Source organism: Kitasatospora aureofaciens (assembly GCF_001188955.3).
Classification (GTDB): Bacteria; Actinomycetota; Actinomycetes; order Streptomycetales; family Streptomycetaceae; genus Kitasatospora; species Kitasatospora aureofaciens.
Genome location: NZ_JPRF03000065.1, coordinates 280,725 through 338,075, shown reverse-complemented (window position 1 = coordinate 338,075; position 57,351 = coordinate 280,725). Strand labels below are relative to the sequence as shown.

Annotated in this window: 46 protein-coding genes (2 of these 46 running past the window's edge); 23 read left to right on the top strand and 23 right to left on the bottom strand. The window is 72.2% G+C overall.

The genetic code is table 11. The annotated features are described in order from the left end of the window. The 3 genes from lipA to HS99_RS34610 all read left to right on the top strand — a co-directional run. Window positions 1-573 carry the 3' portion of a lipoyl synthase gene (gene lipA / locus HS99_RS34620; RefSeq protein WP_030282692.1) on the top strand. It extends 381 nt beyond the left edge of the window, so only the last 573 of its 954 coding nucleotides appear in the window; its start codon lies off the left edge, out of view; it ends in the stop codon at window positions 571-573. 192 nt (window positions 574-765) lie between these two features. Next, a complete protein-coding gene (locus HS99_RS34615) occupies window positions 766-984 on the top strand; it encodes a hypothetical protein (protein WP_030282689.1) in 219 nt (72 codons plus the stop codon). Window positions 985-1,084: 100 nt separating this feature from the next. Continuing rightward, window positions 1,085-1,783, top strand: a complete 699-nt coding sequence (locus HS99_RS34610; protein ID WP_370863330.1) for a DUF4191 domain-containing protein — start codon at window positions 1,085-1,087, stop codon at window positions 1,781-1,783. A 179-nt stretch (window positions 1,784-1,962) separates the two neighbouring features. On the opposite strand, the gene HS99_RS34605 is transcribed toward HS99_RS34610, so the two are convergent. Continuing rightward, the gene (locus HS99_RS34605; RefSeq protein WP_030282685.1) at window positions 1,963-2,430 is read right to left on the bottom strand and encodes an RDD family protein; all 468 of its coding nucleotides are present in this window, start codon (window positions 2,428-2,430) and stop codon (window positions 1,963-1,965) included. Between the two features lie 317 nt (window positions 2,431-2,747). Here HS99_RS34605 and glnA point away from each other — a divergent pair, with 317 nt between their 5' ends. Together glnA and HS99_RS34595 are read left to right on the top strand one after the other, a co-directional pair. Beyond that, window positions 2,748-4,160 carry a type I glutamate--ammonia ligase gene (gene glnA / locus HS99_RS34600; RefSeq protein WP_030282683.1) on the top strand — a complete coding sequence of 471 codons (1,413 nt, stop codon included), beginning with the start codon at window positions 2,748-2,750 and terminating at the stop codon, window positions 4,158-4,160. 106 nt (window positions 4,161-4,266) lie between these two features. After that, entirely contained in the window at window positions 4,267-4,884 is a 618-nt protein-coding gene (locus HS99_RS34595) for a 3'-5' exonuclease (RefSeq protein ID WP_030282681.1), read from the top strand. Between the two features lie 181 nt (window positions 4,885-5,065). Here the strand turns inward: HS99_RS34595 and HS99_RS34590 are convergent, their stop codons facing one another. Then, the gene (locus HS99_RS34590) at window positions 5,066-6,283 is read right to left on the bottom strand and encodes a cytochrome P450 (RefSeq protein WP_030282679.1); all 1,218 of its coding nucleotides are present in this window, start codon (window positions 6,281-6,283) and stop codon (window positions 5,066-5,068) included. A gap of 182 nt (window positions 6,284-6,465) precedes the next feature. On the opposite strand from HS99_RS34590, the gene HS99_RS34585 reads away from it, so the two are divergent. Then, on the top strand, window positions 6,466-6,831 hold the full coding sequence (locus tag HS99_RS34585) for an arsenate reductase family protein (RefSeq protein ID WP_030282676.1): 366 nt from the start codon (window positions 6,466-6,468) through the stop codon (window positions 6,829-6,831). A gap of 23 nt (window positions 6,832-6,854) precedes the next feature. Here the strand turns inward: HS99_RS34585 and HS99_RS34580 are convergent, their stop codons facing one another. Beyond that, window positions 6,855-7,325 (bottom strand): pyridoxamine 5'-phosphate oxidase family protein, encoded by a 471-nt coding sequence (locus tag HS99_RS34580; protein ID WP_030282673.1) that lies wholly within the window; start codon window positions 7,323-7,325, stop codon window positions 6,855-6,857. 115 nt (window positions 7,326-7,440) lie between these two features. On the opposite strand from HS99_RS34580, the gene HS99_RS34575 reads away from it, so the two are divergent. After that, window positions 7,441-7,989: a DUF1697 domain-containing protein gene (locus HS99_RS34575; RefSeq protein ID WP_030282671.1), complete on the top strand. Its 549-nt coding sequence runs from the start codon at window positions 7,441-7,443 to the stop codon at window positions 7,987-7,989. A 158-nt stretch (window positions 7,990-8,147) separates the two neighbouring features. Next, a complete protein-coding gene (locus HS99_RS34570; RefSeq protein ID WP_030549972.1) occupies window positions 8,148-8,693 on the top strand; it encodes an FHA domain-containing protein in 546 nt (181 codons plus the stop codon). Between the two features lie 30 nt (window positions 8,694-8,723). Here the strand turns inward: HS99_RS34570 and HS99_RS34565 are convergent, their stop codons facing one another. Next, window positions 8,724-9,686, bottom strand: a complete 963-nt coding sequence (locus HS99_RS34565) for a DUF1152 domain-containing protein (RefSeq protein ID WP_030549970.1) — start codon at window positions 9,684-9,686, stop codon at window positions 8,724-8,726. 69 nt (window positions 9,687-9,755) lie between these two features. Between HS99_RS34565 and HS99_RS34560 the strand changes: the two genes are divergently transcribed. Then, window positions 9,756-10,403 (top strand): DUF6891 domain-containing protein, encoded by a 648-nt coding sequence (locus HS99_RS34560; RefSeq protein ID WP_050366816.1) that lies wholly within the window; start codon window positions 9,756-9,758, stop codon window positions 10,401-10,403. A gap of 157 nt (window positions 10,404-10,560) precedes the next feature. Here the strand turns inward: HS99_RS34560 and HS99_RS34555 are convergent, their stop codons facing one another. Both HS99_RS34555 and HS99_RS34550 read right to left on the bottom strand, forming a co-directional pair. After that, window positions 10,561-11,358, bottom strand: a complete 798-nt coding sequence (locus tag HS99_RS34555; RefSeq protein ID WP_030282659.1) for a hemerythrin domain-containing protein — start codon at window positions 11,356-11,358, stop codon at window positions 10,561-10,563. 174 nt (window positions 11,359-11,532) lie between these two features. After that, the gene (locus HS99_RS34550; protein WP_223886084.1) at window positions 11,533-12,594 is read right to left on the bottom strand and encodes an alpha/beta hydrolase; all 1,062 of its coding nucleotides are present in this window, start codon (window positions 12,592-12,594) and stop codon (window positions 11,533-11,535) included. 432 nt (window positions 12,595-13,026) lie between these two features. On the opposite strand from HS99_RS34550, the gene HS99_RS34545 reads away from it, so the two are divergent. After that, entirely contained in the window at window positions 13,027-13,779 is a 753-nt protein-coding gene (locus HS99_RS34545) for an SDR family oxidoreductase (protein WP_030282655.1), read from the top strand. A 15-nt stretch (window positions 13,780-13,794) separates the two neighbouring features. Here the strand turns inward: HS99_RS34545 and HS99_RS34540 are convergent, their stop codons facing one another. From HS99_RS34540 to pulA, 4 genes are all read right to left on the bottom strand, one after another. Beyond that, a complete protein-coding gene (locus HS99_RS34540; protein WP_030282652.1) occupies window positions 13,795-14,019 on the bottom strand; it encodes a hypothetical protein in 225 nt (74 codons plus the stop codon). 112 nt (window positions 14,020-14,131) lie between these two features. Further along, on the bottom strand, window positions 14,132-15,868 hold the full coding sequence (locus tag HS99_RS34535) for a carbohydrate-binding module family 20 domain-containing protein (RefSeq protein ID WP_030549968.1): 1,737 nt from the start codon (window positions 15,866-15,868) through the stop codon (window positions 14,132-14,134). Window positions 15,869-16,109: 241 nt separating this feature from the next. Next, window positions 16,110-18,440, bottom strand: coding sequence for a M4 family metallopeptidase (locus HS99_RS34530; protein WP_030549966.1), 2,331 nt, complete (start codon window positions 18,438-18,440; stop codon window positions 16,110-16,112). Window positions 18,441-19,011: 571 nt separating this feature from the next. Then, the gene (gene pulA / locus HS99_RS34525) at window positions 19,012-24,543 is read right to left on the bottom strand and encodes a pullulanase-type alpha-1,6-glucosidase (RefSeq protein WP_030549964.1); all 5,532 of its coding nucleotides are present in this window, start codon (window positions 24,541-24,543) and stop codon (window positions 19,012-19,014) included. 317 nt (window positions 24,544-24,860) lie between these two features. Here pulA and HS99_RS34520 point away from each other — a divergent pair, with 317 nt between their 5' ends. Further along, complete coding sequence (locus HS99_RS34520) at window positions 24,861-25,826, top strand: phosphatase PAP2 family protein (protein ID WP_030597145.1); 966 nt, start codon at window positions 24,861-24,863, stop codon at window positions 25,824-25,826. A gap of 65 nt (window positions 25,827-25,891) precedes the next feature. Here HS99_RS34520 and HS99_RS34515 read toward each other — a convergent pair whose 3' ends face one another. Both HS99_RS34515 and HS99_RS34510 read right to left on the bottom strand, forming a co-directional pair. Beyond that, entirely contained in the window at window positions 25,892-28,918 is a 3,027-nt protein-coding gene (locus HS99_RS34515; protein ID WP_030549962.1) for a bifunctional [glutamine synthetase] adenylyltransferase/[glutamine synthetase]-adenylyl-L-tyrosine phosphorylase, read from the bottom strand. 112 nt (window positions 28,919-29,030) lie between these two features. After that, window positions 29,031-30,257 (bottom strand): glycosyltransferase family 2 protein, encoded by a 1,227-nt coding sequence (locus HS99_RS34510; RefSeq protein ID WP_030549960.1) that lies wholly within the window; start codon window positions 30,255-30,257, stop codon window positions 29,031-29,033. A 326-nt stretch (window positions 30,258-30,583) separates the two neighbouring features. On the opposite strand from HS99_RS34510, the gene HS99_RS34505 reads away from it, so the two are divergent. Continuing rightward, window positions 30,584-31,393, top strand: coding sequence for a LamG domain-containing protein (locus HS99_RS34505; RefSeq protein ID WP_141763867.1), 810 nt, complete (start codon window positions 30,584-30,586; stop codon window positions 31,391-31,393). 33 nt (window positions 31,394-31,426) lie between these two features. On the opposite strand, the gene HS99_RS34500 is transcribed toward HS99_RS34505, so the two are convergent. Both HS99_RS34500 and glnA2 read right to left on the bottom strand, forming a co-directional pair. Continuing rightward, complete coding sequence (locus HS99_RS34500; RefSeq protein WP_030282633.1) at window positions 31,427-32,134, bottom strand: class E sortase; 708 nt, start codon at window positions 32,132-32,134, stop codon at window positions 31,427-31,429. Between the two features lie 196 nt (window positions 32,135-32,330). Next, on the bottom strand, window positions 32,331-33,692 hold the full coding sequence (gene glnA2 / locus HS99_RS34495) for a gamma-glutamylpolyamine synthetase GlnA2 (protein ID WP_030282630.1): 1,362 nt from the start codon (window positions 33,690-33,692) through the stop codon (window positions 32,331-32,333). A 175-nt stretch (window positions 33,693-33,867) separates the two neighbouring features. On the opposite strand from glnA2, the gene HS99_RS34490 reads away from it, so the two are divergent. After that, entirely contained in the window at window positions 33,868-35,622 is a 1,755-nt protein-coding gene (locus HS99_RS34490; RefSeq protein WP_030549956.1) for an NAD+ synthase, read from the top strand. 957 nt (window positions 35,623-36,579) lie between these two features. Then, on the top strand, window positions 36,580-37,227 hold the full coding sequence (locus HS99_RS34485) for a response regulator transcription factor (protein ID WP_033348105.1): 648 nt from the start codon (window positions 36,580-36,582) through the stop codon (window positions 37,225-37,227). Window positions 37,228-37,339: 112 nt separating this feature from the next. Here the strand turns inward: HS99_RS34485 and HS99_RS34480 are convergent, their stop codons facing one another. After that, window positions 37,340-38,152, bottom strand: coding sequence for an AfsR/SARP family transcriptional regulator (locus tag HS99_RS34480; RefSeq protein ID WP_046385711.1), 813 nt, complete (start codon window positions 38,150-38,152; stop codon window positions 37,340-37,342). 348 nt (window positions 38,153-38,500) lie between these two features. On the opposite strand from HS99_RS34480, the gene HS99_RS34475 reads away from it, so the two are divergent. Then, window positions 38,501-40,483, top strand: a complete 1,983-nt coding sequence (locus HS99_RS34475; protein WP_030549954.1) for an elongation factor G — start codon at window positions 38,501-38,503, stop codon at window positions 40,481-40,483. A gap of 73 nt (window positions 40,484-40,556) precedes the next feature. Here HS99_RS34475 and HS99_RS34470 read toward each other — a convergent pair whose 3' ends face one another. The 4 genes from HS99_RS34470 to HS99_RS34455 are packed head-to-tail and all read right to left on the bottom strand — an operon-like array spanning window position 40,557 to window position 44,719. Further along, window positions 40,557-41,327 carry a cyclase family protein gene (locus HS99_RS34470; protein WP_030282616.1) on the bottom strand — a complete coding sequence of 257 codons (771 nt, stop codon included), beginning with the start codon at window positions 41,325-41,327 and terminating at the stop codon, window positions 40,557-40,559. After that, window positions 41,314-42,939: an FAD-dependent oxidoreductase gene (locus HS99_RS48005; RefSeq protein WP_030597153.1), complete on the bottom strand. Its 1,626-nt coding sequence runs from the start codon at window positions 42,937-42,939 to the stop codon at window positions 41,314-41,316. The genes HS99_RS34470 and HS99_RS48005 overlap by 14 nt, the downstream gene beginning before the upstream one ends. Beyond that, window positions 42,932-43,870 carry an aromatase/cyclase gene (locus tag HS99_RS34460; protein ID WP_030282611.1) on the bottom strand — a complete coding sequence of 313 codons (939 nt, stop codon included), beginning with the start codon at window positions 43,868-43,870 and terminating at the stop codon, window positions 42,932-42,934. The genes HS99_RS48005 and HS99_RS34460 overlap by 8 nt, the downstream gene beginning before the upstream one ends. Before the next feature lie 60 nt (window positions 43,871-43,930). After that, the gene (locus HS99_RS34455; RefSeq protein WP_030282610.1) at window positions 43,931-44,719 is read right to left on the bottom strand and encodes an SDR family NAD(P)-dependent oxidoreductase; all 789 of its coding nucleotides are present in this window, start codon (window positions 44,717-44,719) and stop codon (window positions 43,931-43,933) included. A 234-nt stretch (window positions 44,720-44,953) separates the two neighbouring features. Here HS99_RS34455 and HS99_RS34450 point away from each other — a divergent pair, with 234 nt between their 5' ends. From HS99_RS34450 to HS99_RS34435, 4 genes are read left to right on the top strand one after another with little or no spacing between them, the layout of a single operon-like run. Then, entirely contained in the window at window positions 44,954-45,370 is a 417-nt protein-coding gene (locus HS99_RS34450) for a nuclear transport factor 2 family protein (protein WP_030282608.1), read from the top strand. A 12-nt stretch (window positions 45,371-45,382) separates the two neighbouring features. Next, window positions 45,383-46,936, top strand: a complete 1,554-nt coding sequence (locus tag HS99_RS34445) for a class I adenylate-forming enzyme family protein (RefSeq protein ID WP_030282605.1) — start codon at window positions 45,383-45,385, stop codon at window positions 46,934-46,936. A gap of 43 nt (window positions 46,937-46,979) precedes the next feature. Next, window positions 46,980-47,270 (top strand): antibiotic biosynthesis monooxygenase family protein, encoded by a 291-nt coding sequence (locus HS99_RS34440; protein WP_030282603.1) that lies wholly within the window; start codon window positions 46,980-46,982, stop codon window positions 47,268-47,270. Between the two features lie 13 nt (window positions 47,271-47,283). Next, entirely contained in the window at window positions 47,284-48,321 is a 1,038-nt protein-coding gene (locus HS99_RS34435) for a methyltransferase (protein WP_030549950.1), read from the top strand. A gap of 149 nt (window positions 48,322-48,470) precedes the next feature. Here HS99_RS34435 and dapC read toward each other — a convergent pair whose 3' ends face one another. Both dapC and HS99_RS34425 read right to left on the bottom strand, forming a co-directional pair. Beyond that, on the bottom strand, window positions 48,471-49,562 hold the full coding sequence (gene dapC / locus HS99_RS34430; RefSeq protein ID WP_030549948.1) for a succinyldiaminopimelate transaminase: 1,092 nt from the start codon (window positions 49,560-49,562) through the stop codon (window positions 48,471-48,473). After that, on the bottom strand, window positions 49,559-49,981 hold the full coding sequence (locus HS99_RS34425) for a PPOX class F420-dependent oxidoreductase (protein WP_030597156.1): 423 nt from the start codon (window positions 49,979-49,981) through the stop codon (window positions 49,559-49,561). Before HS99_RS34425 ends, dapC begins: the two co-directional genes overlap by 4 nt. A gap of 164 nt (window positions 49,982-50,145) precedes the next feature. Between HS99_RS34425 and HS99_RS34420 the strand changes: the two genes are divergently transcribed. The 3 genes from HS99_RS34420 to HS99_RS34410 are packed head-to-tail and all read left to right on the top strand — an operon-like array spanning window position 50,146 to window position 54,366. Continuing rightward, window positions 50,146-51,618, top strand: a complete 1,473-nt coding sequence (locus HS99_RS34420) for an FAD-dependent monooxygenase (protein WP_043387727.1) — start codon at window positions 50,146-50,148, stop codon at window positions 51,616-51,618. A gap of 28 nt (window positions 51,619-51,646) precedes the next feature. Further along, window positions 51,647-52,681, top strand: coding sequence for a methyltransferase (locus tag HS99_RS34415; protein WP_046385710.1), 1,035 nt, complete (start codon window positions 51,647-51,649; stop codon window positions 52,679-52,681). A 17-nt stretch (window positions 52,682-52,698) separates the two neighbouring features. Then, window positions 52,699-54,366, top strand: coding sequence for an NAD(P)/FAD-dependent oxidoreductase (locus HS99_RS34410; RefSeq protein WP_030282590.1), 1,668 nt, complete (start codon window positions 52,699-52,701; stop codon window positions 54,364-54,366). An 80-nt stretch (window positions 54,367-54,446) separates the two neighbouring features. Here HS99_RS34410 and ctcQ read toward each other — a convergent pair whose 3' ends face one another. Both ctcQ and tcr3 read right to left on the bottom strand, forming a co-directional pair. After that, window positions 54,447-55,022 (bottom strand): flavin reductase CtcQ, encoded by a 576-nt coding sequence (gene ctcQ / locus HS99_RS34405; protein ID WP_030282588.1) that lies wholly within the window; start codon window positions 55,020-55,022, stop codon window positions 54,447-54,449. A gap of 217 nt (window positions 55,023-55,239) precedes the next feature. Further along, window positions 55,240-56,772, bottom strand: a complete 1,533-nt coding sequence (gene tcr3, locus HS99_RS34400) for a tetracycline efflux MFS transporter Tcr3 (protein ID WP_030549944.1) — start codon at window positions 56,770-56,772, stop codon at window positions 55,240-55,242. Between the two features lie 141 nt (window positions 56,773-56,913). Here tcr3 and HS99_RS34395 point away from each other — a divergent pair, with 141 nt between their 5' ends. Then, a protein-coding gene (locus HS99_RS34395) for a MarR family winged helix-turn-helix transcriptional regulator (protein WP_046385709.1) crosses the window boundary here: on the top strand, window positions 56,914-57,351 show its 5' portion. It continues 60 nt past the right edge of the window; 438 of the gene's 498 nt are visible here — the first part of the coding sequence; the start codon lies at window positions 56,914-56,916; its stop codon lies off the right edge, out of view.

The window sequence follows — 57,351 nt, the reverse complement described above, 5'->3', positions numbered from 1 at the left end:
GACCTGGAGGACGGCGGCGCCTGGCTGTACGCCGAGACCGTGCGCCAGGTGCACGCGATGACCGCCGATCGCGCCGGCGGCCGCACCGGCGTCGAGCTGCTCATCCCCGACTTCAACGCGGTGCCCGAGCAGCTGGCCGAGGTCTTCTCCTCCCGCCCCGAGGTGCTCGCGCACAACGTCGAGACCGTCCCGCGCATCTTCAAGCGGATCCGTCCGGCCTTCCGCTACGAGCGCTCGCTGGACGTCATCACCCAGGCCCGTGCGGCCGGGCTGGTCACCAAGTCCAACCTGATCCTGGGCATGGGCGAGACCCGCGAGGAGATCAGTCAGGCACTGGCCGACCTGGTCGGGGCCGGCTGCGAGCTGATCACCATCACCCAGTACCTGCGGCCCTCGCTGCGCCACCACCCGGTCGAGCGCTGGGTGAAGCCGCAGGAGTTCGTCGAGCTCCAGGAGGAGGCCGAGGAGCTGGGCTTCGCGGGTGTCATGTCGGGGCCGCTGGTGCGTTCGTCGTACCGGGCCGGCCGGCTGTACCGGCAGGCTCTGGAGCGGCGCGAGCAGGCCGCGGTCTGACCCCTGGAGCGATTTCGCGCCATGTCGGCCATTGGAAGGGCGGAGCTGCGGCTCCGCCCTTCCGGCGTTCACCCCGCTTTGACTGCCTGGTCACGGACTGGTAACACGGGGTGGGGACGATGGACGTCCGGTAGGCGTTCGATTCTTCTCAGCCACGGCTCAGCCACGACAGTCGCAAAGGAGCTGTTCGGGATGCAGATGCAGGTGCGGATCCGCTCGGTGGGAGCGGCGCTGCGGTTCGCCGAGAGCGTCCTGCTGGCGCCCGGCCAGCGGCACGCGCGCCGCAACGCCTGGGCGGCGGTGTGCGAGAACCGCGAGTACGCGGCGGACCGGCGGCACGACGCCCTCGGGTCCTCGAGGGCGTCGGCGGGGGCGGCGCCGGCCCCGGGGGCACGGTCCGTACGGCAGTGAGGTCCTGACGTCGCTGTGCGCGACGGTGAACGGGCACACGGGTCACGGTTCGGGCGAACGGGTACCCGGGCTTGGATATCCCGTACCCGCGCCACGTACCATGAGCGTTATGGCGAGGGAAACATCCGAGAACCCCGGGCGACTGAAGCAGATCCGCCTGGCGTACACCATGACCAAGAAGGTCGACACCAAGATCGGCCTGATCATCGCCGGCGTCGGCCTGCTGACCTTCGGCGTGTTCCTCGCCATCGGCTTCGCAATCGACCACCCCGTCTACCTGGGCATCCTGGGCTTCATCGTGGCCGTCCTGGCCATGGCGATCGTCTTCGGGCGCCGGGCCGAGCGCGCTGCGTTCGGGCAGATGGAGGGGCAGCCGGGTGCCGTGGCCGCGGTGCTGAACAACATCCGGCGCGGCTGGAGTTCCAGCTCCACCCCGGTGGCGGTCACCCGCAACCAGGACGCGGTCTACCGCGCGGTGGGCCGGGCCGGTATCGCGCTGATCGGCGAGGGCAACCCGAACCGGGTGCGCCAGCTGCTGGCCTCCGAGAAGAAGAAGATGGCCCGTGTGGTCGGCGACGTGCCGGTGCACGACATCGTGGTGGGCAACGGCGAGGGCGAGATCCCGCTGAAGAAGCTGCAGATCCACCTGATGCGCCTGCCCCGCGCCATCACCGCCGCACAGGTCACCGAGACCAACGACCGCCTGCGCGCCCTGGGCGACCTGCTCTCCAAGGCGCCGATCCCCAAGGGCCCGATGCCCAAGGGCGCGCGGATGCCCAAGGGCGGCCAGGCCCGCTGACCCTCCCTCCCCCGTTCACGACGACGGCCCCGCTCCGGAAGCTTCCGGAGCGGGGCCGTTCCATGTCGTGCGAGGGGTGACGCGTTCTCGGTCCGTTTCCGGGACCGGGTCGGGTCCGATGCCGGGACCGGGTCCGGTTGCGCCAGCGGGTCCGGTGCTGGATCAGTGCTGGATCGGTGTCAGATCCGGACCTCGACGGTGCCGACGGCCTTGTCGTGCAGCCCGCGGGTGTCGCGGTCCCAGACCAGCGGCGGCACCACCAGGCAGAGCAGCAGGGTGCGCAGCAGCACCTGCGGGATGGTCGCGCGGCGGCCGTCCAGGCGGACCACCCGGAGGCCGAACAGCCGCTTGCCGAGGGTCGTGCCGGTGGTGGAGAGCAGGAGGACCGCGACCAGGAAGAAGAGCGGGAGGGTCCACAGGTTGGCCTCGGCCGGGTCACCCTTGGCGAGCATGCCGAAGGAGACCAGCGAGACCAGCCAGCCGTCCACGAACAGGGCGCCGATCCGTCGGCCGGGGCCGGCGATCGAGCCGGGGCCCTCCTTGGGCAGCCCGAGGCGTTCGCCGCGGTAGCCGAAGTCGGCGCCCATCTTCTCGGCGGCGGCCTTGGGGCCGTCGATCCACGATCCCAACGCTTCTCTGGTGTCCACGAATCCACACTAACCGGGCTCACGCCGCACCCCGGCACCGGCTCCCTCCCGGCGGGGCGCGGCCGGAGGCCCGTCCGGGGTCCGCCCGCCGCCTGCCGGGGGCCGGTCCACGACCGGGTGAATCCCGCTCGCCGCACTGACCAAGTGGTCCAGACCACTTCTGCGACGACCCCCAGGTCGGCGGGTCGATTTGCCCTGGCCCGTACGATTTTGCCGCCCGTTCGGCGGTCGCGGTTAACATCTAGGAAACGAGCGGGTCACCGGCCGGAAACGCCCCATTCCTAGGGTGAGCCCAATTCGCACGCCGAGGAGGATGGATGTTCAACAACGCCGCCGAAGTGAAGCAGTACATCCAGGACAACGACGTGAAGTTCGTCGACGTCCGCTTCTGCGATCTGCCGGGCGTCATGCAGCACTTCTCCGTACCTGCGGCGACCTTCGATCCGTCCGAGACCCTGATGTTCGACGGTTCGTCGATCCGCGGCTTCCAGGCCATCCACGAGTCCGACATGGCCCTCGTGCCGGACCTCGCCACCGCCCGCCTCGACCCCTTCCGGGCCGAGAAGCACCTCAACATCAACTTCTTCATCCAGGACCCGGTCACCGGCGAGGCCTACAGCCGCGACCCGCGCAACGTCGCCAAGAAGGCCGAGGCCTACCTGGCCTCCTCCGGCATCGCCGACACCGCCTTCTTCGGGCCCGAGGCCGAGTTCTACGTCTTCGACTCGGCACGGTTCGAGACCAGCGCCAACGCGTCCTTCTACCACATCGACTCGGAGGCCGGCGCCTGGAACTCCGGCGCCGCCGAGGGCGACGTGCGCGGCTACAAGGTCAAGTACAAGGGCGGCTACTTCCCCACCCCGCCGGTCGACCACTTCGCCGACCTGCGCGCCGAGATGTCCCTGGAGCTGGCCAAGTCCGGTCTGGAGGTCGAGCGCCAGCACCACGAGGTCGGCACGGCCGGCCAGGCCGAGATCAACTACAAGTTCAACACCCTGCTGCACGCCGCCGACGACCTGATGCTGTTCAAGTACATCATCAAGAACGTCGCGTGGCGGAACGGCAAGACGGCCACCTTCATGCCCAAACCGATCTTCGGCGACAACGGCTCCGGCATGCACGTCCACCAGTCGCTGTGGAGCGAGGGCTCCCCCCTCTTCTACGACGAGCAGGGCTACGCCGGCCTCTCCGACACCGCCCGCTACTACATCGGCGGCCTGCTCCGGCACGCCCCCTCGCTGCTGGCGTTCACCAACCCCTCGGTGAACTCCTACCACCGCCTCGTCCCGGGCTTCGAGGCACCCGTCAACCTGGTCTACTCCCAGCGCAACCGCTCGGCCGCCATCCGCATCCCGATCACCGGCTCCAACGCCAAGGCCAAGCGCATCGAGTTCCGCGCCCCGGACCCGTCCTCCAACCCGTACCTGGCCTTCTCCGCCATGCTGATGGCCGGCCTCGACGGCATCCGCAACAAGATCGAGCCGCTGGAGCCCGTCGACAAGGACCTCTACGAGCTCGCGCCCGAGGAGCACGCCAACGTCCCCCAGGTGCCCTCCTCCCTCCCGGCCGTCCTGGAGGCCCTCGAAGCCGACCACGAGTACCTCCTCGCCGGGAACGTCTTCACGCCGGACCTGATCGAGACCTGGATCGACTTCAAGCGCACCAACGAGATCGCCCCGATCGCCCTCCGCCCCCACCCGCACGAGTTCGAGCTCTACTACGACCTGTAAGGGCCGCAGTCCGTCGAGTCGTGCCCCGGCCGGAACCTCCTCCGGCCGGGGCACCGCCGTGTCCCGGGCCGGGAAAACCGGTTGAGGGGGGCGGTTGGATGGGGGGATGGGGAACAAGCGGAGGGTGACGCCGACGGTGTACGTGTCGGTGGACGTGGAGGCCGACGGGCCGATTCCGGGGCCGTACTCGATGGTGAGCTTCGGGGCGGTGGTGGCCGGGTGGGACGACGGGGAGGGGTTCCGGCGCGCGGAGGTGGGGGCGGCGGGGTTCTACCGGGAGCTGCGGCCGATCAGTGCGGAGTACGTCCCGGAGGCCCTGGCGGTGTCCGGGCTGGAGCGGGCGGCGCTGGAGGCCGGCGGGGCGGAGCCGGGGGTGGCACTGCAGGAGTTCGGGCGATGGGTGGAGCGGGTGCGGACCGGGCCGGAGGGGCGGCGGTACCGGCCGGTGATGGTGGCGTACCCGGCGGTGTACGACTGGCAGTTCCTGTACTGGTACCTGATGCGGTTCACCGGCTCCAGCCCGTTCGGGCACTCCGGGTGCCTCGACCTGAAGACGCTGTACGCGGCCCGGGCGGGGGTGCCGTTCGCCGGGATCGGGAAGCGGTCGATGCCCGCGGAGCTGCTGCCGGACCTGCCGCACACACACCACGCCCTGGACGACGCGCGGGAGCAGGCGGTGCTGTTCGCCAATCTGTGGGAGTGGCCGGGCCCCGGGCGCGTCTGACGGTTCCCGGCGGCCCGACGACGCACGCCGGGCGGGAACCGGCGGACGCGCCCTGCTCCGGACGGCCGGGCTCGGGGGTGAGGGAGAGGACGGCGAGGTCGTCGGCCTGCAGGCCGGCGTACCGGTGACGTCCTCGGCCGGGGAGGAGACCAGCCGGTCTCAGCCGGTGGTCAGCGAGCGGTCACCGGACGGTCACCGGGAGCGTCTCGTAACCGCGCAGCACCAGGCGGTCGCGGCGGGTCGGAACGCCGCCCCGGGCGAGCCGGGGGAAACGGTCCAGCAGCGCGGGCACCGCGACCTCGGCCTCCATCCGGGCCAGCTGCGAGCCCAGACAGAAGTGGGTGCCGCCGCCGAAACTGAGCGGCTGACTGTCGGTGCGGGTCGGGTCGAACACCCCGGGCCGCTCGTACCGGGCCGGGTCGTGGTTGGCCGCGCCGATCAGCAGGGTCAGCCCGCTGTCGGCCGGGACGGGCAGGCCCTCGATCGACAGCCCCTCCGCCAGGGCGACCCGCCCGGTGGCCTGGACCGGGGAGTCGAAGCGCAGCACCTCGTCGGTGAACCCGGCCGGGGAGAGGGTGCCGCTGCGCAGCCCGGCGGCCGCCTCCGGGTGGCGGAACAGCAGGGCGAGGCCGTTGCCGAGCAGGTTGGTCGTGGTCTCGAAGCCGGCCACCAGCAGCAGCACCAGGTTGGCCAGCAGTTCCTGGCCGGAGAGCCGCCCGCCGCCGTCGGCGGCGATCCGTGCCAGGTCGCTGACCAGGTCGTCCTGCGGACGGGCCAGCCGCTCGGCGACCAGCTCGGTGAAGTAGCCGGACAGCTCGTCGGCGGCCCGGTCGGCCTCGTCCAGGTCGTCGAGGTCCTGGACGATCTCCAGGGCGACGGTCAGGTCGGAGGCGAGACCGCGGAAGCGGTAGCGGTCCCGCTCCGGGACGCCCAGCAGCTCGCAGATCACCCCGACCGGCAGCCGGAAGGCGAAGGCGTCCATGAAGTCCACCGGGGAGCCGTCGGCGCCCTGCTCGGCCATCCCGTCCAGCAGCCGGCCGACCGCCGCCTCCACGGCCGGGCGCAGTGCGGCGACCCGGCGCGCGGTGAAGACGGAGGCGATCAGCGAGCGGACCCGGGGCTGGTCGGGGGCGTTGCGCTGGAGGATCGAGCGGCCGAACAGGGCCAGCGAGGAGTGCTCGCTGAACTCGGGGGCGAGGCCGGCCATCATGTCGGCGGTCGCCACGCCGAAGGCGGACGTGCGCAGCACCTTGTTGACCGCCGCGTAGCCGCTCACCACGAACATCCCGTCCCCGGCCGGGAGCACCGGGCCGAGCTCGTGCGCCCTGGCGTAGAGCGGGTACGGGTCGGTCCTGACCTCCGTGGTCATCAGCTGCTCGATGATCGCAGCGCCGTCCATGCGGTGCTCCCCTCCGACGTGCCGACGTCCGGTGTGCCGACGTCCGGTGTGCCGACGTCCGGTGTACCGACTGCTGGTGCACCGACTTCCGACGTCCCGGCTCCTGGTTCGTGAACCACCGTTGGGCCCGGCGGAGTTCCCGCTACCGGGGGGTCGGCCGGAGCCTCGATAAGCTGGTGGGCATGGAGATCTGGATCAACCCGCGTTGCAGCAAGTGCCGGACGGCGCTCACCGAGCTGGACGCCGCCGGGGTGGAGTACACCGTGCGGCGCTACCTGGAGGACACGCCGACCGTGGCCGAGCTGGAGCAGGTGCTGGAGCGGCTGGGCCTGGAGCCCTGGGACATCACCCGCACCGACGAGCAGGTCGCGAAGGACCTGGGGATGAAGGACTGGCCCCGGGAGGCGGGCGAGCGGGCGCGCTGGATCGCGGCGATGGCCGAGCACCCCGTGCTGATCCAGCGCCCGATCATCACCGCGGACGACGGGCACGCCGTCGTGGCCCGGACTCCCGAGGCGCTCAAGTCCGTTCTGCCGCAAGGCGCGTGAGGCCCCTGCGGCCCGTCCGGCGGTCAGTGGAGCTGGATCTTCTCCACCGGCCGACCGGGGTGCCAGTTGAGGACCCACAGGGCGTCCCCCTCCAGCGTGGTGTGCACCACCTGCTGGATGTCCAGCCGGAACAGGTGGAACGGGCTGGGAGGCGGCTCGGGTAGGTCCGCCGCGAAGGCGGCGAGCTCGGCCTCGTCGGTGACCTCCACCGCGCGGCCGGAGAGCTTGGAGTCCCCGCCCGTCATGGCCTCGCCCCCCGGGTGCGCGTGCAGCGCGAAGCGGCCGTCCCGCTGGAGGTCGCGCGCCTTGACCGCGCCGTACATCGACCCGAGCCAGACGTCGGCGCCGACGAAGTCGACCTCCGTGCCGCTGACCCGGGGTGAACCGTCCTTGCGCAGCGTCGCCAGGACGTGGTGCTTCTCGGCCTCGAACCGGGCCCGCACCAGGGCCGCGAGTTCGGGTGCCTCCTGCTCGAAATCCTCCCAGGTAGCCATGGCGCCAGTCTGGCACCCGGCACCGACAACCGCCGGGCACGAACGACGCCGTGCGCCGGGCGTCGTCGGTGAGCGGCGGGCGGGCGTTGTCGGTGGCCGGTGCCAGACTGGCGGGGTGACCACCACGACCACGTACATCGCGTTCCTGCGCGCCATCAACGTCGGCGGCCGGACGGTGAAGATGGAGCGGCTGCGGGCGCTCTTCGCCGAACTGGGGCTGGGGAACGTCCGCTCGTACATCCAGAGCGGGAACGTCTTCTTCAGTACGGACGAGCCGGACCGCGCCGCGCTCACCGCGCGGATCGAGGAGCACCTGGAGCGCTCGCTCGGCTACCCGGTGCCGGTGCTGCTGCGGACGGTCGACGAGGTGGCCGAGCTGCTCGCCGCCGAACCGTTCCGGGGCGTCGAGGTGACACCGGACGTCCGGCTGGTGATCGCCTTCCTCTCCGAGCCGCTTCCGACCGAACTCGCCGTTCCGCATCGCTCGGCAAAGGGCGACTTCGAGGTGCTCGGCGCCGACCCGGGGGCCGCGTACATCGTGGTCCACCTCCAGGACGGCAAGTGGGTCACCAAGGAGATGTTCGGCCGGCAGTACCGCGGCGCCGTGACCTCGCGGTTCCTGCACACCACGGAGAAGATCCTGGCGGCCGCCCGGAAGGCCTGACGGGTCGTCCGTCGCCCCGGCAGCACTGGAACGGTGCTGGCACCCGCGCTGGAACCGCGCGGGTGAAGCGGGCGTCTGTCGCTCAGTGACGTACGAACCGTGCGCCGGCCCGCGGCGTGATCTGGACAGTCCCAGCCGGTCGATCCGACAATCGGGCCATGACGCAGCCTGAGTTCCCGACCGGCGCCGTCCGGCCCTCCGACTCCGAACGGGACCAGGCGCTCGGAGTGCTGCGGGACGGCGCGGGCAGCGGCCGGCTGTCGCACGACACCTTCCTCGGCCGGATGGACATCGTCCTGCAGGCCACCAGCCGCGGCGAGTTGGACGCGGCGGTGGCCGGGCTGCCCACCGGCGGGCCGGTCGAGCGGTTCGTGCTGCGGGCGGTCGGCCGGGTGTCGGCCTTCGGCGACCGGCTGAACCGGGCCTGGCGCAGCGAGCGGCTGCCCGGGCTGAGCCTGCCGCAGGCCGGGGCGGGGCTGTTGACCATCGGACGGATCCCCGGCTCGGGGCTGCGGCTGCACGACGCCTCGGTCTCCCGGCACCACGCCGAACTGCGGCACGAGAACGGCGGTTGGGTGCTGTACGACCTCGGGTCGACCAACGGCACCCATGTGAACGGGCGGCGGATCGCCGGCGGGATCCCGGTGCGGCCGGGCGACCAGGTGCGGTTCGGCAACCTGGAGTTCCGGCTCGCCGCTCCCTGAGCACCCCGCTCCCCGGGCACCCGGTCCGGCTCAGTGCGGGAACTGCCGGGGCGGGCGCTGCCGGGGCAGCTCGTCCCGGAACTCCTCGATCAGGGTGCTGATCTGCCGGGTCAGCACCGTGTGCTCCAGCCGGTCCAGGTAGCGGTTCTCGGCGGCCAGCGCCTCGACTGTGACGCCGAAGTAGAGCGTCATCAGCGGATTGACGAAGAGTTCGCCGTTCCCGGTCCGCTCGGTGAACCGCACGTCGCCGAACTCGCCGCGCAGCGCCGCCGCCACCGAGCCGTTGACGATGCTGGGGTGTTGAGGGAAGGCGGCCCGGGCGTGTTCGACGGCGTCCAGGTAGAGCGCGCCCTCCCGGCTGCCGCGCGGGATGGAGAAGGCGCCGAGGTAGCCGCCGGCCCGGTCGATCGCGGCGAGGTTCTCCAGCACCAGGGCGTGGTTGACGCCGTGGTGGGCGTCGATGCCGAAGCCCAGGCAGGCGACCAGCCTTTCGGGCACCTCCGCCAGGCCCGCCACCGCGGCCAGGCTGGCCATGTCCTCCTCGGGGGTACCGAGCCCGGCCTCGTCGCCGCGCATCAGGATGTCGGTGCCGCCGTCCACCAGCAGGACCGCGTCCACGCCCAGGTGGGCGACGAGTCTGCGGTAGGCCTCGCGCAGCAGTCGGACGCCGACCGTCGGGAAGGCCCACACGGTGTCGGGCATACCGTGCAGCCGAAGCCAGCGGGCCAGGGTGCGTTCGGGGAAGTAGCCCTCGGGGGCGGCGGTGTCCGGTTCGATCCTGGCCACGTCGGGCTCCTGCCAGACCTCGCCGGGCAGGCCGTAGAGGTGGGTGAAGGAGAGGTTGGCCAGGTGCACCTCCTTGCCCGCGGCGCGCAGGGCGAGGGCGATCGGCAGTCCGGCGTACACGTCGAAGCCGCCGCCGGCTCCGGCGACCAGGATGCGCTCGGCGGCCAGGAGCCTGGTGATCAGCGGGGGTTGCAGCAGAGAGGTCACCGGCGGACGGTAGCGCACCGGCGGGGCGTGCGGCCCGGTATTGTCAGTGGCGGGTGCGAGGATCCGGGCATGACCCAGGACACGGACACGGCGCTCTCCCCCGACGTGCTGCTCGAAGCCCGGGAGCGGGCTCGCGAGCTGATCCGGTGCGGCTTCCAGGAGCCGGACGAGATAGCCGAGTCCCTGGTCGAGGTCCTCGACGACCAGGGACTGACCCAGGAGGAGGCGGAGCGGATCGTCGCTCCGCTGTGGACCGAGCGGCTGGCCGAGCAGGCCCACTGGCCGGAGACCACCGACGTGGACCGGCTGATGGACGCCTTCGACCTGCTGGAGGACCAGGGCATCGTCGCGGCGATGGACTTCACCTGCTGCGCCGGCTGCGGCTACGCGGAGATCGGCGGCGAGGCCGACGAGGACTCGCGGGGCTTCGTCTTCTTCCACCAGCAGGACACCGAGGCGGCCGCGGCCGGACGCGGACTGATGCTGCGCTACGGCGCCTTCAGCACCGGGGAGGCGCCGGGCGGAGAAACGGACGGGGAGTCGGACGCGGAGTCGGACGCGGAGTCGGAGGAAGCCGCGGGGCGGCGGACGGCGGAGATCGGCCGGACGGTGGTGGCCGCACTGGAGGCGGTCGGCCTGCCGGTGGAGTGGAACGGCTCTCCACGGACGGCGATCCGGGTCGCTCCGCTGGAGTGGCTCAACCGCCTGCCCGAGTAGCGGAACTGCGGGCGGTCAGCGGTCGACGTGCGGCTCGGCGCAGGGTCCGCCCTCGTCCCCCTTGCGCGGGGTCACCTCGACACCGCCGTTTCCCCGGCGGGTATATGCCAGCGACACGTGCCACGCGCGTAGATCGACGGCCCGCGAAGAACCGCGCTCAGTCGACGAGGCTCCCCAGGCTGCCGTCGGTCGCGCCGCCGCCCGCCGGCCCCCAAAGCGGCGCGGTGCAGCGCTGGTAGGTCGCCTGCCAGTGCGGCCAGTTGCGGGCCACGTCGTCGTCGCACTCGGCGAGCAGCCGCTCTACCTGCGCCGGGTCGACACCGTCCAGCAGCCAGGCCAACGCGTCCGCCGTCCCCGGGCCGTCCGCCGAGCGCAGCAGGTCGAGCAGTTCGCCCAGGCCGCCGAGCCGGGAGCTGTCGGTGACCACCCGGTCCATTCGGGGCAGCAACTGCCGCTCCTCGATCCGCAGGTGGGTCTCCAGCCGGGCCGCCAGGTCCTCCATCGCGTACGCGACCGGCCAGGCGCTGCCGGTGTCCCGGCTGGCGATCCGGACCAGGGTGGTGACCCGGGTGAAGGAGTGGTCGAGGTTGTGGTGGTCGGCCTCCAGCCAGTTGAGCAGCAGCCGCAGCTCGGGGGCGAAGCGCCGCACGATCGGCCAGATCCGGGTGTCCTGCTGCTCGTGGTGGCAGGTCAGCATCGCGGTCATGAAGGTCCAGTGCCGCAGCAGCGCCTCGCCCTTGTCCTCCTCGTCGGGCTGGAGCAGCCGCAGCGCGTTGGGCAGTCGGGCGAGGTCCCGGCGCAGCGCGGCGTGCACCAGCCGGAGTCCGGCGAACCGGACGGTGAACGGCTCCTCGTCCGTGGCCGGCCCGTACGCGTCCGCGCCCCGGGAGTCGACCCCTGACCCTGCCTGCGCGGGGACGGAGGGGGCGGGCTGGGGCAGCAGATGGATCGGCATGGCACTCTCTTCACGACGTGGCGAGGCGGACGGGGCGGCCGGTGAGAACCGCCCCATCCAAGGTGCTCGTAGTCGATCAGAAGCGAATCAATGTCCGATTGACGCGCAGGTCACGGGCCTGCGCGCGGGCTCCGGCCGCTCCCGCCGGAGGAGCGGGACCGGGTGCCGTTCCGGTCAGTCGGAGGCCGGGCCCGCCAGGTTGGCGCTGAGCCACTGCAGCGTGTCCGGGATCATCTTCTTGAAGTCCGAGGTCAGGTGCTTGCCACCCGGCTGCTCGTAGTACTGGATGGACACCGGGGCGACGGCCTTGGCCACCCAGCTCTTGACCACTTCCTTCTCGTAGCCGTTGGCGCCGCCCGCGGTGACGTACATCTTCACGTCGGCCTTGCCCTGGGTGACCAGCAGGTTCGGGTTGTTGGCGGCCTTCTCGGCGTCGTGGCCCTTCCACAGCCCGGAGTCGGGGATGAAGTAGCCGTCGATCGGTACGGCGGCCTTGTAGACGTTCGGGTACTGCAGGGCGAGCTTGGCGCTGCAGAAGCCGCCGGTGGAGGCGCCCATGACGCCCCAGCTGTCGCGGCCCTGCAGGGTGCGGAAGTTGGCGCGCACCCAGGCCGGGATGTCCTCGGCCATCCAGGTGCCCATCTTCGGCTGGCCCGGGATGTCGGAGCAGTCCAGCGCGTTCTTCTCGTCGCTGTTGAAGTTCTGCACCGGCATGATCATGATGAACGGGTGGGCCTTGCCCTGCTTGACCAGCTGCTCGTCCACCTCCTGGATCGGCAGCTGGTTGTCGGTCCAGGTGTTGTAACCGTTGCTCTGGCCGCCCGCGTAGAGGGTGAGCACCGGGAAGCCGGTCTTGGCGAACTTGGGGTCGTTGTACTCGGGCGGCAGCCAGACCCAGACCTGGCCGGTGACGCCGGACTTCGCGCCGGTCACCTTGGTCATCATGATCGGGCCGGCGGCGGTGTCCCGGACCTTGCTGAGGTTGGCGGCCGGTCCGGTCGGCATCAGCACCTTCCCGTTGGCCGGGGTGGGCTGCTCGGCGGTGGGCGTGCCCGGGGCCGCGCTGCCCGTGGCGGCCGGAGTGCCCGTACCGGCGGTCGCCGCCGGGGTGCCGTCGGCCGAGGAGCTCTTGCCCTTGCCGTCGTCGGAACCCCCGCAGGCCGCGAGCGAGGCGGCCAGGGTGAGCACGGCGGCGCCGGTCAGGACGGCACGGGAACGGGACGACTGCCTAAGCACGGTGAGGACTCTCCGACCGATGTCGCGCCCGGTACGTCTGACCGGGCGGCGGCCCCCCGGTGGGGCCGGACAGGCCCGGGGGCGCTGCACTGTGCGGTCCCCCGGAGCGTTGGAGCGCCGTCCCTCGCGGAGGCGCACCTTCCTGCGATCTTATGACGTGGGCCGGGGTCGCCCGGTTGCGAGGCGGCCACCGGGAATCCAATGTTTGTTCGTGATCAGGTAAAGCCCTTCACCGCTCCCGCCGGTCGGCGGGGGCCGGTCGGCGGGGGCCACGGGCGCCGGCCTGCCCAGCCGTCCGGATTTTGGGTGCTTTGACCAGTGACGGCGGCCCCCACATCCGGAACGATCTCCTCAACACGCCTCCGGCGCCGACCAGCGGAGCGTGACCGTACCGGTGCCGAGCCACCGGACCGGCCCACCGAGGAGAGTGCCATGATCGAGCAGGTCGCCGTCGTCACCGGAGCCGGCAGCGGCATCGGCAGGGCCGTCGCGGTCGAACTGGCCGCGGCCGGCTGGCGGCTGGTGCTGGCCGGTCGCCGGGCCGAGCGGCTGCGGGAGACGGCCGACGCGTTCCCGGCGGGCACCCTGCCCGCCGAGGTGGTGCCGACCGACGTCACCGACCCGGCCGCGGTGGACGCGCTGTTCGCCACCGCCGCCGAGCGCCACGGCCGGGTGGACCTGCTGTTCAACAACGCCGGCACCTTCGGCCCGGCCGTCCCGGTGGAGGAGCTGGCGGTCGAGGACTGGCGGGCGGTGGTCGACCTCAACCTGACCGGCGCCTTCCTCTGCGCCCGCGCCGCCTTCCGGCAGATGAAGGACCAGGACCCGCAGGGCGGCCGGATCATCAACAACGGCTCGATCTCCGCGCACGTCCCGCGCCCACACTCGATCGCCTACACCGCGACCAAGCACGCGGTCACCGGCCTGACCAGGTCGCTGTCGCTGGACGGCCGCCCGTACCGGATCGCCTGCGGGCAGATCGACATCGGCAACGCGGCGACCGACATGACGGCCGCGATGGGCGCGGGGGCGCGGCAGGCGGACGGCCGGATCGTGCCGGAGCCGACCATGGACGTGGCGGACGTGGCGCGCACCGTCCGGCACATGGCCGGGCTGCCGCTGGAGGCCAACGTCCAGTTCGCCACGGTGATGGCGACCGCCATGCCGTACATCGGGCGGGGCTGACGGAACGGGGCCGGCTCACTCGTCGTGGGAGTAGCGGTACCGCAGCGCGGCGCCGTTCTCCTCGTCCAGCCGGTAGACGCTGGTGGTCGGCCAGTACTCGCCGTTCTCGGCGACGGGCAGTTCGGCGCGCAGCACCATACGCAGCGCGGGCGGCGGGGCGGCGGCGTTGACGCGCTTGCGGTGGCCGTCCCAACGGCCGCCGCAGAGTTCGAGGTCCAGGACGAGGGGGGTGGTTCTCATCCCGCGATGGTGGCAGCGCCGCCCTCTTCCGGGGGGTTTGCGACGGTGCGGCCATCCCCACGGGGGACCCCCGTCAGTCCACGGCTGACGGGGGTTCCGGGCGCGGAGGGCCCTACGGCCGCCAGGTGTCGTTCAGCGTGACGTTCCCCGAGCCCGGTGCGGTCGCCGTCCGGTTGGCGCCGGACTCCCAGGTCACCGCCCCGCCCGCGTCCTTGATGACGTACTTGTACTGGAAGGACGTGCCGCCCGGCAGCGAGAGCGCGAGCGACCAGACGGGGTAGCCGGCCGAGGAGAGCGGCAGCGCCTTGGCCGGGTCCCAGCCGCCGAGCGCCGGGACGTCGCCGACCACGTAGACGCTCTGTCCGTACGCGGTGGTCGCGTTGACGTTGAACGAGGCGCCGGAGACCGTCGTACCCGGCTGGACGTACAGCGCGACCGCGTCGCCCGCGCCGACCGTCGCGGTGAACTGCCCGTTGGCGCCGACCTGGTACGTCGGGCCGGTGCAGCCGCCGCCCGGCTGCGGGTCGCCGTGCTGGACGTCGCAGTACGTCCCGGCCGGCAGCCCGGTCTGGAAGGTCCGGGTGATCGCGCCGCCCTCGTGGTTGATCGCGACGTAGCCCCGGTTGCCCCGGCCGAAGGCGATCGCGTTGTTTCCGTCGGACCACCAGTCGGTCACCCCGGTGCCCGCTACGGCGTTGCGGAAGCCGACCATGTTGGCGATCTGCCGCCAGGCGTGGGTGCAGTTCCAGCCGTCCTGGTAGCAGGCGTTGACGGTGCCGCCGTTCGGCGGGCCGTCGTCGTTGTTGCTGAAGCTGTAGCCGGAGTAGATGTTGGGCGAGCCGTACGTGGAGGCCAGCAGGAAGACGTTGGCCAGTGTGTAGGTGTTGCCGTAGGTGTAGTTGAGGGTGGAACCGTTGCGCTCGGTGTCCCAGTTGTCGACGAAGCTGCGCGCCTGGTTGCTCGGCAGGTAGCCCCAGGAGGCGCCCCAGTTGCCGAGGTTGGCGAGCTTGTCGCTGGTGAAGACGCGCTTGAGGTCGGTGCCGACCCGGAACTCGTCGACGTCGCCGTTGCCGGTGTACTCGGTGGGCTGGATCGGTTCGCCGGCGCCGTAGATGACCTCCTGCACCCAGTAGGCGTTGGGGTTGGCCATCCGGGCCTTGATGGCGGCCAGGTCGGTGGCGGCGATGTGCTTGGCGGCGTCGATCCGGTAGCCGTCGACGCCGAGCGAGCCGAGGTCGTCCAGGTAGTGGGCGATGGTGGTCTGGACGGAGGCGCTGCCGGTGTCCAGGTCCGCGAGGTTGACCAGCTCGCAGTCCTGCACGTTGGTGCGGTCCTGGTAGTTGGTGATCGGCTGGCGGCAGGTGTGGAAGTCCGCGTCCCGGTAGGTGCCGGGGTAGTTGTACTTGGTGTACACCGTGCCGCCGGTTCCGGTGCCGGAGCCGGCCGACATGTGGTTGATCACCGCGTCGGCGATCACCTTGACCCCGGCCGCGTGGCAGGTGTCGACCATGTTCTTGAAGGAGGCCCGGTCGCCGAGCCGTCCGGCGATCTGGTAGCTGACGGGCTGGTAGGAGGTCCACCACTGCGGGCCCTGGATGTGCTCCTGGGGCGGCGAGACCTCGACGAAGCCGTAGCCCTTGGGGCCGAGGGTGGTGGTGCAGGCCTGGGCGACCGAGTCGAAGCGCCACTCGAAGAGGGTGGCGGTGACGTCCTTGCCGTTGTTCGCGGGCGGGGAGGCCTGGGCGGCGGGGGCGCCGAGGGTCCCGGCGAGCGAGAGTGCGAGGGCCGCGGAGGCGGCGAGTGCGCCGGCCGCGCGGGCGGCCCGGCGGGTGGGGGCGGTGGTGACCACGTTGTCTCCTGGGGGGGTGGCTGGGGTGGGACAGCCGGGTGATGCATGCAGGAAGTTTCTGTAACTTGCCGGAAACTTGCAGCGCTGAACCTAGGGCGACCAGCAGGGGCCGTCAAGGGCCAGGACTGAACGTTTCTGCAACACAGTCCTGCAACAGGGAGCACGGCAAGGGCCCGGCAGCCGTAGCCGCCGGGCCCCTCACCTGTCCTGGTTCACCGGTCCCTCAGGAGCCGGTGCGACCTCAGCCGGTCTGGACCGAGGTGTCGTCGATCACGAAGCTCGTCTGCAGCGAGGAGTCCTCGGTGCCGGTGAACTTCACGGTGACCGTCTGGCCCGCGTAGGCCGAGAGGTCGAAGGTGCGCTGCTGGTAGCCGGCCGCGGCGTCCGCGTTGGAGTAGGTCTTCAGCGTGGTGCCGTTCACCGAGACGGTCAGCTTGTCGTACGCCGTCGAGCCGGTCTCGGCGGTGTCGATGTGCAGCCAGAAGCTCAGCGTCGCCTTGCAGCCCGCCGGGATGGTCACCGTCTGGGACAGCGTGTCGGTGTGGCTGCTGCCGTAGCCGTCCAGCCAGGCCTTCCAGCTGCCGCCGTGCGCCGCCTCCGAGGAGCTGTTGTCGACCACGCCGGAGCTGGTCGTCCACGGCGCCGCCGAGCCCGTCTCGAAGCCCGGGTTGCCGAGCAGCTGGGCCGGGGTGCAGGAGCCGCCGCCACCGCCGGTGACCGTCCAGGTGAAGCTGGTGGTGCCGCTCTTGCCGGCCGAGTCCTTCACGGTGACCGTCACGTTGGAGCTGCCCGCGGTGGTCGGGGAGCCGGTGATCACGCCGGTGCCGGCGTTGATGACCAGGCCGGCCGGCAGCCCGGTGGCCGAGTAGGACAGCGGGGCCGTCCCGCCCGAGGCCTTGATCTGCAGGTTGACCGAGCCGCCCACCGCGGTGGACTGGTTGCCCGGGCTGGTGACGGTGACCCCGCCCGGGTTGGGCAGCGAGCCGACGTTGACGGCGGCCCAGGCGGTGGCGACCGCGTTGTACTCGGCACTGTTGGCGCCGTACAGGTCGGTGGCCGCGTTGAGGGTCGCGGTGCGGGCGGCGGCGTAGTCGGTGGTGGAGGTCATGTAGGCGGTGAGCGCCTTGTACCAGACCTGCGCCGCCTTGTCCCGGCCGATGCCGGCGACGGTGATGTTGTTGACCGTCGGGCTGTTGTAGCTGACGCCGTTGATCACCTTGGCGCCGCTGCCCTCGGCCAGCAGGTAGAAGAAGTGGTTGGCGACGCCGGACGAGTAGTGCACGTCCAGGTTGCCGACGCCCGAGTACCAGGAGTCGGCCGAGCCGCCGTCCTTGGAGGGCTTGTCCATGTAGCGCAGCGGCGTGCCGTTGCCGTTGATGTCGATCAGCTCGCCGATCAGGTAGTCCGGCACGTCCTTGGGCAGGTTGGCGTAGAACTCGACCATCGTGCCCATGATGTCGGAGGTGGCCTCGTTGAGGCCGCCAGACTCGCCCGAGTAGTTCAGGTTGGCGGTGGCCGAGGTGACGCCGTGGGTCATCTCGTGGCCGGAGACGTCGAGTTCGGTGAGCGGGTGGGTGTCGCCGCTGCCGTCGCCGTAGGTCATGCAGAAGCAGCCGTCGTCCCAGAACGCGTTGACGTAGCCGGTGTCGTAGTGCACCCGGCTCATCGCGCCGACGCCGTCGTTCTTGATGCCGCTGCGGCCGAAGGTGTTCTTGTAGAAGTCCCAGGTGGCGGCGGCGCCGTACTGGGCGTCGACGGCGGCCGACTCGCGGTTGCTGGCCTGGCCGTTGCCCCAGGTGTCGCTCGACTTGCTGAACAGCGTGCCGTTGCCGGAGGTGCCGTTGTTCATGTCGGTGGTGTACTGGCCGCCGCGGGTGGTGTCCTTGAGCGAGTAGGTCGATCCGCTCTGGGTGGTGGTCAGCGACACCTGGCCGACGAACACACCGTTGCCGCTGCCGCGCTTGATGCCGTCGGCCTTGCTGAGCACGGCACCGGTCTTGGCGTCGGTGACGACGTGCAGCTTGCTCGGGGTGCCGTCGGACTCGCGGCCGTTGACCACGGTCTCGTAGGCGAGCTTCGGGGTGCCGTCGGCGGCCCAGACGACCAGGCGGGGCGCGCCGTCGACGGAGCCCTGCTCGGCGGCGAGCGCGGCCTCCTGGGCCTTGGGCGCGGCCAGGGCCGGGGTGGTGTCCACGCCCGCGAGGCTCGCCTCGCTGGCCTTGGTCACGCTCTTGGTGGCACCGGACGCGTCCTGGTGGACGATCAGGTCGCCGCCGAGGACGGGGAGTCCGGCGTAGGTGCGCTCGTAGCGCAGGTGGCGACCGCCGTTGGCGTCCTGGACGACGTCCTTGGTGACCAGCCGCTCCTTGCCGTCCAGGCCGAGGGCCTGGGCGAGGGAGGCGGTCTGCTGGTTCGCCGAGGCGATCAGCGCGGCCCGGCTGGCCTGCTGGCTGGCGACGGCGGCCGGCGCGTCCGGGGCGGCCTGGGCGATCACCGGTATGCCGGTGACCAGCAGCGCGGTGGTGGCGGCCATGACAACGGCTGCCTTCCGGACGTGAGCATGACGTGACATGCGGACTCCTTTTCCGACCGGCGCGCCGAGGGATCAACTCGGCACGCCCGGTGGAGAGAACCTGGGCCGCGGGGTTGCGGCGCAGTGGGGGCCCCCGCCGGGTGCAACGGGGGTGCGGTTTCGGTGCTCACAAGTCGTGCAGGGGTTCGTTGCAGGTCGGGACGCGCTGCACCTGAACTTGGGCAGCTGCACCGGGAGGTGGGGCCCCCTCGTCTGCAGCCGGAGGAATCGTGGCAGCAAACGCGCCGTTAATGACAGATGCATGCCACCGATTGGCCGATTCATTACCGAAACCGTATGCACGACGGTTAGTCAGTTGTGTTACGGCATGACCAAGTCTTGAACACGGTTTTCATCCCGCCGGTAAAGTTCGATCACCACCGGAGGTGACTGACCAGCGCTCGGTCCCGGCGCCCGCCCCGGCAGACGGCGGGCAGCGCCGCGCCGGGGCGGCACGTCACACTTCCGGCCGTGCCACCGCCTGATTCCGGCCATTCCCCGGCCGGAACGGAACCGGGCCCCGCACCGCCTCGACGGCGGCACGGGGCCCGGGACTCGGATAACGGCGGAATCAGCCCTGCACGAACACCGCCACGGTGCGACCCGGCACGGTGAAGCTACCGGTCGAGGCGTCGAAGCCGGACTGCTTCACCACCTGGTCCACCCCACCCGCCTGGACCGGGTGCAGCGCCTGGCTCGTCCCCTTCAGGGCCGCCAGGGTCTGCGTCTGCGCGGTGGGCGTGGCGTTGAAGACCACGGTGATGCCCTTCTCCGCGCCGGCCAGCCCGGTGCCGTCCAGGTGCAGGGTGATCACCCCGGGCGTCTCGCCGGGCGTGCCGGAGAGCGGGTACGACAGCCGCCGCTGGACGTCGGCCAGGGTGGGCAGCGAGAACAGCGGCGAGGACTGCTTGATCCGCAGGAGGTCCTGGTACTGCGCGGCCGTCGCCCGGATGTCGGCCGCGCCCACGGTCAACTTCGGGTTGGCCAGGAGGGATCGGGCGGTCGGCCAGAGCTCCTGGTTGTCCTTCGCCATCGGCAGGCCGCGGCCCCAGCCGTTGCCCGCCGACGGGTTCCAGTGGATCGCGTTGAACCAGTCGCCCGAGTCGTAGGAGTTGGAGTCGAGCGACTTGGAGCGCAGCAGGTCGCTGCCGGCCTGGGCGAAGCCCGCGCCCTGGGTGAGCGCGGTCAGCGACAGCCCGAGCGCCTGCATCCGGGCCCGGTCGGCGGGCGCGGTGCCGGTGGGCAGCTTGAACGCGAGTGCGTCGAACAGGTCGGTGTTGTCGTGGGCGTCCACGTACTCCACCGCCTCGCCCGGCGCGGCCGCGTACCCGGTCGGGGAGCCGTTGTAGTCGACCTGGGCGCCGGTGACGGCCTTCCCCGAGCTGTCGGTGAAGGAGTAGCCGGCCAGGTTCCCGGTCAGCCCGACCTTCAGCTGGTCCATCTGGTGCAGCAGCCGGGCCTTCTGCTCCTGCGGACTGCCGTTCGCCGCCGAGCCGTTGGGGTCGGTGTACAGGCCCGAGGCGAAGCCCTGCTGGGGTGCGGAGCTCAGCATGAAGTTGCCGCCGCGGGCGGCGTCGCGGAGCCGGTCGTCGAAGGTGGCGATGCCGGTGCCGGCCATGTTGGCCTGGGTGGCCTGCACGAACCGGGCGTTGTTCGCGACGGTGCCGAAGTTCCAGCCCTCGCCGTAGAGGAAGACGTTCTTGCCGTCCACGCCGTCGGAGTCCGGTGTCATCTTCCGCAGCGCGGCCCGCACGTCCAGCATGGTGGACTTCGGGTCCAGGCCCATCAGGTCGAAGCGGAAGCCGTCGACCTGGTACTCCCGGGCCCACAGCGTCACCGAGTCGACCACCAGCCGGTTCATCATGGCGTGCTCGGGCGCGGTGTCGGCGCAGCAACTGTCCGTCGTCACCTTGCCGTCGGCGTCCAGCCGCTGGTAGTAGCCGGGCACCACCTTGTCCAGCACCGAGTGCTCGGCCTGCCCGCTGGCGGCGGTGTGGTTGTAGACCACGTCGAGCACCACCCGCAGCCCGGCCGCGTGCATCGCCTGGACCATCTGCCGGAACTGCACGGTACGGGCGGTTCCTCCCCCGGCCTCCGGCCGGGAGGTGCCCCCAGGGTCGGTGGCGTACGAGCCCTCCGGCACGTTGTAGTGCAGCGGGTCGTAGCCCCAGTTGTACGCGTCGTCGGCGGCGACGGCCGCCACGCACTCCTGCTGCTTCGGGCTCTCCGGCGGAAGGGACTTGAGGTCACAGGACGGCAGCTTCTGGTCCGCCCGGTTCTCGTGGATGGTGGCGATGTCGAAGGTCGGCAGCAGGTGCACGGTGGTGATCCCGGCCTTGGCGAGGTCCCGCAGATGCTGCATCCCGGCCGACTTCGACTCGGTGAACGCCAGGTAGGTGCCGCGCTCGGCGGCCGGGACGCTGGTGTCCTCCACCGAGAAGTCCCGGACGTGCAGTTCCTGGATCTGCTCCTTCCCGGGCGGGACGGCCGCCGGGCGGGGTTGGTCGTCCCAGCCCGCCGGCTTGAGCTCCTTGGCGTCCAGGTCGGCGACCAGGCTGCGCCTGGAGTCGGTGGACAGCGCCACCGAGTACGGGTCGGTGACGGTGTTGACCACCAGCTGCTGCACCGAGGGCGCCCAGACCTTCACCTGGTACAGGTAGTACTTTCCGTCCAACTCCCGCTTGTCGCGTACGACTTCCCACACGCCGGTCTCGTCGTCCAGCTTCAGCGGCAGCGTCCTCGGGTTGCCCCCGGTGGCGCTGTCGAAGACCTGGACGGACACCTGCTGCGCGGTCGGCGCCCAGAGCGAGAGGGCGACCTTGCCGTCGTAGTAGGCCGGACCGAAGTCCACCTTCCCGGTGCGGCCGGCGTACAGGTCGTCCAGCACGCCCGGGGTCTGCACCCCGGTGGCGGCAAGCGCCGCTCCGCTGGGCAGGTGTTCGGTGAACAGCAGCTGGCTGCGCAGCGCGGCCGGGACGCGCGCGGTGTCCCGGGCGTCCACGGTGAAGGCCCGGTAGCCCGCCAGGTGCGGGTACTTGGCCTTCTGGGTGTCCGTCAGCCCGCCCGCGACGGGGCTGAGCCGGATCCACTTCCCGGGCCCGGTGAGCACGCCCTTGTCGGCGCGGATGCCGCCCTCGGGGTCGTAGACCAGCTGGGCGCTGGTGCCGCCGGCCAGGGCCTGGTCGGTGGCGCCGTAGTCGGCCGGGACGACGACGGTCCTCGCGTCGATCCACTGGGCCTTGGCACTGCCCGGGTCCAACCGGGAGGAGACGGCTGGGTTCTGCGGCAGCAGGTAGCCCTCGCGGCCGCCGAGGATCCACACCTCCCTGCCGTTGACGGCGAAGTCCAGCGACTGGTCGGCGGGCAGGTCCTTGTCGTTGCCGTTGTGCAGGATGTAGCTGAGGCTGGTCGCCCCGGGGGCGAGCGGCACCTCGAAGACGGCGCCGAAGGCGTCGCGGCGCACCGGCATCAGCGGCTTGCCCCAGTCGGTGGGACCGGCCGCGCCGGTCCAGTCGTGCAGCCCCCAGCCGTCGTAGTTGCCGTCGGCCCGGTTGTAGTGGATGACGGCGGTGTTCGCCGGCGGGGTGCCGGCCGGGCCGGGGTTCGCGGTGCGGACGGTGGCGTCGCCCTGCTTCAGCCAGACCTCACCGGTGGCGCCGACGTCGATGTGGCGGTCGGCGTCCACGTCCTTGACGCCGTTCCTCTCCACGATGAAGCCGACGTCCGAGGCGCCGGGCTTGAGCCGCACGTACGCGAAGGCGCCGTACGCGTCCCGCCCGGTGAAGGGGTGCCCGGCGGGCCACTGGGTGCCCTCGCCGTCGGCGAGGTCGCCCCAGGCGTAGAGGTTCCAGCCGTCGTAGTCGCCGTCCGGCCGGCTGTAGTGGACGACGGCGTACGGACGGGCGCCCGCGGTGGGCACCGGCTTGGGTGCGGGGGTGCCGGTGGTGAAGCTCGCGGTGGCGGAGCGCAGGTGGCCGCTGGAGTCCTGGACGACGGCCTTGTAGCGGACCACCGTGCCCGGGGCGACGGCGCCCAGGTCCTGGGTGACCGCGTACTTTCCGGTGTCGGCGGTGCCCAACGTCTGCCAGGGCCCGTTGCCGATCTGTGCCGCGAAGCTGACCCGGTTGAAGCCGCCGTCCGTCGTGGCGCCGACCGTCACCGGGCCGGTGGACCCGTCGGCGGGCGGCTGCACCGAGAGCTGCGGCGCGGCCGCGACCGGGGCGAGCTTTCCGGCGGCCCTGAACACCACGGAGGACAGCGCCGGGACGGTGACGGTCACCTTGCGGTCGCCGCCGCTGGTGACCCGCTCCCCCGCCGACGGGTAGATCCGGTCGTAGCCCATGCCCGCCGAGAAGGTGTCCAGGGTGACGGTCTTCGCCTCGGTGGCGTTGTTGACCGCCACCAGGTACTCGACCTGCTGGCCCGCGTCGATCCGGGAGAAGGCGTACACGCCCGCGCCGTCGGCGGCGTAGCGCTCGATCTGCGCGCCGTCGGCCAGCGCCGGGTTGTCGCGGCGCAGCTCGGCCAGGCCCTCGATGCCCCGGTAGAGCTCGCCGCCCTGCCCGTACCGGTCTGCCGCGCCGGAGGGGCCGCCGAGCACCCGGTCGGTGTTGTACGAGGCGGTCCTGGAGGCGAACATGTCCTGCCGGGCGTCCTTGTCGCCGCCGGCGCCGGTGAAGCCCTGCTCGTCGCCGTAGTAGACAACGGGCTGGCCGCGGGTGAGGAACTGCAGCTCGGTGCCGAGCCGGTCCTTCTTCAGCAGGGTCGCGTCGTCGGCGCCCGGGTTGTCGGCGAGCAGGAAGGAGCCGAAGCGGCCCATGTCGTGGTTGCCGAGGAAGGTCGGCAGCTCGTACGCGTCGGTGTCGGCGCTGGTGTAGCGGTAGTCCTGGCCGTAGACGTCGGCGAGGTTCTTCGCCGAGCCGCCCTGGGAGACGTAGGAGCGGGCCGCGCCCTGGAACGGGAAGTCCAGCGCGGCCTGCAGCTTGCCCTTGGTGACGTAGGGCGAGGTGACGGCCGGGTCCCCGGAGTACACCTCGCCGAACATGAAGAACTTCTTGTTGCCCTGCTCGGCGGCGAAGTTCTTGAGGGCGGGGGCCCACTGCTGCCAGAAGGCCATGTCGACGTGCTTGACGGTGTCGATCCGGAAGCCGTCCACCCCGGTGTCCTTGACCCACTGCTGGTAGACCTGCTCGAAGCCCTTGACCACCCGGGGGTTCTGGGTGTCGAGGTCGTCCAGGCCGTTGAAGTCGCCCTCGGTGGCGGACTCGCCGACGAAGGTCGAGTCGCCCCGGTTGTGGTACAGCGCCGGGTCGTTGAGCCAGGACGGGTTCTTGGCCTTGGCGTCGGCCGGCGTGCGGAACACCGGGGTGTAGGGGAAGGAGTCCTTGGTGGTCCTCGGCCAGGGGGCCCCGGCGTCGGCGAGCGCGGTCTCGTCGACCGGGTTGCCGTCCGCGTCGAGCGTCGGGTACGCGCCGGTCGAGCGGTAGCCGTGCTGCTGCTCGGCGTCGTCGATGACGTCGGCGGTGTGGTTGGTGATGACGTCGAAGAAGACCTTGATGCCGCGCGCGTGCGCCTTGGCTATCAGCTCCTTGAGCTGCTCGTTGGTGCCGAAGTGCGGGTCGACCTGGGTGAAGTCGGTGATCCAGTACCCGTGGTACCCGGCCGAGGCGTCGGCGCCGCTGCCCTGCACCGGCTTGTTCCTGAAGATCGGGGCCATCCAGATCGCGGTGGTGCCGAGGTCCTGGATGTAGTCGAGCTTCTGGATCAGGCCTGCCAGGTCGCCGCCGTGGTAGAAGCCCTTGTCGCTCGGGTCGAAGCCGTTGTCCAGCCGCCCGCCGGTGATGCCTCCGCTGTCGTTGGCGGTGTCGCCGTTGGCGAAGCGGTCGGGCAGGACGAAGTAGAACTGCTCGCGGGTGAGGTCGTGCCGCCCGGCGGTCGCCGCCAGCGCGGTGTCGGAGGGCGGGGGCGGCGGGGCGGCGGCGAGCGCCGCGGGGGCGCTGCCGAGGGTGGCTGCGGTCAGCGCGGCGGCCAGCAGCACGGCCGTGCGGCCCGGTCTGGGGCGGGGACCGCGGCGTGATCGGGGGCGGAGCGGCGTATCGGCCACTGAGGGGCTCCCTTAGGGGAAGGGGCGATCGATTGCCCTGGAAGCTAGCGGCCTGCAATATGTTTCAGCAAGATGCAGAAACCGTTTCGTTCCGGAAAAATCCAGGCCAGCGGCCCTCCCGGCGACCCCGGTTACGTCCCAATGGCGTACGGCGTGACAATGGGACGTATGTCCGCCCCTCCGGTAAGCACCAGATCCCACCGCACCCCCTACCCCGGTGGGATCCGCCCCCTACCCCTGGAGGGGGACAACCGGTGAAGAATCCACTTCGGGAGGATGAGCAGACGGCTACGAGCGGTCTGGCAGACTTCTCGTCCATGGGGGAACCGACCGAGATCCAGCGAGGCGACGCCGCACGCGCCGACGCGGCCCACGACGGCGGTTCCGAGGCAGCCCGGGCCAGCACGGCCCGGCAGCCCGAAGGAGCCACCCGTGCCGCCCAGTCCCGTACCGCGGCCCTGCGCAACCGCGTCCGCGACCAGCGCCGCTCACCGGCCCGGCCGCGGATCTGGTTCGAGCTGGCCCTGATCGGGATCAGCTACTGGCTCTACTCGATCGTGCGCAACGCCGTCCCCGAGCAGGAGGCGGTGGCACAGCGCAACGCGCGCTGGATCTGGGACCTGGAGCACCACCTCGGCATCGCCGTCGAGCACTCGATCAACCACGCCGTGGACAGCGTCGGGTGGCTCATCACCGGGATGAACTACTACTACGCGACGCTGCACTTCATCATCACCATCGGCGTGCTGGTCTGGCTCTACCGCAGCCACCCGGGCCGCTACGTCGCGGCCCGCACGGTGCTGTTCGTCACCACCGGGATCGCCCTGGTCGGCTTCTACTTCTTCCCGCTGGCCCCGCCCCGGCTGATGACCGGCGGCGGCTTCATCGACACCGTCCAGGCCCACCACACCTGGGGCTCCTTCGCCTCGGGGCCCGCCGCGCACGTCTCCAACCTGTACGCGGCGATGCCCTCGATGCACATCGGCTGGTCGATGTGGTGCGGGCTGGCGATCTTCTTCCTGGCCCGCCGGACCTGGGTCCGGGTGCTCGGCCTGATGTACCCGCTGGCCACCCTGACGGTCATCATCTCGACCGCCAACCACTTCTGGATGGACGCCGTCGGCGGCGAGATCTGCCTCACGGTGGGCTTCCTCACCGCCCGCTGGCTCTACCACGAGTGGGTCTACAAGCTGCCGCAGGTGCCCGCCCGGGAGACGACCGACCGGCCGGTCACCGTCCCCGAGCAGTGGAGCGAACCGACGGTCAGCAGCGCCCGGCGCTGACCGAAGCGAGGACGATGTGGAAAGGGGCCCCTCCCGAGGGGCCCCTTTCCACATCGTGCGGGCCCTCAGCCGGCCCCGTAGAACAGCCGGTCCACCACCGCGCGGGCCCGCCGGGTGGTGCGCCGGTAGTCGTCCACCAGCTCCCCGCTGTGCCCGACGCCGTACCCGAGGTAGCGGGCCACCCCGCTCAGCTCCCGGGCGTCCCCCGGGAAGCTGTCCCCCGGCCGCCCGCGCACCAGCATCACCGCCGAGCGCACCCGGGAGGCCAGCACCCAGGCCGCCTCCAGCACCTCCGCGTCGGCCGGCTCCACCAGCCCGGCGTCGGCGGCCGCCGCCAGCGCGGCCCTGGTCCGGGTGGTGCGCAGGGCCGGCACCTCGTGCCCGTGCCGGAGCTGGAGCAGCTGCACCGTCCACTCGACGTCCGCCAGCCCGCCCCGGCCGATCTTGGTGTGGGTGGTCGGGTCGGCGCCGCGCGGCAGCCGCTCCGCCTCGATCCGCGCCTTGATCCGGCGGATCTCCACCAGGTCCCGCTCCGGAACCCCGGCGCCCGGGTAGCGCAGCGGGTCGATCAGCTGCCGGAACCGGGCGCCCAGCTCCTCGTCCCCGGCCACCGGTTCGGCCCGCAGCAGCGCCTGGCTCTCCCAGGCGTGCGACCAGCGCCGGTAGTACGCCGCGTACGAGGCCAGGGTGCGCACCAGCGGGCCGCTGCGGCCCTCCGGCCGCAGGTCGGCGTCGACCAGCAGCGGCGGCTCGGTGGACGGCGCGGCCAGCAGGGTGCGCAGCTCGTTGCAGACCGCCTGGGCCGCCCGGGCCGCCTCCTGCTCCAGCGAGCCGAGCACCGGCTCGTGGACGAAGAGCACGTCGGCGTCCGAGCCGTAGCCCAGCTCGTGGCCGCCGAAGCGGCCCATCGCGATCACCGCGATCCGGGTCGGCAGATCCCCGTGCTCGGCCTCCCAGCCGGCCGTGCAGGCGCGGAGCGCGCCCTGCAGGGTGGCGGCGTTGAGCGCGGTCAGCGCCTCCCCCGCGATGTCCAGCGCCTCGGCCGGGTCCTCGCCGAGCCGGCCGAGCACGTCCGCGGCGGCGGTGCGGAACAGCTCCCGGCGGCGCACCGAGCGGGCGGCGGCCACGGCGGCGGCAGTGGACCCGGCCCGGCCGACGGCGGCCAGCACCTCCGACTGCAGCGCCGCCCGGCCGCGCGGCACCAGGCCCTGCGGGTCGCCCAGCATGGCCACCGCCTCGGGGGCGCGCAGCAGCAGGTCGGGGGCGAGTCGGCCGGCCGACAGCACCCGGGCCAACTGCTCGGCGGCGGCGCTCTCGTCCCGCAGCAGCCGCAGGTACCAGGGGGTGCGGCCGAGCGCGTCGGAGACCTGGCGGAAGTTGAGCAGCCCGGCGTCCGGGTCGGCGGACTCGGCGAACCAGCCGAGCAGCACGGGCAGCAGGGTGCGCTGGATCGCGGCCTTGCGGCTCACCCCGGAGGCGAGCGCGCTGATGTGCCGCAGGGCGGCGGCCGGGTCCGCGTAGCCGAGCGCCTCCAGCCGGGCCCGGGCCGCGTCCGGGGTCAACCCGGCGGCGCCGGTCGGAAGTTCGGCGACGGCGTCGAGCAGCGGGCGGTAGAACAGCTTCTCGTGCAGCCGCCGGACCTCCACCGCGTGCCGCTTCCACTCCCGCTGCAGCGCGGCCACCGGGTCGGAGCGGGTGTCGTCGTTGATCAGCGCGGCGAGCGAACGGGCGAGGCGGCGCTGGTCCTCCTCGGCGGTGGGCATCAGGTGGGTGCGGCGCAGCCGGTGCAGCTGGATGCGGTGCTCCAGCGAGCGCAGGAAGCGGTACGCGGCGTCCAGCGAGGCGGCGTCCGCCCGGCCCACGTACCCGCCGCGGGAGAGCGCGGCCAACGCCTCCAGGGTGTTCCCGCTGCGCAGCGCCGGGTCGGTGCGGCCGTGCACCAGCTGGAGCAGCTGGACGGAGAACTCGACGTCGCGCAGGCCGCCCGGGCCCAGCTTGAGCTGGCGGTCCAGTTCGGGGGCCGGGATGGAGTCGACCACCCGGCGGCGCATCTGCTGCACGTCGGCGACGAAGTTCTCCCGGGCGGCGGCCTGCCAGACCATCGGGGCGAGCGCCTCGACGTACGCGGCGCCGAGTTCGGCGTCCCCGGCGACCGGGCGGGCCTTGAGCAGCGCCTGGAACTCCCAGGTCTTGGCCCAGCGCTGGTAGTAGGCGAGGTGGCTGGCCAGCGTGCGCACCAGCGGGCCGTTGCGGCCCTCGGGGCGCAGATTGGCGTCCACCGGCCAGATGGTGCCCTCGCCGGTGGTGTCCGAGCAGAGCCGGGTGAGCGCGGCGGCCAGCCGGGTGGCGGCCTTGACCGCCTCGTGCTCCTCCACGCCCTCGCGCGGCTCGGCGACGAAGATGACGTCCACGTCCGAGACGTAGTTGAGTTCGCGGCCGCCGCACTTGCCCATGCCGATCACCGCGAGCCGGCAGGCCGCGGCGGCCTCCGGGTCCTGCTCCGCGGCGAGGTCCAGGGCGGTCTGCAGGGTGGCGCCGGCCAGGTCGGCCAGCTCGGCGGCGGTCTGGGCGAGGTCGGTGGTGCCGGTGAGGTCGCGGGCGGCGATGGCCAGCAGGCAACGGCGGTAGGCGACCCGCAACGCGTTCGCCGGGCTGAGGGCGTCCTCCTTGACGCCGTCGGCGAGGGCGCGACGGAAGTCCTCCGGGCCGGGGTGCATGTCGCGCAGTTCGAAGGTGACCAGCGCGTGCCAGTCGTGGGGGTGCCGGGCCAGGTGGTCGCCGAGCGCGGTGGAGACGCCGAGCACCCCGAGCAGCCGGTCGCGCAGCGGCTTGGAGGTGGTGAGGGTGTCGCGCAGGGTGTGCCGCTCGGGTTCGTCGGCGGCCTCCAGCAGCCGGGCCAGGCCCAGCAGCGCGAGGTCGGGGTCGGCGGTGGCGCCGAGCGCGTCCAGCAGCACCGGGTCGTCGGCCAGGCCCTCCAGGCCGGGCCCGTCCAGTAGCCGCACGGCCTTGGCGGGGTCGGTGAACCCCCGCCGGACCAGCCTGATCTCGGGCCGACTGACCCGGCTCCCGGCCCGCTGCTCCTCCACCGCCATCGCTCTCCCGGAACGCCCAGTGGCCCACGCGGTCACGCGGCCCTGGACCTACCTTCCCAGGAGCTGGTCCGCCCGCGCCACGGGGCCCGCGGCGCGGGCGGTCGTTCCGGCGTCACGCCTGTTCCGGCATCCGGTTCACCAGGTGCCAGAGCAGGGCCGACAGCAGCACCGAACCGGTCGCGGCGGCGCCCGTCAGGAACAGGTACTCCCGGTCGAGCACGCGGCCGGAGAGCGCGCCGACGAGCCCCGCGCCCGCACCCGTCAGAGCGAGTACGAACCGTCTTCGTTCCGACATCCGGGTGATCTCCACCTGGCGTCCCTGACGGCCCGTCCAGGAGATCAGATGTCGGCCCAGGACCCATTCCCGGAACATCACCCAGAGGGAGACGACGGTGCCCATGGTACCCACGACGAGATATGCCGGATAACAGGTGAGAGTTCGCCGGATACCGATTTGCAGGGCGGCCGTCCCGAAAGTCAGCGCCACCATCATCAGGAACCACAGACCCATCCACCGGAATGCATCGAAATGGGTGAACCTGGTGGCCAGCTGATAAAGCAGCGAGAGGTATCCGGAAGCCATCAGGACGCTGTCCACGAGCATCGCGCCGAATACCCGGGTAAAGCCCCAACTGTGGAGGAACAGACTGCGGTGCTGGTACAGCGCCTGCGCCCAGCCGGCCGCCCACCGGTGGGTCTGCGCCCAGTAGACGGACCAGCTGCCGGGGTCCCGGACGCACACGTACGCGCCGGGCACGAAGCCCGCCTTGTGTCCGGCGCGGTTCATCTTGAGCGCCAGCTCGACGTCCTCGCAGAGGCTGTCGGCGGACCAGCCGCCGACCGCCCGGACCGACTCCGTGCGGTACACGCCCGCACAGCCGGAGAGCACGGCGACCCAGCCGTGCCACGACTCGACCGTCCGGGACATCCGGTGGGCCGCGGCCCACTCGATCACGCGCGAACGCTGGAACACGCCCTTCACGCTGTGCGGCGTGACCGACATGCAGACGCCGCCGTAGCCCTTGGCGCGCATCCGCTCCAGGCACATCTCCAGCGCCCGGTCCGAGGCGAAGTAGCCGTCCGCGTCGAGCAGGGCGACGAATTCGGTGGTCACCTCCGCGAGTGCGAGGTTGAGCGACTCCGGCTTGCTCCTGCAGTCGACCTCCAGCACCTCGGCGCCGCACCGCCGGGCGATCGCCGCCGTGTCGTCCGTGCAGGAGTCCGCGAGGACCAGCACGGTGCGCGGCCGTACCGTCTGGCCGAAGGCGGACTTCACCGCGTCAGCGATGAAGTCCGCCTCGTTGTGTGCCGGGATCAGCACGGTCAGTGATTCGGTCACCGCCGGGCGAGCCACTTCACGGCCGCGCCGATCGCGGCGGCGGCGCCGCCGGTCGCCAGGAGCGCCAGCGAAGCGACGCCGGTGTGAGCGAGTCCGTACATAACTGTTCCTCACTGACTGGTCAGAATTGCCGATCGGTGAATTCATGCGGAATTCGAAGGAATTCGCTGACATCGGGCCACCGCCATAACCCGCTTTTCTTCTATCACGACCGGAGTCCTTAACACGCCATTCCGGGCCCCGCCAGTCGATGCGTCCACCCTGAATTCATCCGGTCGGCTCCGCCCGTGGCGCGGCCGGACGGCCCGGCGTGGATCGTGAACGGCATGGCTATCCGATTGCTGGTGGCGCTGGCGATGGCGGCGACGACCGCCGCGACGTCGGCCGCCGCCCCCGCCCCCGCCCCCGCCCCCGCCGCGGACGCGGCCGCGGCTCCGCGGACGCAGCGCACCACCGTCCTGCTGGACCGGTTCGACACCCTGGACCTGGGACCGGGCCGGCGGTGGGGCTGGCAGACCGCCGCGTACGCCGACTGCACCTACAACCCCAACAGTTGGAAACTCGACCGGCTGACCACCGACGCGTTGAGCACGGCCGACGGGCACCTGACCGTCACCGCCCAGCACCGCGCGGACGGAAACTGGAACACCGGGCTGCTGACCACCGGCGACTCCTGTGATTCGGGCGGCAGCGGATTCCAGCTCCGCACCGGCGACCTGGTGGTGGTGCACGTCCGGCTCCCCGCCGCGGGCACCGCCGCCTGGCCCTGCCTGTGGACCTGGCGGGACGGCGGCAACGAACTCGACCTCTTCGAGTGGTACGCCGACCATCCGGACCGGATCGAGTTCGTCAATCACGTGCGGGAGAGCAGCACCGTCTACTACGGCCCGGACATCGGCCCCGAGCGGTGGGTGTACGTGGCCGTCAGGCTCGGCACCGACAACGACACCTGGTACGTCGGATCCTCCCGGGACCAGTTGAACCCGGTGTGGTCCGACGGGACGGGCGTCGGGCCGGACTTCTCCGCCTACCTGATCCTCAACCTCTCGATCGGCGACGGGACGTTCCACGCCCCGCCGACCCGCACCGACCCGGTCACCATGGAGGTCGACCTGCTGAGCGTCGAACGACCCTAGGGACCCCGACCGTACGGTCCGGGCGGGCCCCGCTCAGCGCAGCTCCGCCGGCGGCACCCGCCCGGGCGTCATCGCCTCCTCCCGGACCAGGCTCCCCCAGACCACCAGCCGGTACAGCGAGGTGTACTCCGGCGTGCAGGTCGTCAGCGTGATGTAGCGCCCCGGCGAACGGTACGGCGAACCGGTGGGAACGGGCGCGATCACACCCACGTCGTCCGGGGAGGTCTCCGGCAGCACGCCGTCGACCCGGTAGACGTACCAGCGGTCCCTGGTCTCGACCACCACGGGGGCGCCCGGGCCGACCTGGTCCAGGTCGTGGAACTTGGCGCCGTGGCCGTCGCGATGTGCCGCGAGGGCGAAGTTGCCCTCGCCCTCCCACGGCGGAACCGAGCGGTACGGCACGGTGTACGCGCCGGCCACGCCATCCGCCAGGGTCGCCTCGTCCGTACCGGACCTGATCAGCACCTCGTAGTCCCGGCCCATCGCGGGCACGTGCAGGAAGCCGAGGTCGCCCCGGCCGAGCCCGGCCACCGGGGAGTCCGCGTCCGCCGCGGGCGGCGCGGCGGCCGACCAGCTGTCGCGCAGCCGCCCGGCGGCCCGGTCCGCCGCCCGGTCCGACACCACGTTGCTCCACCAGAGCACGTACACCGCGAAGAGGAGCACCAGGAGACCGAGGGTCAACAGCCCGTCACCGGTCCACCGGGCCACCGCCCGCACCACCACGCCCCGCTGCCGCGCCATCCCGGGCTCCCGTCGCCGCCACCGAACCGGCCGCCACTTCAGCGCCCCGCCCCACCCGACCGCAAGCGGACACACTCCGGGGCGACGCCCGTCCCCCGGACGCAGTAACGCCGGGGCCGCCACCGGGGGCCGCCCCCGGGAACGCGCGGAGGCCCGCCCGACGGCCGTCGCCGGGCGGGCCTCCTGCGGCAGCCCCTCAGAGCACCTGGAGGTTCTTGCGCAGCTCGAACGGGGTGACCTCGGAGCGGTACTCCTCCCACTCCTGGCGCTTGTTGCGCAGGAAGAAGTCGAAGACGTGCTCGCCCAGGGTCTCGGCGACCAGTTCGCTGCGCTGCATCAGGTCGATGGCCTCGCCGAGGTTCTGCGGCATCGGCTGGATGCCGAGGGCGCGGCGCTCGGAGTCGGTCAGGGCCCACACGTCGTCGTCGGCGCCGGGCGGGAGCTCGTAGCCCTCCTCGATGCCCTTGAGGCCGGCCGCGAGGGTGACGGCGTAGGCGAGGTACGGGTTGCAGCCGGTGTCCAGGGAGCGGACCTCGATCCGGGTGGAGCCCTGCTTGCCCGGCTTGTACATCGGCACCCGGATCAGCGCGGAGCGGTTGTTGTGGCCCCAGCAGATGTAGGAGGGGGCCTCGCCGCCCGCGCCGGCGGTGCGCTGGGAGCCGCCCCAGATGCGCTTGTAGGAGTTCACCCACTGGTTGGTGACGGCGGCCGTCTCGGCGGCGTGCCGCAGCAGGCCGGCGATGAACGATCTGCCGACCTTGGAGAGCTGGTACTCGGCGCCGGACTCGTGGAAGGCGTTGCGGTCGCCCTCGAACAGCGAGACGTGGGTGTGCATGCCGCTGCCGGGGTGCTCGGAGAAGGGCTTGGGCATGAAGCTCGCGTGCACGCCCTGCTCCAGCGCGACCTCCTTCATGACCAGCCGGAAGGTCATGATGTTGTCGGCGGTGGACAGCGCGTCGGCGTAGCGCAGGTCGATCTCCTGCTGGCCGGGGGCACCCTCGTGGTGCGAGAACTCGACCGAGATGCCCATCGACTCCAGCATGGTGATCGCCTGGCGGCGGAAGTCGTGGCCCACCCCGCGCGGGGTGTGGTCGAAGTAGCCGGACTGGTCGGCGGGGATCGGCGCGGTGCCGTCGCCGGGCAGGTTCTTCAGCAGGAAGAACTCGATCTCGGGGTGGGTGTAGAAGGTGAAGCCCAGGTCGGAGGCCTTCTCCAGGGTGCGCTTGAGCACGAACCTGGGGTCGGCGTAGGAGGGCGAGCCGTCCGGCATCAGGATGTCGCAGAACATCCGCGCGGTGCCCGGGGTCTCGGAGCGCCACGGCAGGATCTGGAAGGTGGTCGGATCCGGCTTGGCGATCATGTCGGACTCGTACACCCGGGCGAACCCCTCGATCGCCGAGCCGTCGAACCCTATGCCCTCCTCGAAGGCCTGCTCCAACTCGGCCGGCGCCACCGCGACCGACTTCAGGAACCCGAGGACATCGGTGAACCACAGCCGGACGAACCGGATGTCACGCTCTTCGAGCGTGCGAAGCACGAACTGCTGCTGCTTGCCCATGGGGACAGTCTCACCTCTGCTCTTTACGCTCGTGTTACGCCCCGAAGGCCCCCGAGAGACCCCGCGGAGCGGCTGCCCCCATCATGGCCGATCACCGGCCTCCGCGGCAGGGCCGACCCCCCACGGGGTCGCCCCCGCAGCACATTGCGTCAGTTAGACGATTACACTTCGAGGCATGCCCAATCTCCGTGTCGCCCTGTGCCAGATCGACCCCTGGGTCGGTGACCTCACCCGCAACGGCGACGAGGTGGTGCGCTGGACGAAGCAGGCCGTGGAGGCCGGCGCCCAGCTGGTCGCGTTCCCCGAGATGGTCCTGACCGGGTACCCGGTCGAGGACCTCGCGCTGCGCCGCTCCTTCGTCGAGGCCTCGCGCGGCGCCCTGGTCGAGCTGGCGGGCCGGCTGGCCGACGACGGCCTGGGCGGGGTGCCCGTGGTGGTCGGCTACCTCGGGCGCTCCGAGCACGCCTCGCCGCGCTTCGGCCGGCCCGCCGGGTCGCCGCAGAACTGCGCCGCGGTGCTGTACCGGGGCGAGGTGGTCACCCGCTTCGCCAAGCACCACCTGCCCAACTACGGCGTCTTCGACGAGTTCCGCTGGTTCGTCCCGGGCGACCAGCTGCCCGTGCTGCGGCTGCACGGGGTGGACGTCGCGCTGGCGATCTGCGAGGACATCTGGCAGGACGGCGGCCGGGTCACCGCCGCGCGGGAGGCCGGGGCCGGGCTGCTGCTGGTGGTCAACGGCTCGCCGTACGAGCGGAACAAGGACGACCTGCGGCTCGAGCTGGTGCGCCGCCGAGCGGTCGAGGCGGGCTGCGCCCTGGCGTACGTCAACATGGTCGGCGGCCAGGACGAGCTGGTCTTCGACGGTGACTCGATCGTGGTCGACGCGGACGGCCGGGTCCTGGCCCGCTCCCCGCAGTTCGAGGAGCACCTGCTGGTGCTGGACCTCGACCTGCCGGCCGCGAGCAGCGACCACACCGACGGCCTGTTGCTGAGCGACGGACTGCACCTGGTCCGCACCGAGCTGGGTGACGAGCCGTCGCCCGCCCCCGCGGACAGGCTCACCGCCGGGATCGCGCCGCGGCTGTCCGACGAGGCCGAGATCTGGGCCGCGCTGGTCTCCGGCACCCGGGCGTACGTGGTCAAGAACGGCTTCGAATCCGTGCTCATCGGCCTCTCCGGCGGCATCGACTCGGCGCTGGTGGCCGCGATCGCGGTGGACGCGATCGGCGCCGGGAACGTGCACTGCGTCTCGATGCCGAGCCGCTACTCCTCCCAGCACTCCCGCGACGACGCGGCCGAACTGGCCCGCCGCACCGGGCTGCACTTCCGGACCGTCTCCATCGCCCCGATGTTCGACGCCTACCTGGGCGCCACCGAACTGACCGGCCTGGCCGAGGAGAACCTGCAGTCCCGGCTGCGCGGCACCCTGCTGATGGCGATCTCCAACCAGGAGGGGCACATCGTGCTCGCGCCCGGCAACAAGAGCGAGCTGGCGGTCGGCTACTCGACCCTGTACGGCGACTCGGTGGGCGCGTTCGGCCCGATCAAGGACGTCTACAAGTCGCTCGTCTTCCGCCTCGCCCGCTGGCGCAACGAGGAGGCCGAGCGGCGCGGCGAGGTGCCGCCGATCCCGGAGAACACCATCACCAAGCCGCCGTCCGCCGAGCTGCGGCCGGACCAGGTGGACACCGACTCGCTGCCGGACTACGACCTGCTGGACAGCGTGCTGGACCGCTACATCGAGGGCGACGAGGGCCGGGACGCGATCGTCGCGGCCGGTTTCGACCCGGCGGTGGTGGACCGGGTGGTCCGGCTGGTCGACACCGCCGAGTACAAGCGGCGCCAGTACCCGCCGGGCCCGAAGATCTCGGTCAAGAACTTCGGCCGGGACCGCCGCCTGCCGATCACCAACCGCTGGCGGCGCGGCTAGGGGTCGTCCGGCCGGAACGACGGCTCACGTTCCCCGGCGCACGCACCGTGGTGCGTACCATCACACCTCCGGCAGCGCCGTGCCCGGGCGCGTCGGGCTGCCTTCGGCGCCACATTCCCGGTCGCCCCGCCGGATCTTGACGAGGAGTCACGGCGGACGGTGTCGAAGAACTTCTGGATGTGGGATCGACCACCCGGTCCTTCACGTGATTCCCGCAGGTTTGGTCAGCCGGCCGTCGACCGGCGGGATCCGGACACCCCCGGCCGACATCCGGCTCCCCTCCCCTGGTTCCGAAGTCGCCAATCACCTGCGGCCGGATTTGTCCGACGTTACCCCGGTCACATGCGCGGAGAGCGAGATCGTCCCGTGATCTAGCGTCGTTCGTGCGGCGAAAAACCGCCCTTGGGCGGAAAGTAAGAATCGGGTTAGGTTCTCCTCAGCCCGGGTCGCGAACGAACCGAGCCACCCGGGCGGCGGGGCGGGTGACCGGCGGCCGCCGCGGGCGGGCCCGGATCGTGAACCCCGGCCGGCCGCGTGTGTGGCGGCCCGGAAGCCGCCCGGCCGTGCCTTCCTCACACGCGACAACGAACACGTACACCTACCCGACCGCCACCCACCGGAGGACTTCGCATGGCTGCTTTCCCCGGCCGGCCAGAGGCCTCACGCCAGTTCACGGGCGTGGCCGCACCGGCCCGTGCCGCGGCCGCCCGATCGGCCGACGGCTCCAGGACAGCCCGGGCCGTCCCGGCCCCCGCGGCACGGCCCACCCCGCAGCGACCCCGGCCCGGCCGCTCCACGGCCCGCTCCCGGCCCGCACACCTTCCGGGCCCCACTCCGAAGAATCGGTTCTCTTGGGCCCGTCACCGGGCCCGGGGCGTCCACCGCACCGCCCGCCGCGGCCAGCCCGGATCGCTCCACTCATCGGTCACTCGCGCCTGTCGCCATCGGGGGTCAACCGTGTCAGTCGGCAACAACCATCCGTCGGTTCTCGTCGTCGAGGACAACGTCCTGCTGCGCACGGGCCTGCAGGCCCTGCTGTCGGCCGAGCCCGACCTCGTCCTCCGCGCCGCCGTCGGCGGCGTGGACGAAGCACTCGCCGTCATGGCCGGGCACCCCGTGGACGTCGTGGTGTACGGAGCGGGCGAGTCGGTGGCCGACACCGAGCGGGGCCTCGAGCGCCTGCTCGACCGGGGCACCCGGGTGGTCGTACTGAGCCGGCGGGACCACCCCGGCGAGATGGAGACGTACCTCAGCAGCGGTGTGCACGCCTACCTGGCCGAGGACGCGGCCGGGGAGTGCCTCGGCTCGGTGATCCGGGGCCTGACCTCGGACCGGGAGCGGGTCTACATCATGGCCTCGCGCTCCGGCCTCGACTGGATGGCCGGCCAGCGCGGCAACCGCCTGTCCGGACGCGAGCGGGAGGTCATGGGCCTGGTCGCGAACGGGCTGAGCAACTCAGCCATCGCGGGCCGGCTCTGCATCTCGCCCGGCACCGTCAAGCGCCATCTCCGGAACGTGTTCGTCAAGCTCAACGCCGTCTCCCGGATCGACGCCGTGAACAAGGCCCGGGCCGCTTCCATGCTGGTCCCGGCCGGCCGGGCCTGAGCCCCGCGGACCGGTCCGGCGCGGATCCGTCCGCGGTGGACCGGTCCGGCGCGGACCCCTGCGGGGACGACGGCCCGGCAGGGAGCGGAGCAGGGCTCGGCCGGGACGGGCCTCAGGCCGAACGGGCCCGCAGGCCCTGCTCCATCGCCCGCGCGGCAAGCGCCTGGAACTCCTGCCGAGTGGGCGACGTGCCGCTGAGCAGGTCGTTGTGCAGCTCCTGCAGCGGTCGGGAGGGGGCGATGCCGAGGTCCTCGTCGAGCCGGCGGTAGAGCACGCGGTAGACGTGCAGGGCCTCGCTCCGCCGCCCGGCGGCGTCCAGGGCGAGCATGAGCTGCTCGTGGTACCACTCGTTCATCGGCTGATGCAGGGTCAACAGTCTCAGTTCGGGGATGAGTTCCCGGTGGCGCCCGAGCTGCCGGTCGGCCAGGATGCGGTGCTCCAGGGCGCGCAGGCGCATCTCCTCCAGGACGGCGACGTGACCGGCGAGCGGAGCACCCACCGGGATGTCCGCCAGGGCGGTGCCCCGCCACAGGTCCAGCGCCTGCCGCAGCCGCTGGGCGGCCGCCTCGGGGTGGCCGGCGGCCAGCAGCCGGTCCCCCTCGTGGTGCAGCCGCTCGAACTCCTGGGCGTCCAGCTCCTCCTCCCCCAGCAGCAGCACGTAGCCGGGGGCCTTGGTGAGGATGACCTCGCGGCCCAGCGGACGGCAGAGCTTGCGCAGTTGGTAGATGTACGTCTGCGCGGTGGTGACCACCGTGCGTGGCGGGCTGCTGCCCCAGATCTCCTCGATGATGAGGCCGAGGTCCACGATCCGGTTCGCGTTCATGAGCAGGACCGCCAGCGTCCAGCGGACCTTCAGCGCGCTCGGGGTGCACGGAATTCCCTTGTCGAGGACTTCCAGCGGACCCAGAATGTTGAACTTCACCATGCCTCCGATGTCGCTCGGATTTCCCTCGGCCCCAGGTATATCCGGGTCCGCGGACGGGCCTCAAGAGGAATCCGCACAAGGTGGCAGGCGCGCAATTCCAAGGTGGCACCGACGCATTTCCAGAGCGGTCCGGCTCCCTGTCCCGAGGGAAACACCCCCGTCGACCGACCCCCGCCGATCGGCTGGCGGGTCGACAAGTCCTGTTAGGGTGGGGGCGGTTGGCCCCATGGGCCGGCACCAGTCACCTGATACCCGCGAGACAGAGCCACGAGGAGAAGGACGTGCCCCGAAAGATCCGTGTTGCTCCGGTAATCCGTACGAAGACCGCAGAACTAGGGGACACACGTCTTGACAACCGTGAACATCGGAATCCTGGCCCATGTCGACGCCGGTAAGACCAGCCTGACCGAGCGGCTGCTGCACACCGCCGGCGTCATCGACCGGGTCGGCAGCGTCGACCGCGGCGACACCCAGACCGACTCGCACGAACTCGAGCGCCAGCGCGGCATCACCATCCGGTCCGCGGTGGTGTCCTTCACCGTGGGCGACGTCAAGGTCAACCTCATCGACACCCCCGGCCACCCGGACTTCATCTCCGAGGTGGAACGGGCCCTCGGCGTGCTCGACGGCGTGGTGCTGGTCATCTCCGCCGTGGAGGGCGTGCAGGCCCAGACCCGGCTGCTGATGCGCACGCTGGTGAAACTGCGCATGCCGGTCATCCTCTTCGTCAACAAGATCGACAGGATGGGCGCGCGCTACCACGAGCTCCTGGACGAGATCCGCTCCGAGCTCACCCCGGCCGTCGTCGCCCTGACCCGGGTCGAGGAACCGGGCACCCCCGGAGCACGGGCGTTCGCCCGGACCGTCGGGACCGACGACCCCGAATTCGCCGCCGAACTGGCCGACGTCCTGGCCGAGCACGGCGACGACTTCCTGGCCCGCTACCTCGAGGACGAGACCTCCCTGACCGCGCAGGACTACAGCGCGGAACTCGCCCGCCAGGCGGCCCGGGCCCAGCTCTACCCGGTGCTCTTCGGCTCGGCCGTGGCCGGCGCCGGCATCGATGCCCTGATCGACGGGATCACCAGGCTGTTTCCGGTCAATCACGGCGGCTCTGGGGGCACCCTCCGCGGTACCGTGTTCAAGATCGAGCGCGGGTGGGCGGGCGAGAAGGTCGCCTACGTCCGGTTGCACGAGGGCGAGCTCGGGTCGCGGGAGAAGGTGTCCGTGTTCCGGCGCGACCAGCACGGAGCCGTCACCGAGATTCCCGGCCGCACCACGGTGGTCGAGGTGTTCGACCGGGGCTCGGCCGTCGTCGAGTCGCGGGCCCGGGCCGGGGACATCGCCAAGGTCTGGGGGCTCAAGGGCATCCGGATCGGCGACCGGCTCGGTTCGGCCGAGGGGCTGGACGGGGAGCACCTGTTCGCGCCGCCGAGCCTGGAGACCGTGATCCGACCCTCCCGGCCCAGCGCGATGCCCGAACTGTACGACGCGCTGCTGCAGTTGGCCGACCAGGACCCGTTCATCAACGTCCGCAAGGACGACGAGGAGCAGGAGATCGCCGTCTCGCTCTACGGTGAGGTGCAGAAGGAGGTCATCGCGGCCACGCTCGCCGACGAGTTCAAGCTGGACGTGGCCTTCGAGGGCACCCGGATCATCTGTGTCGAGCGCCCGATCGGGGTCGGCGAGTCGGTGGAGGAGATCGACTACCGGAGCAAGACCTTCTTCTGGGCCACGATCGGCCTGCGGGTGGAACCCGGGGAGCCGGGATCAGGGGTCGTGTTCCGCCGCTCGGTGGAGCTCGGCTCGCTGCCGCACGCCTTCCACAAGGCCGTCGAGGAGGCCGTGCGGGCCACCCTGCAGCAGGGGCTGAACGGCTGGGAGGTGCTGGACATCCTGGTGACCCTCACCCGTTCCGGGTTCGCCAGCCCGGTGAGCGCGGCGGGCGACTTCCGCAAGCTCACGCCGCTCGTGCTGATGAACGCGCTCAAGCAGGCGGGCACGCAGGTGTACGAACCGGTCAACCGCTTCGAGCTGGAGGTGCCGGGTGAGAACGCCAGCGCCGCCCTGCTGAGCCTGGTGGAGTGCGGCGCCACGCCGGAGAGCACCCGGGGCCTGGGCAGCAGCTGCCTGGTGGAGGGGACGATCCCGGCCCGCACGGTGCAGGATTTCGAGCAGCGGCTGCCGGGCCTGAGCCAGGGCCAGGGCGTGCTGGTCACCCGGTTCCACAGCTTCCAGCCGGTGGTCGGAGCGGCGCCGAGGCGGCGGCGGACCGACCTCAACCCGGTGGACCGCTCGGAGTACATGCTGCGGGCCTTCGGCCGGATCTGACGGGCCGTCGTGAACGCCGAGGGCCCGACCACCGTGACGGTGGTCGGGCCCTCGGCCGTGGCGCACTCCGTCCTCAGTCGAGCAGCGCCACCGCTCGCGTCCAACCCGCCCCCGCCCCGGCGATCTTGACCGGGAACGCCTGCACGGTGAACCCGGTCGGCGCGGGCAGTGCGCCCAGATTGCTCAGCCGCTCGATCTGGCAGTACTCCCGCTGCCGGCCCGCGAAATGCGCGGGCCACAGCACGGAACGGTCGCGGGTGCGCTGGAACTCGGCGAGCATGTGCGTGAACGGAGCGTCCAGCCCGAAGGCGTCCGTCCCGATGAGCCGCACGCCGAGGTCGAGCAGAAGGTTCGTCGCCGCCCCGTCCAGGCCCGCGAACCGGGTGAAGTACTCGGGAGTCCCGGCGAGTCGTTCGGCACCGGTGTGCAGCAGCACGATCTCCCCGGCACTCGGCCGGTGGTCGATCTCGTCGAAGGCGCGCCGCAGCCGGTCCACGCCGACCGTCCCGACCCCGCAGTCGGTGAGGTCCAGCCGGACGCCCGGCCCGATGAACCATTCCAGCGGCAACTCGTCGATGTGGCGCGGCACTCCGTAGGCGGCCCTGCTGCCGTAGTGGGAGGGTGCGTCGACGTGCGTGCCGGTGTGGGTGGTCAGGGTCAGGGTGTCCAGCGAGAGCAGTTCCCCGTCCGGCAGGTCCGCGACGTCGAACTCGAGGCCGTGGTCACGGAGCATGCCCTCGGCCATGTGGCGCGCGCCGTCGGCCGGCGTCAGCACCTCGTGGCGGATGCCGTCCACCTCCCAGGCGTTGGCGTCGATCGTCGAGGAGAGGTCAATGAGGCGCATGCGCGGCTCCTTCCGGCAGCAGGGCGCAGTCCCGCAGGACGTCGAGGCAGCGCTCCGGCCCCCGGTCCCGCGCGGCGAGGTGGCCGTCCGGCCGGATCAGCAGGAACTCCCCTGGTGCCAGGCCGAGTTCGCGGCGCAGAATACCCCCGGGGTCGGGCAGCTCGCCCGGGGCTCCGGGGTCGGCGACGGTACGGACGGAGACGGCGGAGCCGAACAGCCGCTCCACCCGGGCGAGCGCCTCCCGGTGCCCGGTGCTCCCGCCCTCGGCCGGGGTGGCGAGCAGGGTCCAGCGGGGGTCGGCGAGTTCGGCGCAGAGCGCGGACCAGCCGGGGTGCCCGGCGGCCGTCCGGGCGTCGCAGCCCACCCGGTCCCCGGGGGAGGGCTGCCCGGCGCGCGAGCCGGCCGGGCGGGTGAGCGGGCTGTCCGGGTAGGCGAGGGCCAGTCCGCAGAAGCCCCGGATCATCCGGCCCTCGACCTTGCGCCGCAGCGGCGTGATCCGGCGCAGCGCCGCGGTGCCCACGGTCAGCAGGGCCGGGGCCAGCGCGGTGCGCAGCGACACCAGGGCGGTGGCCGTGCGGGTGGAGCGCAGCAGCACGGCCCCGGTCGGGACGCGCTCGGCGTCGTAGCTGTCCAGCAGGGCGGGCCCGGCGTGGCCGCGGATCACGTCGGCGAGCTTCCAGGCGAGGTTGTAGGCGTCCTGGATACCGCTGTTCATGCCCTGCCCGGAGGCCGGGCTGTGGACGTGGGCGGCATCCCCGGCGAGGAAGCAGCGGCCCTCGCGCATCCGGGTGATCTGGCGTTGCTGGACGGTGAAGACGGAGAGCCAGGTCGGGGTGCCGACCTGGACGGGGCGCCCGAGCGCCCGGCCGATCTTGTCGGCCAGGCGGCGGCGGACCAGCTCGCGGTCCTCGGCGCCGTCGGTGTCCACCGTGTCCACCACGCGCCACTTGCCGGGCTCGGGGAACGGGACGAGCAGCAGGGTGCCGGGCTCGGTGTGCAGCAGGTGGTTGCTGTCCGGCGGGAGGTCGGCGTCGAGGGTGACGTCGGCGTTGAGCCAGACCTCGGTGGAGTCGCCGATCAGGCGCATCCCGAGCTGCTTGCGCACGGTGCTGCGGCCGCCGTCGGCGCCGACCAGCCAGGGCACCCGGGTCTCCTCGGTGCGCCCGTCGGCGTGGCGGAGGGTGACGAGCACGGAGTCGGGCCCGGGCTGCAGCGCGGTGAGTTCGACGCCCCATTCCACGGGGACGCCGAGTTCGGCGGTGCGCTCGCGCAGCACCTGCTCGGTGACCACCTGGTCGACCATCAGGCTGAACGGGTAACGGGTCGGCAGTGAGCGGTAGTTGGTGTCGAAGCGGATGAGGGTGCGGCCCCGGCGGTGCATGGTGAAGTGGGTGACCCGCCGGCCGAGCGGCAGCAGCCGGTCGAGGGCGCCCATCTGCTCGAGCACCTCCATGGTCCGGGCGTGCACCGCCAGGGCCCGGCTGCTGGTGGCCGGGCCGGGCGCGGCGTCGACCAGCCGGACGGGAACGCCGCGCCTGGCGAGTTCGTGGGCCGCGGTGAGGCCGACCGGGCCGGCCCCCGCGATCAGGACGGCCGGAGCGGGGTCAGCCACGGCGTTCCTCGGCGAACCGCTTGGCCAGGCCGAGCGTGGCGCGGCTGTTGCCGCCGGCGGCCTCGCGGATGAAGCGGCGGGCGGTGGCGGCGGTGGCGTCCGGGCCGAGGACGGTGGGGACCGCCTCGGGGTTGAGGACGACGGCGTGCCAGGAGGTGACCCGCACTCCGCGGTCGGTCGACTCGACGGTCCAGCGGCCGGTGTGGGCGGCCATCATGGAGGGGGTGCGCAGCTGCTTGTAGGCGATGCCGGACTCCGGGAAGCAGATCCGGATGGACTCGGTGGTGTGTTCGGAGCCGTCGGCGGTGCGGGTGTCCATGGACATGTGCTGGATGCCGCCGGCCTCCTCGCGCAGGTCGAGGCGGGCGACGTGGGGCAGCCGGGCGGGCCAGGCGGCGGCGTCCCGCAGGAAGTCGTAGACGGCCTCCGGGGCGGCGTCGACCAGCACCGAGTCCTCGAACTCGAACTCGAACTCGGCGAGCCGGTTCCAGCGTTCGGCGAGGTCCTTGATGCCGGCGAGCTCGCTGCGGCTGTTGCGGTCCGTCGCCTCGCTGATCCAGCGCAGGCCCTGCGGGTCGTCGTCGAGCGCGCTGAACTCGTGGGTGAGGGTGAGGGTGGTGCCGCCGGGGCGCTCGGCGACCTGCCACTCCCCCGCCATCGAGGCGACCGGGGCCGAGGAGGCCTCCTGGCGGAAGCGGATCCGGCGCAGGTCGGCGTCCAGGTCTCGGCGGGACGTCCAGTGCTTGACCTCGCCGTTGGCCCGGGCCCAGATCCGCAGGCGCTCGGCGCCGGGCCCCAGCTCCTCGCGCTCGACGTGGAGGGTGGGGGCGAAGCGCCGCGGCCAGGCCAGGGCGTCGGCGATGACGGTGTAGACGACCTCGGCGGGGGCGTCGACGTCGATCGAGTGGGTGGTGTGCTGGATGGTGCTCATGGGTGGGACCGGCCCTTTCCGTCGGCGGGGTGAAGTTCGGCGGGGTGCGTGGGGTGCGGCTCAGTAGATGCCGAGGCCACCGCAGACGTTGATCGCCTGCGCGGTGACCGACGCGGCGTCGGGGGTGGTCAGGTAGTCGACCATGCCGGCGACCTCCTCCGCGGTGGAGTAGCGGCCGAGCGGGATCTTCTGCTCGAAGCGCGAGAGCACGTCCTCCTCGGTGGTCGCCCAGGTCGCGGCGTACGCCTGGCGGACCCGCACGGCCATCGGCGTCTCGACGTAGCCGGGGCAGACGGCGTTGACCGTGGTGCCGGTGTGGGCGAGCTCCTTGGCCAGCGCCTTGGTGAAACCGATGACGCCGGCCTTGGAGGCCGAGTAGGGGGCGCCCAGCGGGACACCCTGCTTGCCGCCGGTGGAGGCGACGCTGATGATCCGCCCGTGCCCGGCCGCCTCCATGCCGCCGGTGGTGAGGACCTCGCGGGTGACGCGGAAGACGCTGGTGAGGTTGGTGTCGATCACGTCCTGCCACAGCTCGTCGGTGAGGGTGGAGGTGACGCCACCGCCGTTGCGTCCGGCGTTGTTGACCAGCACGCCGATCGCGCCGAAGCGGTCCACCGCCGCCCGGACGACCCTGCTCACGTCCTGCGCGGAGCGGACGTCGGCCGCGAGGCCGTCCACCTCCAGGCCCTCGCCGCGCAGGCGGGCGACCGTCTCGGCGACGCCCTGCGCGGTGCGGGCGCAGATGAAGACGCTCAGCCCGCGCCGGGCCAGCCGCTCGGCGCTGGCCAGTCCGATGCCGCTGGTCGCCCCGGTCACCAGGGCGACGTCGCCGGTCGTCACGGTGCTCATCGCATCGATCTCCTGTCTCGCTCACGGATCGCGGGCCCGGGCGGGCCCGCCGGTCGGGGCCCGCCCCCGCGCCCCGTCGGGAACCCGGGGGAACAGGCCCCGGGCCGACCCTGCCCGGACGGCTTCGACTGCGGTTCGAGCGCGCCGCACACGCCGACCGCTCCAACGGGATTCGAAGCGCGGGTGGGAGCGTCGGCGCTGCCCAACCACCGACGCAACGAGGAGGCCCGGAGCATGACCGGTTCGCTCTACGAGGAGGTCCAGCACTTCTACGGGCGGCAGATGCGCCACCTGGACGAGGGTGAGGTCACCGAGTGGGCCGCGACCTTCACCGAGGACGGCGTGTTCGCCGCCAACGCCCGCCCGCACCCGCAGGAGGGTCGCGCGGCGATCGAGCAGGGCGCCCGGGAAGCCGCGCAGCGCCTGGCCGATGCCGGAATCCGGCACCGGCACTGGCTGGGGATGCTGGAGGTCGCCGCGCAGCCGGACGGCCTGGTGCTCGCCAAGACCTACGCGCTGATCGTCGCGACGCCCAAGGGCGGGCCGGCCGCCGTGCACCTGAGCTGCAGCTGTGAGGACCAGCTGGTGCGCGTCGACGGCGAGTTGAAGGTCCGGCACCGCCGGGTGCACCGGGACGACCTGCCCGCCTGAGAGGAGGCCACCGTGGACCTCCCACGGGACAGTACGACCTTCGGTCCGCCGCTGGACGTGGTGGCGGAGCTGATCGGCGGGCCCCGGATCGACGACCTCGTCCGTCGCGCGGCTGAGCTGACGCCCCGTCATGTCGCTCTGGTGCACGGTGACCTGGTGCTCGACCACGCCGCGCTGGAGGCCCGGGTGAGCGACTGCGCCGAGGCGCTGCGCGCCGCGTTCGGCGGTCCCGGCACGGTCATCGCGATCGCCGCCGAACTGACCGTCGACTTCGCCGTCACCTTCCTGGGCATCTCCCGCTCCGGGAACACCAGCGCCATGTTCAACCCGCTCGTCCCGGACGACACCCTGGTGCACGTCCTGAACTCCTGCGGCGCCCGGGCGGCCGTGCTGTCGCCCCGGATGCACCGCCGTGTCCTGGCCCTGCGGGACCGGCTGCCGCTGCTGCGGCAACTGGTGGTGACCGCCGACGCGCTCGACGGCACGCCCGTCCTGGACGCCCTGGAGCGCACCGCCGTCCCGGCCGGCGAGGTGGTGGAGACCGCCTGCCTGCAGTTCACCAGCGGCACCACCGGCGCGCCGAAGACCGTCCGGCTCAGCCACCGCAACCTGCTGGTGAACGCGGCGCAGTCGGCGCACGCCCACCGGCTGACGGCCGACGCCGTCTCGCTCAACAACCTGCCCTCCTTCCACCTGATGCACCTGAACACCGCGCTCGCGGTCGGCGCGACGCACGTGCTCTGCCCGGAGGAGGACCGCGCGGCGCTGGTGGGACTGGCCCGTACCTGGCGGGCCTCGCACCTGTACAGCCTGCCGGTGCGGTTGTCCCGGCTCGCCGGGGACGAGCGGCTGCCCGACTTCCGCGTCCCCTCGCTACGGGCGGTGCTGTCCGGTGGATCGGCGCTGCCGCCCCGGACGACGACCGCCCTGCAGGAGCACTTCGGGGTGCCGGTCGTCCAGGGCTACGGCCTCGCCGAGACGTCCCCGTCGACGCACTTCGACCTGCCCGAGGGGCCCACCCTCGGCTCCAGTGGGCCCCCGGTCGCCGGGACGGCCTGCCGGATCGTGGACGTGCGCACCGGCGCGGTGCTGCCGGTGGGCGAGCGCGGTGAGATCCAGGTCCGGGGCCCGCAGTTGATGCTGGGCTACCTGGGCGACGGGCCCACCGACGCCGTCGACGCGGACGGCTGGTTCCGCACCGGTGACGTCGGCCGGATCGACGAGGCCGGCCGCCTGTTCGTCGTCGACCGGATCAAGGACGTCTTCAAGTGCGACAACTGGCTGGTGTCGCCGACCGAGATCGAGCGGGTGCTGATGCGGCACCCGGCCGTCGCCGACTGCGTGGTCTTCGACCAGCCCGACGAGCTGAGCGGCGCCGTCGCCGTCGGCCTCGTCGTGCCGCGCGGCGAGGGCGTCGACCCGGCCGCCCTGGCCGCGTTCGCGAACGCCCGGCTCCCCTACTACGAGCACCTGAAGCAGCTGCGCCTGGTGGAGGGCATCCCGCGCTCCGCCACGGGCAAGGTCCAGCGGCGCGAGCTCCGTGACCGGCTGTTCGGCTCCCTCTGACCCGCACCACCCCACCCGTCCGACCCACCACAGGAGGAACACCGTGTACACCTTCATCAACCGTTTCACCGTCACCGGGGACGTCGCCGAGTTCGAGACGCTCGTCGGCGAGATCAGCGAGTTCATGAGCGGCCGGCCCGGCTTCCGCTCGCACCGGCTGTACCGCTGCGCCACGGACGCCTCGGTGTACGTGGAGACCGCCGAGTGGGACGACGCGGCCTCGCACCGGGCGGCGACCGGCTCGCCGGAGTTCCGCGCCCGGGTCGGCAAGGTGATGAGCCTGGCCAAGGCCGAGCCGGCCCCGTTCGACCTGCTCGCGCAGCACGGCGCCTGAGAGGGGGAGCACCATGACGGACAACGGCGAGATCATTGCGCAGCCGGTGATCCAGCTGCGCGAGCTGGGGCTGGCGGCGGCCGGCGCCGCCGCCGTGCGGGCCGCGGCCCGGCTGGGCCTGGCTGACGCCCTGGGCGACGAGCCCGCCGGCGCGGCCGAGCTGGCCCGGGCCGTGAACGCGGACCCGGACACCCTGCAGCGGCTGCTGCGCGCCCTGGCCTGCTACGGCGTGTTCGCCGAGCAGCCGGACGGTCGGTACGTGCACACCGGCGCCTCCCGGCTGCTGCGCGAGGACACCCCGCGCAGCCTGAAGGACATGGTGCTCTGGGGCACCGAGCCGTGGACCTGGGAGCTGTGGGGCCACCTCGACGAGGCGGTGCGCACCGGCAAGGCCGTCTTCCCCGAGCTGCACGGCATGGACTTCTTCGACCACCTGCACGCCCACTCCCCCGAGTCGGCGGCCGTGTTCGACCGGGCGATGACCCAGTCCAGCCGGCTCTCCGCGCTCGCGTTGGCCGACCGGCTGGACCTCGGCGGGGTCGGCACGGTGGTGGACATCGCCGGTGGCCAGGGGCACGTGCTGGCCACCCTGCTGGAGCGCAACCCCGGTCTGCGCGGCACCCTGCTGGACCTGCCCGAGGTCGTCTCCGGGGCCGACGCCCGGCTGCGGCCGGGCGGTGCGCTGGCCGGGCGCGCCACGCTGCTCGGCGGCGACTGCCGGCGGGAGATCCCGGTGCAGGCCGACGTCTACCTGCTGAAGAACATCCTGGAGTGGGACGACGAGAGCACCGTCCTGACGCTGCGCAACGTCGTCCGGGCGGCTGCTCCGGGCAGCCGGGTGATCGTGGTCGAGAACCTGGTGGACGGCAGCCCCGAGCTGCGGTTCACCACGGCGATGGACCTCCTGCTGCTGCTCAACGTCGGCGGCCGCAAGCACACCAGGGCCGGCCTGGTCTCGCTGATCGAGGAGGCGGGCCTGACCCGGGCCGAGGTCCGTCCGGTCAACTCCTACCTGCACCTGGTGGAGAGCGTGGTGCCCGAACGGGGCTGACCCGCCCGCCCACGGCCGCCGCCCCCGGACCCGTCCGGGGGCGGCGGCCGTGCTGTCCGGGGCGGCGGCCCTCGCACTGTCCGGGGCGGCGGTGAGCCCCGTCGGCACGGCCGACGGGGCTCGGGGGCGGAACGGGAAGGGGAGCGGGGTCAGATGCCCTCGGCGAGCCGCTTCACCGCCTGCTCGACCCGCTCGTCGGTCTCGGTGACGGCCACCCGCACGTGCCGGGCGGCCGCAGCGCCGTAGAACTCACCGGGCGCCACCAGGATGCCGCGGTCGGCCAGCGCACCGACGGTCGTCCAGCACGGCTCGTCCCTGGTCGCCCAGAGGAACAGCGCACCGGCCGAGTGCTCGATCCGGAAGCCGGCGTCCACCAGCGCCCCGCGCAGCAGCTCGCGCCGCCGGGCGTAGCGCTGGCGCTGGGCCGCCAGGTGCGCGTCGTCACCGAGCGCGGCGACCATGGCGGCCTGCACCGGGGCGGGGACCATGTGGCCGGCGTGCTTGCGCACCTCCAGCAGCGTCGCGATGACGGCCGGGTCGCCGGCGGCGAAGCCCGCCCGGTAGCCGGCCAGGTTGAAGCGCTTGGACAGCGAGTGCACCGCCAGTACGCCGTGGTGGTCGCCGCCGGTGACCTCGGCGTGGAGCACCGAGCGGGTCGAGCGCTCCCACACGTGGTCCAGGTAGCACTCGTCGTTGACCACCAGGGTGCCGCGCTCGCGCGCCCACTCGACGACCGCGCGCAGTTCGGCGGCGTCGAGCACCCGGCCCTCCGGGTTGGACGGGGAGTTCAGCCACAGCAGGCGCGGCGCGGGGCCGTCGTAGCTCAGCGGGTCGTCCGTCCGGACGAAGGTGGCACCGGCCAGTCGAGCGCTCACCTCGTAGGTGGGGAAGGACAGTTGGGGGGCAAGGACGACGTCCCCCGGGCCCAGGCCCAGCATGGTGGGCAGCCAGGCGATCAGCTCCTTGGTGCCGACCGCCGGGATCACGGCCTCCGGCTCGACGCTCACGCCCTCGCGGCGCAGCAGCCAGGCCGCGGCGGCGGCCCGCAGCGCGGGCGTGCCCTCGGTGGACGGGTAGCCCGGGGCGTCGGCCGCGGCGGCCAGGGCCGCGCGCACGGCCTCCGGGGTCGGGTCGACCGGGTCACCGAGCGCCAGGTTGACCAACCCGTCGAGGTGGGCGGCCGCGCGCCTGCGGTACGGGAACAGAACGTCCCAGGGGAACTTCGGCAGCCGCTCGATCATGCCTGCGCCCCCGCCCCGACGTTGCGGGCCAGCGGCGGAGCCTGGCAGTCGGAGTCGATGCCCCAGGAGACGATCCGCTCCGGCGTGATCCGGATCAGCTCGTCGTCGACGTGCGGCAGGATCTCCTTGCCGCCGGTCGCCAGCGCGACGGCGGTGCCCCGGATCTCGATCCCGCGGACGACCCAGCGCTGCGCGTCCACGATGTCGTCCACCACCAGCGACACCCGCGGATGCCCCTGCACGTGGCGGTACTTGAGGCTGCGGGCCATGCCGCGCCCGGTCACGTCGACGGTGCCGAGCTCGGCGTTGTAGTGGAAGCCCAGCGGGACGACGTGCGGCTGTCCCCGGCCGTCCACGGTGGCCAGGCGGGCGAGCGGCTGCGAGGCCAGGTAGGCGGCCTCTTTCGCGGTGAATGGCATGGCTGTCCTCGGTGTCTGCGGGTCAGGGTCGGCGCCCACGCTAGGCAGCCTGCTTCGAGCGGCCTTGGTGCCGTTCGGCCTGCTCGCGTACCCGCGCTGGACTCCGGCTCGAAGTCCGGCTGACACGGTGAGGCCGTCGTACCGGACCGAGACGGGAGGTCGCGTTGGACTGCGATGTGGTGGTGGCGGGAGCGGGGCCGACCGGCCTGATGCTCGCCTGCGAACTGGCCCTGGGCGGAGCCCGGGCGGTGGTGGTGGAACGGCGCCGCGAGCCGGAGAAGCACTCCAAGGCCATGGGCATGCAGGGCCGCACCGTGGAACTGCTCGAACTGCGCGGGCTGCTCGACCGCTTCAAGGAGGGCGCGGGCGTGCTGCAGGGTGGCAACTTCGCCAGCCTGGGCGTGCCGATGCGCTTCGAGGAGTTCGACACCCGCCACCCGTACGTGCTGCTGGTGCCCCAACTGCGCACCGAGGAGCTGCTCGCCGAACGGGCCCGCGAACTGGGCGTGCGGATCGTGCGCGGCTCGGGCGTCACCGGCTTCGCCCAGGACGCCGACGGGGTCACCGTCGAGACGGACACGGGCCTGCTTCGGGCACGGTACCTGGTCGGCTGCGACGGCGGCGGCAGCACCGTCCGCAAGGCCGCCGGCATCGGCTTCACCGGACAGGACCCGCACATGTACGCCCTCATCGGCGACATGCGCTTCAGCGGCGACCTGCCGCGCGGCGAGGGCCTCGGCCCAATGCGGCCGGTGGGCCTGGTCAACCCCGCCAAGCGGTCCTGGTTCGGCGCCTTCCAGCACCAGCCGGGCGTCTACCGGGCCACCGTCGCCTGGTTCGACCGGCCCTTCGCCGACCGCCGCGCCCCGGTCACCGAGGAGGAGATGCGCGCCGCACTGGTCGAGCACACCGGCAGTGACCACGGGATGCACGACGTCACCTGGCTGTCCCGCCTCACCGACGTCTCCCGGCTGGCCGACTCCTACCGGCTGGGCCGGGTGCTGCTGGCCGGCGACGCCGCGCACATCCACCTGCCGGCCGGCGGCCAGGGGCTCAACCTGGGCTTCCAGGACGCCGTCAACCTCGGCTGGAAGCTGGCCGCCGTGGTCCGCGGCCACGGCACCGAGGAGCTGCTGGACAGCTACGGCCGCGAGCGTCGCCCGATCGCCGACGGCGTGGTGCGCAACACCCGCACCCAGGCCGTCCTGATCGACCCGGACCCGCGGTACGAGGCACTGCGCCAGACCTTCCGCGACCTGATGGCGCTGCCCGACACCAACCGCCACATCGCCGGCATGCTCTCCGGCTTCGACGTCGCCTACGGCGGCGGCGACCACCCTCTGGTCGGCCGCCGGATGCCGGACGCCGAGCTGATCACCGCGGACGGGCCGCGGAGGATCAGCGATTGCTTCGCCGGGGCCCGCGGTCTGCTGCTGCTCCCCGAACAGGGCCCGACCGCCTCGCCGCTGGCCGCCTGGGCGGACCGCGTGGACACCCTGACCGTCAAGTCGGGCGGCCCGGACCCGGACACCGCCCACCTCGTCCGCCCGGACGGCTACGTGGCCTGGGCCGGCGAACCGGCCCGCACCGAGGAACTGCACCACGCCGCGACCACCTGGTTCGGCGCGGCGGCCTGATCCCCCTCCCCCTGAGAAAGGACGCACGATGACCTCGTCCACCGACAGCGCCGCCGCCCGCGCGCGCCGGATCGTCGCCCTCAACACCGCCTACTTCCAGGCGAAGGCGCTGCAGAGCGCGGTCGAGCTCGGCCTCTTCGAGCTGCTCGCCGAGCGCTCCGCCGGGCTCGACCAGATCCGCGCCGAACTGGGCGTCCGGCACCGGCTGTTCAAGGACTTCCTGAACGCCCTGGTCGGCCTCGGCCTGCTGGACGAGCAGGACGGCGGCTACCGGGCCTCCGAGCTCGCCCGGGAGTTCCTGCTCCCCGGCCCCACGTACCTCGGCGGCACCGCCCGCCAGCACGCTCGGCTGCACTACCACGCCTGGGCGCAGCTGACCGACGCGCTGCGCGACGGCAAGGCCAAGTCGGCCGTGGCCGCGCAGGGCCAGCTGGCCTACCCCAAGCAGTACGAGGACCTGGACCGCGCCCGGCAGATCATGCTGCACATGGACGCCCACAACGGTTTCACGGCCGACGAGTTGGCGCGCGCGATCGACTGGAGCCGGTACACCTCCTTCGTGGACGTCGGCGGCGGGCGCGGCAACGTCGCCTCCCGGATCGTCACCGCCCACCCGCACCTGCGCGGCGGGGTCTTCGACCTGCCGGCGCTGCGCCCGCTCTTCGAGGAGCTGGTGGCCTCGGCCGGAACCGCCGACCGGGTGGACTTCCACGGCGGTGACTTCTTCGCCACCGACCTGCCGGAGGCGGACGTGGTGATCTTCGGTCACGTCCTGCCGGACTGGCCGGTCGGGGACCGCAGGGAGCTGCTGCGCCGCGCCCACAAGGCGGTGCGCCCGGGCGGCCTGGTGGTGCTGTACGACGCCATGATCGACCCGGAGGAGCGCGACCCGGAGGTCCTGCTGCAGCGGATCAACCACACCATGATCCGGGACGAGGCCGGGGCCTACTCGCTGCAGGAGGCCCGCGCCTACCTGGAGGAGGCCGGCTTCACCGTCGACCGGATCGCCGCCTCCGACACCATCACCCGCGACCACTTCGCCATCGGCGTCAAGTCGGTCTGAAGGAAAAGGAGTTCGACATGACCGACACAACCGCGGATCAGACGCGGCACGGCGACCGGCCGTACGACGTCGTCATCATCGGCAGCGGGCTGTCGGGCACCATGCTCGGCTCGATCCTCGCCAAGCACGGCTTCCGGATCATGCTGCTGGACGGTGCCCACCACCCCCGCTTCGCCGTCGGCGAGTCCACCATCGGGCAGACGCTGGTGGTGCTGCGGCTGATCTCGGACCGGTACGGGGTGCCGGAGATCGCCAACCTGGCGAGCTTCCAGGACGTCCTCGCCAACGTCAGCAGTTCGCACGGGCAGAAGAGCAACTTCGGCTTCATGTTCCACCGGGACGGCGAGGAGCCGGACCCGAACGAGACCAGCCAGTTCCGCATCCCCTCGATCGTCGGCAACGCGGCCCACTTCTTCCGCCAGGACACCGACTCCTACATGTTCCACGCCGCGGTGCGCTACGGCTGCGACGCCCGGCAGTACTACCGGGTGGAGAACATCGAGTTCGACGACGGCGGGGTGACCGTCTCCGGCGCGGACGGCAGCACCGTCCGGGCCCGCTACCTGGTCGACGCCAGCGGCTTCCGCTCGCCGCTGGCACGGCAGTTGGGGTTGCGGGAGGAGCCGAGCCGGCTCAAGCACCACGCCCGCTCGATCTTCACCCACATGGTCGGAGTGGACGCGATCGACGACCACGTGGACACGCCGGCCGAGCTTCGCCCGCCGGTGCCGTGGAACGACGGGACGATGCACCACATCTTCGAGCGCGGCTGGATGTGGATCATCCCGTTCAACAACCACCCCGGGGCCACCAACCCGCTGTGCAGCGTCGGCATCCAGCTCGACGAGCGCCGCTACCCCGCCCGGCCGGACCTGACGCCCGAGGAGGAGTTCTGGTCCCACGTGGACCGCTTCCCGGCGGTGCAGCGGCAGTTGAAGGGCGCCCGCAGCGTGCGCGAGTGGGTGCGAACGGACCGCATGCAGTACTCCTCGAGCCGGACGGTCGGCGAGCGCTGGTGCCTGATGTCGCACGCGGCCGGCTTCATCGACCCGCTCTTCTCCCGCGGCCTGTCCAACACCTGCGAGATCATCAACGCGCTGTCCTGGCGGCTGATGGCCGCGCTGCGCGAGGACGACTTCGCGGTCGAGCGCTTCGCCTACGTGGAGGAACTGGAGCAGGGCCTGCTGGACTGGAACGACAAGCTGGTCAACAACTCCTTCATCTCCTTCTCGCACTACCCGCTGTGGAACTCGGTCTTCCGGATCTGGGCCTCGGCCAGCGTGATCGGCGGCAAGCGCATCCTCAACGCACTGACCAGGACCAAGGAGACCGGCGACGACAGCCACTGCCAGGCGCTGGACGACAACCCGTACCCGGGCCTGTGGTGTCCGCTGGACTTCTACAAGGAGGCCTTCGACGAGCTCACCGAGCTGTGCGAGGCCGTGGACGCCGGGCACACCACGGCCGAGGAGGCCGCGCGGGTGCTGGAGCAGCGGGTCCGCGAGTCGGACTGGATGCTGCCGGCCCTGGGCTTCAACGACCCCGACACCCACCACATCAACCCGACGGCGGACAAGATGATCCGGATCGCGGAGTGGGCCACCGGTCACCACCGCCCGGAGATCCGTGAGCTGCTGGCCGCCAGCGCCGAGGAGGTCAGGGCGGCGATGCGGGTCAAGCCGTAACACGAGGGGCAACGGCGAGGGCCGCGTCCGGGGAGGTGCTCCCGGACGCGGCCCTCGCCGTTCGCCGCACGCGGGCGGGCTCAGCCCTCGGCCGCCAGGGTCAGGGCGGCCGTCCGCGGATCCTCCTCCACCGGCCAGCGGGCGTAGGAGCGGCGCCAGTACATCAGCGGGCTGGGCACCTCGGGCCGGGGCCCGCCGGCCACCACCGCGCCGATCACGATGGTGTGGTCGCCCGCGTCGAGGGCCGCGGCGACCCGGCACTCGGCGTGCGCGACGACGTCGGCCGACATGACCGGCACGCCACCGGCGCTGCCCGGCTCCCACCGGACGTCCCGGAAGCGGTCGTCCACGGGCGCGGCGAAGCGCGCGGACGTGGACTCCCCTCCGCCGCGCAGCACGTTGACGGCGAACTCGCCGCGCTCCAGGAGGGCCTTCAGCACCCGGCTGTCGCGGTTGATGCAGACCAGCAGCAGGGGCGGGGCCTTGGAGACGCTGCAGGCGGCCGAACAGGTCAACCCGTACGGCTCCCCGTCCGGTCCCAGGGTCGTCACCACGGTGACCCCGGTCGGCAGGGCGCCCATGATCGACAGGAAGGTGTCGCCGTCCACCAGGCCGGGGGCCAGGTCCAGCGGCAGGGACAGGGGTTCGGGGGGCATCGGTCCTCCACTCTCGGCGGGTCGGTGCCCCCATGCTCGCGGGGCGCCTTCGAGCCGGCGCCGGGCCGTCGTCGGGCCCTCCGCGCGCGCGAACGGGCGCGCGAACGGGCGCGCGCGAGGGCGCGCGGACGCGGCCGGAGCCGGAGCGGAAAAGCGCGTACCCCCGGCACGGGGGTGACCGGGGGTACGCGGGTTCAGGGGGTGCGCGTGCGCGCGCTCACTCCTCGTCGCGCAGTTCCCGCAGCGGGAAGGTGAGCAGGAAGCCCACCGCAAGGATCAGGCCGCCGACCAGGAACATCGTGTCGAAGCCCGAGGTGAAGGCGTCGACCGCCGAGGCGCTCAGGCCGCCGGTGGAGCCCGGGTCGGAGAGCGCACGGCGCACGGCCTCGTCCGGGTCGGCCCCGTCGAGCCTGCCGGCGGCGACGCCGAACAGCACCGACATGAAGACGGCGGCGCCGCTCGTGCCGCCGAGCTGGCGGAACAGCCCGGAGGCGGCGTTGGCCACGCCCAGCTCGGACTTGGGCGCCGAGCTCTGGATCGCCAGGGTGATGACGGTCTGGGAGAGCCCGATGCCGAAGCCCAGCCAGGCCGCGATCACCACGATCACCGCGAGCGGGGTGTCCGCGCCCGCGGCGGAGAGCGACAGCAGTGCTCCGGCCATCGAGCCGAGGCCCACGATCGCGGGCTTCTTGTAGCGGTTCCACTTCTTGATGATCTTGGCGCAGATCGTCTGGGAGACGATCGCCCCGGTCATCACCGGGATGATCACCAGTCCGGCGACGGTGGCACTGCGCCCCTGCACCAGCTGCAGGAACAGCGGCAGGGTGGAGACCGTACCGAAGATGCCGACGCCGATGGTGAAGTTGACGGCCGTGGCCATCGTGATGCCACCGCGCCGGAACAGCCGCAGCGGGACCATCGCCTCCAGCCCGCGGGCCCGCTCGGCGAGCACGAACAGCACCAGGCCGATCAGCGAGACGGCGAACAGCGTCAGCGAACGCGCCGATCCCCAGCCCCAGTCGAGGCCCTCCTCCGCCACGATCAGCAGCGGCACCAGGCAGAGCGCCAGGGTGAGCGCCCCCCGGAAGTCGATCGGGTGGTCCACCCTGCGGTGCGGCAGGTTGAGCGCCTTGCGCACGCTGAGCAGCGCCACGAGACCGAGCGGCACGTTGATCAGGAAGGCCCAGCGCCAGCCGGTCACCCCGAGGATCTCGCCGGCGCCCGCGAACAGGCCCCCGACGAGCGGGCCGAGCACACTGGCCGCCACCCAGGCCATCATCAGGTACGAGAAGTAGCGCCCGCGCTCGCGCACCGGGGCGAGGTCGGCGATGACGGCCGTCGGCAGCGACATCAGCCCGGCGCCGCCGAAGCCCTGGAGGACGCGGGCGATCGCCAGCGTCTCCATCGAGTTCGCCATCGCGCAGGCCGCCGAGCCGACGATGAAGACCGCGATCGCCGCCAGATAGAGCGGCTTGCGGCCGTAGATGTCGGACAGCTTGCCGTAGAACGGCATCGCGATCGTGGAGCTGACCAGGTAGCCGGTGATCACCCAGGCCTGGACGGTCTGGCCGTGCAGTTGGTCGCCGATCGTACGCAGCGCGGTGGAGACGATCGTCTGGTCGAGTGCGGCGAGCAGCACGGCCAACAGGAGCCCGGACAGCGCGGTGATGATCTGGCGGTGAGTGAAGCCGGCGGGGCCGCCGGCCTCGTCCGCGACGGCCTCGCCGGTCTGCGAGGTGGCGTTCGCCATTCCCATTTCTCCCACCGAATTCGACAAGGTCTTGTCGAACTGAGCGTAGTGGCTACCGTGGCGGAATGACAAGTTCTTGCCGAAATCCCGGCCCGGACGAGGCTAGGCTGGCCGTGGAGAGCCTGCGATTAGGCTGCCCCCATGACCGATCTCTCCCCCGCGGCCGAGACCTTGAGTGACATCACCACCGAACTGTTCGCCGTCAACGGAGCCCTGCTGCGCGCGGGCGACGCGCTGTCCGCCCGCTTCGGGCTCACCTCCGCGCGCTGGCAGGTCCTCGGGCTGCTGGCCGAGGGGCCGCAGAGCGCCGCCCACCTGGCGCGCGAGCGCGGGCTGCGCCGCCAGGCCGTCCAGCAGACCGTGGTGAAGCTGGTCGAGGAGGGCCTGGTCAGCACCTCCCCCAACCCGGCCGACCGGCGGGCCCCGTTGGTCTCGCTGACCGCCAAGGGCACCGACGCCCTCGCCCGGATCGAACCCGCCGAACGCCTGTGGATGGAGCACCTCGCGGGCGGCCTGGATCCGGACGACCTGAAGGCCACGCTGCGGCTGCTGCGTGGCCTTCGGGCGGTCCTGGCCGAG

Excerpts from the sequence above, each read along its gene's own strand:
- HS99_RS34470 (WP_030282616.1), bottom strand. The coding sequence starts at position 41,327 with ATGCGCCTCATTGACCTCTCCTCGACGATCGACGCCAACGCCTGGGAG.
- HS99_RS34435 (WP_030549950.1), top strand. The coding sequence starts at position 47,284 with ATGACGGACAACGGCGAGATCATTGCGCAGCCGGTGATCCAGCTGCGC.
- HS99_RS34555 (WP_030282659.1), bottom strand. The coding sequence starts at position 11,358 with ATGCCGATCCATCTGCTGCCCCAGCCCGCCCCCTCCGTCCCCGCGCAG.
- HS99_RS34570 (WP_030549972.1), top strand. The coding sequence starts at position 8,148 with ATGACGCAGCCTGAGTTCCCGACCGGCGCCGTCCGGCCCTCCGACTCC.
- HS99_RS34515 (WP_030549962.1), bottom strand. The coding sequence starts at position 28,918 with ATGGCGGTGGAGGAGCAGCGGGCCGGGAGCCGGGTCAGTCGGCCCGAG.
- HS99_RS34530 (WP_030549966.1), bottom strand. The coding sequence starts at position 18,440 with ATGTCACGTCATGCTCACGTCCGGAAGGCAGCCGTTGTCATGGCCGCC.
- HS99_RS34595 (WP_030282681.1), top strand. The coding sequence starts at position 4,267 with ATGGGGAACAAGCGGAGGGTGACGCCGACGGTGTACGTGTCGGTGGAC.
- HS99_RS34410 (WP_030282590.1), top strand. The coding sequence starts at position 52,699 with ATGACCGACACAACCGCGGATCAGACGCGGCACGGCGACCGGCCGTAC.
- HS99_RS34560 (WP_050366816.1), top strand. The coding sequence starts at position 9,756 with ATGACCCAGGACACGGACACGGCGCTCTCCCCCGACGTGCTGCTCGAA.
- HS99_RS34480 (WP_046385711.1), bottom strand. The coding sequence starts at position 38,152 with ATGGTGAAGTTCAACATTCTGGGTCCGCTGGAAGTCCTCGACAAGGGA.
- HS99_RS34490 (WP_030549956.1), top strand. The coding sequence starts at position 33,868 with ATGCCCAATCTCCGTGTCGCCCTGTGCCAGATCGACCCCTGGGTCGGT.
- HS99_RS34455 (WP_030282610.1), bottom strand. The coding sequence starts at position 44,719 with ATGAGCACCGTGACGACCGGCGACGTCGCCCTGGTGACCGGGGCGACC.
- HS99_RS34585 (WP_030282676.1), top strand. The coding sequence starts at position 6,466 with ATGGAGATCTGGATCAACCCGCGTTGCAGCAAGTGCCGGACGGCGCTC.
- ctcQ (WP_030282588.1), bottom strand. The coding sequence starts at position 55,022 with ATGCCCCCCGAACCCCTGTCCCTGCCGCTGGACCTGGCCCCCGGCCTG.
- HS99_RS34460 (WP_030282611.1), bottom strand. The coding sequence starts at position 43,870 with ATGAGCACCATCCAGCACACCACCCACTCGATCGACGTCGACGCCCCC.
- HS99_RS34450 (WP_030282608.1), top strand. The coding sequence starts at position 44,954 with ATGACCGGTTCGCTCTACGAGGAGGTCCAGCACTTCTACGGGCGGCAG.
- HS99_RS34500 (WP_030282633.1), bottom strand. The coding sequence starts at position 32,134 with ATGGCGCGGCAGCGGGGCGTGGTGGTGCGGGCGGTGGCCCGGTGGACC.
- HS99_RS34545 (WP_030282655.1), top strand. The coding sequence starts at position 13,027 with ATGATCGAGCAGGTCGCCGTCGTCACCGGAGCCGGCAGCGGCATCGGC.
- HS99_RS34580 (WP_030282673.1), bottom strand. The coding sequence starts at position 7,325 with ATGGCTACCTGGGAGGATTTCGAGCAGGAGGCACCCGAACTCGCGGCC.
- HS99_RS34520 (WP_030597145.1), top strand. The coding sequence starts at position 24,861 with ATGGGGGAACCGACCGAGATCCAGCGAGGCGACGCCGCACGCGCCGAC.
- glnA (WP_030282683.1), top strand. The coding sequence starts at position 2,748 with ATGTTCAACAACGCCGCCGAAGTGAAGCAGTACATCCAGGACAACGAC.
- glnA2 (WP_030282630.1), bottom strand. The coding sequence starts at position 33,692 with ATGGGCAAGCAGCAGCAGTTCGTGCTTCGCACGCTCGAAGAGCGTGAC.
- HS99_RS34610 (WP_370863330.1), top strand. The coding sequence starts at position 1,085 with ATGAGCGTTATGGCGAGGGAAACATCCGAGAACCCCGGGCGACTGAAG.
- tcr3 (WP_030549944.1), bottom strand. The coding sequence starts at position 56,772 with ATGGCGAACGCCACCTCGCAGACCGGCGAGGCCGTCGCGGACGAGGCC.
- HS99_RS34615 (WP_030282689.1), top strand. The coding sequence starts at position 766 with ATGCAGATGCAGGTGCGGATCCGCTCGGTGGGAGCGGCGCTGCGGTTC.
- HS99_RS34540 (WP_030282652.1), bottom strand. The coding sequence starts at position 14,019 with ATGAGAACCACCCCCCTCGTCCTGGACCTCGAACTCTGCGGCGGCCGT.
- HS99_RS34425 (WP_030597156.1), bottom strand. The coding sequence starts at position 49,981 with ATGCCATTCACCGCGAAAGAGGCCGCCTACCTGGCCTCGCAGCCGCTC.
- dapC (WP_030549948.1), bottom strand. The coding sequence starts at position 49,562 with ATGATCGAGCGGCTGCCGAAGTTCCCCTGGGACGTTCTGTTCCCGTAC.
- HS99_RS34590 (WP_030282679.1), bottom strand. The coding sequence starts at position 6,283 with ATGGACGGCGCTGCGATCATCGAGCAGCTGATGACCACGGAGGTCAGG.
- HS99_RS34505 (WP_141763867.1), top strand. The coding sequence starts at position 30,584 with ATGGCTATCCGATTGCTGGTGGCGCTGGCGATGGCGGCGACGACCGCC.
- HS99_RS34415 (WP_046385710.1), top strand. The coding sequence starts at position 51,647 with ATGACCTCGTCCACCGACAGCGCCGCCGCCCGCGCGCGCCGGATCGTC.